Source organism: Ochrobactrum sp. C6C9, from assembly GCF_022627935.1.
In the GTDB taxonomy this organism is placed as follows: domain Bacteria; phylum Pseudomonadota; class Alphaproteobacteria; order Rhizobiales; family Rhizobiaceae; genus Brucella; species Brucella teleogrylli.
The window spans coordinates 1-55,652 of the sequence record NZ_JABXGB010000002.1 but is presented as its reverse complement, the minus strand read 5'-3'; the positions used below and the strand labels follow the sequence as shown (position 1 = coordinate 55,652).

Here is a 55,652-nt window from a genome sequence, read left to right as displayed (position 1 = left end):
AGGACCGCCATGGCGAAGCGCCGAAGACACGCCCCACATCGGAGTATCGCGCACCAACCGCTTCGATGGTGCGCGATACCGCGAAATAGACCAGCGGAAAAGTGTTGAGCGCCATAACGAAACTCATGCCCGCGAGCGAAAATAGGAACGGTGCCAGATGGAATCCGGCAAGCTGTTCGAGATAGCCGCGCGGCTGCAAGGTCATGATCCAGCCAAGCGTCGCAATATAAGGCGGGATCATGAAGGGAACGAGCATCAGCACGTCCCAGACAACAGCAAAGGGCACTTTGTAAAGCGCGCGAAACACCGCGAGCGGCAACGCGATCAGCGCTGACAGCACGACCACGCAAAGGCCAAGCAGCACCGTATTGGCGCTCATGCGTAGAAGCTTCGGATCACCGAACAAGGCCGGAAGATGCAGGAAGGGCTCGGCCAGCGAGCCCTGTCCCAGTTTTGGAAAGACAGCCTGAAGCACGATGAAGACAAAAGGCACGGCCACAACCAGCGCCAGTCCGGCGGTGGCGACAAGTCCGAGCGGGTTGGCGCCAGCGCTGCTATTTGTCTTCATGACGATGCTTCTTAATTGCTGGCTGCGAAGATCGCGCCGAATTCCTTCAGCGTTTCATTGCGCTTGCCATAGACTTCCTTGGCGTCGATGGTCAGGATTTTCAGGTCGTTGATCAGCGGACGATTGGCCGGAATATCGGTGCGCGATGGCATCAGATAGGTTGCGGCAACCAGTTTCTGGCCTTCGTCGGACAGCATGTAATCAATGAACTGCTTGGCCTCGTCCTGGTTCTTCGACCATTTCAGGATCATGGCCGGACGCGGCGCGACAACCGTGCCGGAAGTCGGGAAGATCACGTCGATGGATTCGCCCTTGGCCTTGCCTGCAAGCGAGATGTAATCGACCGCGCCGAAAACGGCGGCCTTAGCACCCTGAAGCACCGGGTTCAACGCTTCGGCATTGGCACCGGCGACGGTCGCGCCATTGGCGCGCAGGTTCTTGAACAAATCCCAGCCCTGCTGCGACTGAAGGGCGGCGACCAGTTCGAAGCTTGCGCCCGACTGGGCCGGATCGGGCAGGTTCACCAGATCCTTGTATTCAGGCTTGGCGAGATCGGCCCATTCGGTTGGCTTCGGCGTTTTGCTGGCCGGGTTCCACGCGATGCCAAGCGCCGAAACGCCCTGTGCGACGGCGGTTTCGGTTTTCAGGAACGCTGGCACTTTTTCGGCATTGGGGCTGGTATAGGCAACCAGCCAGTCACGCTTGGTGAAATCGGTTGCCGTGTCCCAGGATGCCGAGATCAGCACGTCCACCACCGGATTGGCGGCCTCGGCTTCGATGCGGGCCATAACCTTGCCGGTCGTGGCCTGAAACACATTGACCTTGGCGCCGGTCTTGGCGGTAAAGCCGGTGGCAAGCTTTTCGATGAGGCTGCCCGGGCCTGCCGAATAGACGGTGATGTCGGCATAAGCCGCCGTGCTGGCGAGCAATGCGGTCATAAGCGCAACGCCTGCGCCGAGAATGGATTTCGTCATGTGTGCCTCCTGAGATATTGCCTGTGATGGTCTTATTTTGAGAACCAGCGCAGCTGGCCCGGATCGATGGCGATGCCGACAGGAACACCCGGCGACAGGCGGACGGCATCGAGATAGGTCAGGTCATGCCCGGCATTCTGGTCGCCGATACGAACCGTCGTCAGATGGCCGTCACCGCGAAACTGGCTGCGCAAAACCGTGGCCGGGATCGCCGTGTCATTGAGTGGTACGCTGCGCACGGAACGCGACGGCAAAAGCACATGCGTTACCCCATCCGGGGTTTCAGTATGGGCGATGCGGATATCGGTTTGGGTGATGCGATAGGCATCGTTATACCGTTCGACCGGCACGACGCAGCCCAGACGCAGAAAATCGGCGACTTCCGGCGATTTCGGCTGGGCCACCAGCAGTTCGGGTGCGGCAAGCTGCTCGATCACGCCGCCTCGCATCACGGCAACCTGATCGGCCAGCGAGAAAGCCTCGCTCTGGTCGTGGGTAACATAGATGGCGGTCAGGCCGAGATTGGAAACGAGCTGGCCGATTTCCGTGACCATGTTTTCGCGCAGTTCACGGTCGAGATTGGAAAGCGGTTCGTCGAACAGCACCAGTCCCGGTTCGGCGACGATGGCGCGGGCAATCGCCACGCGCTGCTGTTGCCCGCCGGACATGTCGCTGATGGAGCGATTGCCGAAGCCAGTCAGCCCGACGCGATCCAGCGCGGCGGTGACGCGCTTTTCACGGTCGGCGCGGTTGATTCCGCGCATTTCGAGTGGAAAAGACACATTGCCGAAAACCGTCATATGCGGCCAGAGCGCATAATCCTGAAACACCATGCCGAGATGGCGCTTTTCCGGGGGCACGAAACTGCGGCTGGCCGCATCTGCAACCGTGACGCCATTGATCGTGACGGAACCTTTGGTCGGTGCGAGCAGGCCCGCGACAAGGCGCAGGAGTGTCGTCTTTCCGCAACCCGATGGCCCGAGCAGGGCAAGGGTCTTTCCCTTGGGAAGCGTCAGGCTGATGTGGTTCAGAATGGTCGCCGGGCCATAGGCAAGGCTGAGACCTGCCGTCTCAACGGCAATATCTGCGGAAACTGGACGGCTATGTAACATTTGCCTGCAATCAAAACGGTTTCGCCGCTTCTATTCGGATTGCATGACGCGTGTATGACAGGCTGTGATTGCACCGTCAGAATGCAAAAACCCCGCTTGCGCGGGGTTTTGTGGTTCAGTCCGCCAGGACCAGAAGATCGTGCGAGGCGAAATGCACCGTCACCTTATCCCCGCGCTGCGGCGGTGGTTGTGTCGGGTCGTTGAACGTATCGAAGGACAGGCGGTTCTTGCCGAGCGCCACGCGTGTGCGGATGACGGAACCGAGGAAATGCACATCCTCGATGGTCGCATCCAGCGACGTGTCGTGGCTCTTGCGCGCTTCGAGGCTGACAGCTTCCGGGCGCAGCGCCAGCGTGACCGGCTTGCCCTTCGGATGATGGCCGAGCGTGTCGCGCACGGTGATCATGCGCCCGTCAAGGTCGATGCCGTTCTTGTCCGGTTCGCTGACCGAAGCTTCCAGCATGTTGAGCGTGCCCACGAAGGAGGCGACGAAGCGCGAGGCCGGGCGGTTGTAAATGTCGAAAGGCGATCCGATCTGGTCGGCGCGGCCTTCATGCATGACCACGATGCGGTCGGAAATCGACAGCGCTTCTTCCTGATCATGCGTCACGAAAACCGTGGTGATGCCGAGCTTTTGCTGGATGGTGCGGATTTCCTCGCGCAGACTGATGCGGATCTTGGCATCAAGCGCCGAGAGCGGTTCATCAAGCAGCAGCACCTGCGGCTTGGTGGCGAGCGCGCGGGCCAATGCAACACGCTGCTGCTGGCCGCCGGACATCTGGTAGGGATAGCGGTCCGCCAGATGGTCGAGGCGGATGAGGCCGAGCATTTCCTTCACCGTGGCATCGATTTCCGCCTTCGGCTTGCCCGCAACGCGCAGGCCGAACGAGACATTCTGCGCAACCGTCATGTTGGGAAACAGCGCATAGGCCTGAAACACCATGCCGATATTGCGCTGGTTGGGCTTAAGGTCCACCACGTCGGTGCCGTTGATCTCGATGGAGCCGCTATCCGGGTCTTCGAAACCGGCGATCATGCGCAGAACGGTGGTCTTGCCGCAGCCCGACGGTCCGAGGAAGGAGACGAATTCGCCCTTTTCCACGGCGAGGTTGAAATCGTGGACGACGGTATTGGCGCCGAAGCTCTTTTTCAGGTTCTTGATATTGAGAAAAGCCATGAACGTTACCCGGCGGTTGTCTTGAATTTATTGAGGCGCGAAACGAGCTGCAACATGATGATAGCGAGCCACGTAATGCCAAACGAGATGATCGCCAGCGCGGACGGTTCGTAAGCGCGGTTGGCGCCGACCAGCTGGAGATAAGGCCCGAAAGCCGGACGGTTCAAAAGCGAAGCCAGCGTGAATTCGCCGATGACGATGGCAAAGGTGATGAAAGCGCCGCTCATCACACCCGAAATCACATTCGGGAAGATGACCTTGAACATGATGGTGGGCCAGCTTGCGCCAAGGCTCTGGGCGGCTTCGGTCAGCGTGTTGACGTCGATGGTGCGCATCGCCGTATCGACGGCGCGATACATGTAAGGCAGCGACAAGGTCATATAGCCGAACATCAAAAGCAGGTCGGTCGCGCGGGTGGACGCCGTAAATGGCAGCCATGACGACGAATTATAGATGCGCAGATAGCCGAACACGATGACGATGGCCGGGATGACCAGCGGCATCAGCGTGATGAATTCCATCACCGGGCGCAACTGCGGCAGGCGCAGACGCACCCAATAGGCGGTCGGCACCACCAGCAGCACACCGAAGATGATGGTCAGGATGCCGAGCAGGATCGAATAGCCGAAGGTTGCCTGGAAATTCGGATCGGTGAACACGACACGATAGGCGTCGAAGGAATATTCGCCGCGCCGCATGCGCAGCGAGAATTCGAACGTGCCAATGAGCGGGACGAGGAAGTAGACCGCGCCAATGAAAAAGGCGATCCACGCTCCAATTTTCTGGGCTGTCGAGCCTTTCATCGCTGCCACCTTTCGGCACGCATACGCAGCCAGATATAGATCAGATTGGAAATGCCGGTGATGACGATCATGCCGAGCGCCAGTGCATAACCAAGGTTTTGGTTATGCAGAACGTCGCCGCGGATCTGCGCATAAAGCAGGATCGGCACGATGTTGAGCGACGAGCCGGTCAGCGCATAGGCGGTTGCAATAGCGCCAAACGCATTGGCGAAAAGCAGCAGTGTGGTGCCGAGCAGGCTTGGCCACAGGATCGGAAAGGCCACCATGCGCCAATATTGCGCATTGGTTGCACCGAGGATCGAGGAGGCCTCGCGCCATTCCTTCTTCAGACCGTCCAGCGCCGGCGTGAGGATCAATACCATCAGCGGAATCTGGAAGAAGAGATAGGTCAGCGTCAGGCCAAAGAAGCTCAAAAGGTTGAAGCCGGTCGCGTAGAGATTGAAGCCGAACCATTCGCGCAGCAGGATCGTCACGAAGCCGGTGCGCCCCAGCGTCGCCAGAAAGGCGAAGGCGAGCGGCACGCCGGCAAAATTGGACGCGACGCCGGAGAAGGTCAGCACGGTCGGGCGCAGCCAGGACGGCAGATTGCCTAGAACCACCGCCCAGGCCAGAAAGAAACCGATGATCGCGCCGCCAATGGCCGATGCAAGGCTGACCTTGATCGAAATCCAGTAGGCGCTCATGATCTGCGGCTGGAACAGATCATTGATGTTCTGGAGCGTGAGATTGCCCGCCGGGTCCTGAAACGCGCCGATGATGAGATACATCGTCGGCCAGATCAGGAAGAGAATGGCGAAGAGGAAAAACGGCGCCACGCCAAGCCATGTCAGCGGTAGTCGGCGTTTGCGCACGCTACCGACCGGACTGGCTGGGGCTGCTGTATCGGCTACTGAACTCATGCGCTCTTTCTTCGGCTGTTCGTTTCGCACTGCATTTCGGCTTGTGGCGCGAAGCGTGCGGAAACAGGCAAGATACACGACAGATCGGTCGAGTAGAGGCCACAAAAAGGGAAAATCGGCGTTGGACCGATTGGGGAAATCCCCGTTCAGCCCAACGCCCTTTTCATAGAACCATCGTCAGAAACGAACGAAGTCGCTTACTTGACGTTGGCGCCGACGACGCTATCCCATTCCTTGGTGATCGTTGCCTGCGCGGCGTCGATCTGTTCCAGGGTCGGGAAGATTGCCTTTTCATAGGCGGCTGCGTCCGGCAGCTTGTCCAGCAGATCCTGCGGGATCTTGCCAGCCTTGCTCATCGCGTTGAAGCGAATCGGGTGGCAATAGCCCTTCAGATAGCCAATCTGGCCTTCATCCGAATAGATGTGCTCCATCCACAGCTTCGCAGCGTTCGGATGCGGTGCGTAGGCGCTGATGGCCTGCACATAGACGCCAGCAATCACGCCCGTCTTCGGGATGATGGTTTCAACTTCCGGGTTGCCCTTCAGCGTGTCGCGGTCCGCGAGCGCGTTGTAGTCCCAGCGGATGATGATCGGGGTCGAGCCCTGCGCCAGCGACGCGGCCTTGCCGATGACCGGCACGAAGTTGCCCTTCGCGTTCAGGTCCTTGAAGAATTCCAGACCCTTCTTGCCCGCGGCTTCGCCTGGCTCTGCACCGGCTGCGATACCGGCAGCATGAACGCCGAGAATAGCCTGTGCCGAAACGCGCGGATCGCCAGCGAGCGAAACGGAGTTGGCATAGTCGCTCTTCAGGAGGTCAGCCCAGTCCTGCGGCACATCCTTGATGATGTCCTTGTTCACCTCGAAGGCCAGAACGCCGTAATAGTCGCCGTACCAGTATCCTTCAGGGTCCTTGGCGCTATCCGGAATTTCGTCCCAGGTCGAAACCTTGTATGGCTGGATCAGGCCGTCTTTCTTGGCCGAGGTGCCGAAAGCAAAGCCGACGTCGATGACGTCCGGAGCCTGCGGGCCCTTATTGTCCTTGTTGGCCTTAATGGCTTCAATTTCATCGCCCGAACCGGCATCCGGGTTCAGTTCGTTGACCTTGATTCCGTACTTGTCCTTGAAGCTCTGGATGACTTCGCCATAGCCGCACCAGTCATGCGGGAGGGCGATGGTGGTCAGTTCGCCTTCTGCCTTGGCTGCAGCGATCAGTTCGGCTGACGGCTCGGCAGCGGCGATGGAAACTCCGGCAACGGCGATAGCGGTCGAAAGCGACAGCAGACGCGCTGTATAGCTAAGCATTGTTTGACTCCCCTAATATTAGGTCGGCGAAAGCCCCCGGCCAATTCCGGAGCCCGCGCCTACCCGTTACCCGCCCGACATGACGGTTGGATGACAGTTTGCTGCTTGTCACAAATTGCCAACAACAGAAAGTGAAACACGTTTTCAGTGACTTAGCAATTCATCCCTGTGGGGGAGGAACATTTTTATGACAAGAAATGTGACAGAGCTTTCGCGGTTGTCACATTTTAAACGGAAGCTGTTCCCGCTACGACAAGGATTTGCCTGCTCGCGGCGCGGTTGTATTTTTCTCCGCGAAAAACGAAAAAACCCGAAAGGTGTTTGAACCTTTCGGGTTTCGTATGAAAGCCTGGGAGGATGCTTTCGAGGGTTAATGCCCGCCGCCACCACCGGCGACCTGCTTTGGCTTGCGCAACAGGATGGCGCAGACGGCCAGCGTGCAGAACATCATCGTCAGAATGAAAAACACGTCGATGAAGGACAGGAGCGTTGCCTGCTGCCGGACCATGCCGGAAAGTTTGGAAAGGGCGATGGTCGGGCCGTCGAGACCGGCGGCGTTGTACTTCGCCGTCAGATTGGCCACCATCTGCTCGGCTTCCGCATTGCCCCAGCGCACATGTTCGGCAAGCCGGTCGTAATGCATATCGCCGCGGCGCGTCAGGATGGTGTTGATGACCGCAAGGCCGACAGCACCGCCGAGGTTACGCGTCAGGTTGAAAAGGCCCGAGGCGTTTTTCAACAAGGCAGGCGGCAGCGTGCCCAGCGCCAGATTGTTGATCGGCACCATGCAGAGCATCAGCGAACAGCCGCGCAGGATCTGCGGGAGCAGCAACTCGTGGAAATCCCAGTCGGCGGTCAGGCCGGTGACCATCCACGTTCCGGCAGCAAAGCCGAGGAAGCCGATCATCATCATCAAACGCGGGTCCATGCGATTGGACAGGAAACCCGCAACCGGCGCCGTCATGAACATGGCCAGACCGCTGACGAACAGCGCTTCGCCGATCTGCAACGCATCATAGCCGCGCACGCTGGCGAGATAGAGCGGATAGAGATAGGTGAGGCCGTAAAGCCCGACGCCCATCACGAAGGAAAACAGCGATCCAAACGCGAAATTGACATTCTTGAAGGCGCGCAAATCCACGATTGGTTCTTCGGATGTGAAGGCGCGATAGAAGAAGAGAATGCCGCCGACGGTCATGACGATGGACAGGATGAAGATGGCTTCATCCTGCAGCCAGTCGTTGCGCGGGCCTTCTTCCAGCACATATTCCATCGAGCCGAGGAAGGCTGCCATGCCTACAAGACCCCACCAGTCGAACTTGCTCAAAAGCGAGCTGTCGCCTTCATCGAAGTCGATCAGGTTCCAGGCGGCGATGGTGACGAGAATGCCGGGTCCGACATTGACCAGAAACAGCCAGTGCCAGGAAAAAGCGTGGCTGAGATAACCGCCGACTGTCGGGCCGATGGTGGGCGCAAGCGTCGCCACAAGACCGATCATCGGCGAGACGATGGAGCGCTTGGACGGCGGGAAGATGGTGAAGGCTGCCGCGAACACGCTGGGGATCATGCCGCCGCCGATGAAGCCCTGGATGGCACGATAGACGATCATCTGATCGATATTCGTCGCGGTGGCGCAGAGCATGCTGGCCAGCGTGAAACCCGCTGCCGACAGCGTAAACAGCACGCGCGTCGACAAAAGCCGCCCGAGGAAACCGGACAGCGGGATCATGATGACTTCCGCGATCAGGTAGGATGTCTGCACCCACGAGATTTCGTCGGAACTGGCGCTCAGGCCTGCCTGAATTTCGGAAAGCGATGCCGAGACGATCTGGATGTCGAGGATCGCCATGAACATGCCGAAGACCATGGCCAGAAAGGCGACGGCCTTTTTGGGGTCGATACGGTCGTCTGCCGGGGTCATAGGCCCCATCGTGGTGTCTGCGGCCATAACGGCGCACTCCGGAATGAAAGAGAAGACGGCGCAGAGTTAAAAGCCGCGCCGCTGCTTATTCTTGCGACAGTCGTATAGCCGAACGGTTAGTTCGCCTTGTCTTCAGGGGCGGTGCGCGTATCGATGTCCACGATGACGCTCAGGCCGGCGCGAATCTTGCCGGAGTCCAGCGCATCCTGCGGGATGGCGATACGAACAGGCACGCGCTGCACCACCTTGGTAAAGTTGCCTGTGGCGTTTTCCGGCGGCAGAAGCGAGAACACCGCGCCCGAGGCCGGGGCCACCGAAACGACCTTGCCGTCGAACTTGGTGCCATCAATGGCATCGACATAGATGTGCGCCGTCTCGCCGGTCTTGATCTCGGCGAGCTGCGTTTCCTTGTAGTTGGCATCGATATAAAGCTCACCAACCGGGACCAGCGCCGCGATCTTCTGGCCGGGAGACACGAGGTCGCCTTTCTTGCCGGACAGATTGCCAACCACGCCATCGAACGGCGCGCGTAATGTAGTGAAAGCCAAATCACGGGCAGCTTTATCACGAGCAAGTTCTAGCGATTTCGTGCCGCTGTCCGTTTCTTTATATTGGGCTTTGAGAACGTCGATATTCGCCTTGGCGGAAGCGATCTGCGCATCGGCATTGGCGACATTGGCGCGTGCCTGGTCGAGCGACGACTGCGCCGTGTCGAGATCGGCCTGGGCGACAAAACGCGTTTCGTGCAGTTTCTGCACGCGCGTCAGGGTGGACTGCGCATTGGTCAGAACGGCGCTTGCCGCCTGCTTCTGGGCTTCCGCCTGCTGTTGGGTTGCCTGGGCTGCCGTCGTCTGCGCGACGATGCGGGCCAGCGTTTCCTTTTGCGTGGAAAGCTTGGCTTCTGCTTCATCAAGCGCGATCTGGTAATCGCCAGGATCAAGCTGGAAGATCACATCGCCAGCCTTGACGCGCTGGTTTGCGGCAACCGGAATATTGTCGATATAGCCCGTCACCTTCGGTGCGATGGACGCAATGTCGCCCTGCACATAGGCGTCGTCGGTCGAAACCATGAAGCGGCCAACGGTCCAATAATCATAGCCATACCAGAGGCCTGCGGCCACAGCCACGATCAAAACGCCCGGCAGCACCACGCGCTTGCCGAAACTCTTTTTCCCGCCACCTTTTGCGGTATCCTTATGCGGCGCTTCCTGCGGGCGCGCATTGGGAACAGCATGAGGCTGCGTTCTCTCATTCTGTGGCGCCTCGTTGGTCTCGGGTGCATCACCCGGCGCAAAGGTCTTGGCCGTGGGAAGTTGGGCCGTGGGAAACTGGCGAATATCGGCCTGATCTACAGACTTCTTGGCAGTCATAGGTGAAACTTTCTGCACATCCAGTGGATTGAACCGCTCGGTTCGATGTTGACATAATCCAATAAGATGCGCATATCAAGCGATATCGAACCGCTCGGTTCGAAAAATATGTAAGAGTTTTGTGATATGAAGCCCGAACGGCATACCAAAGAAAGCCCCGACACGCTTACCACGCCTGATCTTGATCGGCATGATGCGGGCGGAGCTGCGGCCAATTTCGCCGGAACGGGCAAAAAGTCGGAAAAGCTGCCAAAATCGGAAAAGTTGAAAGCCGGTTCATTTGCATGCGCGCCTGAAACCGAATGCGGACGCACGAGGCTTGGCGCTGGCCAAGATCCGGCAAAGCGCAGCCAGATACTGGAAGGCGCGCAAAGCGTGTTCCTGCGCATGGGTTTCGACGCCGCCAGCATGAACGACATCACCCGTGAGGCGGGCGTGTCGAAGGGCACGATCTACGTCTATTTCAACAGCAAAGAAGACCTGTTCGTCGCCTTGTGCGAGCATTACCGCCATACCATGTTCAGCGCCCTGATCGGCAAGCTGGACAATGGTTTCTCCAATCGTGAGGAACTGACGGAGTTCGGTATTGCGCTGGTGACGTTAATAACCTCATCGACCGCCATTCGCGCCCAGCGCATCGTTTTAGGCGTGAGCGAGCGCAAGCCGGAACTGTCGGCGCGGTTTTATGATCGGGGTCCGAAGCGCAGTCTGGTCGCCATGGCCGAATATCTGGAAAAGATGATCGAGAACGGCGTTTTGGAGCCGTTCGAGGTTGACCGGGTTGCCTATCAGCTCTCCGATCTTTTCCTTGCCGGGCTTTATCGTCCGCGTCTGTTCGGCGTGATTGCTGACGAGCCAACAGAAGAAGCTATCCGCAAGAATGTCGAAACAGCGGTCGATTTCTTCTTCAGAGCATACGGCAAGAGAAGCTGACATCACGTATTTGTACCAATAGGGAACATGCTTTTCGAAACTGTGCCTTATTTTCACTCTGTTCTTGTGTGTAACAACTTGCGGCACAATAATTGCGAGTTGCCATGAGGCGTATTTTTTTTGTCACTTATAAACAATTAAGCAGTTTGTCGGGCGCGATTCGAAACATAGTCGCCAGCAGGACATAAGGCGACAGAACGAAAGCTTAAGCGGCTTGATTCTTAAGGATATTTCGCATGACACTTGACCTGATTCATTTTCCTAATTTCAAGAAAACGTTTTTTGGAGCGGCATTTCAGAGCGACACGCTCACACTTCTGACCCGCATCCGCGATGAAGTCGGCTGCCGGCACATCATGCACGCCTATCGTGGCCGCATGAACGAGTGTGCCAAGCTGAATTCCTCCGATCTGACGTTGGTGATGACCGTTCCGACCGCCTGGTCGGCGCGCTATTCGACGAAGAACTACTTCGCCATCGACCCGATCTTCCAGGAGGATGCGCCCTATTTCTCAAACGATGGCAGCGGCATCGTGCGCGATTTGCAGGAAGATGCCGCCATCTGCCCGGCGGTTGCGGAACTGTTGCAGGACGCTGAAAAGCACGGGCTCGGCAATATTTTCATTGCCGTTTCCGCGCGCAATCCGAAAGGCGCGTCCGGCTGCACGCTGTTCTCGTTCGAGATCGACAAGGACGAGGATCGCGAACAGTTCGTGGCGAAGATGCGTCCGCGTCTGTTGAGCGTCTCGGGCGTCATTCACAACGCGCTGTGCGGCCATAAGGACGCCAGCTCAGTGGCAAGCCTGCTCACTCCGCGCGAGGTGGATTGCCTGCGTTGGGCGGCCAATGGCAAGACCGATGGCGAGATTGCCGATATTCTCAGCATCGCCCGCTGGACAGTGGTGACCTATCTGCAGAACGCCAAAATCAAGCTGAATTGCTCCAACCGCACTTCGGCGGTGGCGACGGCTCTGTCGCTCGGCATCATCGAAATGCCGGGCACCGAGCATCTCATGTAATTCAGGCAAACGCGGCTCGTTGGCGAGCCAGACATGGCGCTTCCGGGTAAAAAGGAAGCGCAGGCTACTTTATTTATTGTGTTTATTGATTGCATTTTAGAACGCAGGGCGTTCCAGCCCTGCTGGAAAATACACTAGCCGCTTGAACTGCTTGCATGACACCGGATGCGTTCGCTCGCGTCCGGTGTTTTGTATTCAGGCTCTTTTTTTCAATGGCATTCTCGCGGCGCTGAAAGCGGCTCGCAAACGCGCCGTGTTCTTCGCCGGGTCCTGATCGGCGTCTTCGAAGGTGATGTGGTTCAACTCCACACCCGCCGTCTTGTCGCTGAGGATCAAGCGGAAATAGGCGTAAACACCCTGATTGCGGAATTCCATATCCAGCACGACCGATGGAGGCGATTGCCAGTCGCAGCGATAGTCGCCGCCATGGCCCAACTCCAGTGTGCCGGGGAAGAAATAAAGCTCGGTCGCGGAGCTCACGACATCGGCAATATTGGCAAACAGCTCGCAGCGGATGAAGGCGATATAGTCAGCCGGATCGACGAGACGCAGCTCCGCCACCACTTCATGCAGGTTCTCGGCGATGATCGCTTCGCGTTCGTTCGAAAATTGCAGGCTCTTCATCGTGTCACCATCGATCCATAAGAACGGGCCAATAATATTTGGGAATAGGGCAAAGTCATAGTTGTACCATTAGTGTACCGCATGCCGCGTATTGATGATGCGGATGAGTTCGGCAACGGCTTTATAGAATTCCGGTGCGATCATCTGGTCGACATTCACCTGCTTATAAAGTGCACGTGCCAGGGGCACGTCCTCGAAGACTGGTATCGAGTGCTGGGCGGCGACTTCTCTTATCTTGAGCGCGATCAGATCCTGTCCCTTCGCAACGACGACCGGAGCGGCGTCTTCATTCGGCTTGTAACGCAGTGCTACGGAGAAATGAGTCGGATTTGCGACAATCAGGGTGGCGGTCGGCACGGCGCTGATCATGCGGCGGCGCGCGCGGTCACGTCCGAGCGAGCGCAGGCGCGATTTGACCAGCGGATCGCCTTCCGATTGCTTCAGCTCGTCTTTGACTTCCTGCCGCGTCATGCGCAGTTCCTGACGCCAGTGGATGCGCGACCAGGCAAGGTCGAAAGCCGCGATGGCGGTGATCGCCAGCACATTGGCGACCAGAAGGCGCACCATGTTCTCGCGCAGAAATTCCGGCAGCGCGCTCGGCTCGGTCGCAATTGCATCCGTGAACAGGCTTTTGCCCTGAAAGAACACGATGAAGACGATGAGGCTGGCGGCGAGAAACTTCGCCACCGATTTCAGGAATTCCACCTGACCTGAGCGCCCGAAAATGCGCTGCCACCCCTTGAGCGGCGAAATGCGCGAAGCCTGTGGACGAATGCGCTCGCCCACAATGCGCGGCGCGTTCTGGAAGGCGGACGAGGCTATGCCTGCCAGCGGAATGATGATGAAGACCGGCACAAGGGCTGCGCCAACCGCCAGCGCCAGCACGCTGAACAGGCGGCTAGCATCCTCGGCGCTGTTGAGAACCCAGTCCTCGGGACGGTCGATCAGTTCGCGCAGGAAGACTGCGAGCTTTGTCGTGGCGGGTGCGGCGACAAACACGGCGATGACCAGAAACGAGGCGACGCCAGCGAGTATCGGCGTTTCGCGGGAGAAAGGCATATTGCCCTTTTCCAAGGCGTCGCGGATCTTCTGCTCGGTCGCTTCTTCTGTTTTGCTTTCCTTATCGGTATCGTCCGCCATGCGTCACACGCGCACTCACGCAGAGGCTTCGTTGGCGTCGAGGGTGATGATGCCCCGCTCGGAAAGGTCGATGGCGATGCGCGAAATCTTGCGGCGTGCGTCTGCGATATTCTGGGCGGTGATATTGCCCTGCTCGGCGCCAAGCTCCGTTTCCACCATGCGGCGGCCACGGGTGGAGAGCGAGGACAAAACGAGTTCCTGAAGCCTGGCGTCTGCACCACGCAGCGCGGTTGCGATCTGTTCGGTCTGCACTTCATCGAAGAGCAGCAGACGCGCGCGCTGCGACAGGCGCTCGATATCTTCGAAGGTGAAGAGCTTGGCCTTGATGCGGTTGAGGTCGTCGCGATTGAGATCTTCAAGGCTCGCCATCAGTTCTTCCATCTCGTTCTTGTCGAGCTGGTTGAAGATATTGGCAATCTGGCCGTGATGGGCTTTGACCGGGCCGGAATCGCTGCGGCCAAGCAGATCGCGGCGCAGCACATCTTCCAGCAGTTCGGCTGCGGCGGGCGCGACATTGCCGATATGCAGCGAGCGCTGCACGACGGCATTGCGCAGCTGCGGCGGCAGGGCGACGAACAGGCGCGCGGCAAGGTCCGACGGCAGTTTGGAGACGATATAGGCGATGATCTGCGGATGCTGGTCGGCCAGATAGGCTTGCAGGCTGTCAACCGGCAGGCGACCGAGCTGCACCCAGACCGATTCCTGCACCAGCTGCGGCTGCACGCGTTCTTCGAACACGGCATCCACTTCTTCCTGCGGCAGCGTATCGCGCAGCAGACCTTCGAAGCGCTGGGCGGCTTCCGAAACGGGCGCGCCCTCGGCAAATGAATCCTCGAATTCCTTCACCAGCTGTTCGAAATCGAGCGGCGAGATCGGGTCCAGCGTGCGGGAATGACCGGCAAGCTTGCGCAGGTCCTCGGCGCTGAAATGCTTGAGAAGGCGTGACGCAGCCGGACGGCCAATAGCCACGAGAATGGCTGCCGCCTTTTGTGCGCCGCTCAGCGTATCGATGATGCCGCTCGCGCTTTCTTCAGTGATGGCCTGCTGCTCTTTTTCGGTCATGGAGATATCCGGGCCGATCCGTTATTTGCCGATGATTTCGGTGAGGCTGACGCCGAAACGCGAAGAATCATCTTCGAGTACGATGACTTCGCCGCGAGCGATCACGCGACCGTTGACGACGATATCGACCGGATCGCCGATCTGCTTGTCGAGGGTGATAACCGCGCCGCGACCGAGCTTCATCAGATTGGCCACCGGCATAGTCGTGCCGCCGAGAACCACCTGCACATCGACGGGAATGCCCATGATGAGTTCGAGATTAGGCTTGGAAGCGCCTTTCTGCGCGCTGCGCGGCTTTTCCTCGCGCAGTTCCTCGATGGCTTCGTCCAGTTCCTGCTGCATGTTCTTGTCCTTGTTGTCAGCGCTCATGCCTGCCCCGCAATATCAACGGTTGCCTTGCGGACCGCGCGATGCACGAACACCGGCAGCGCATTCTTTTCTTTCTGCTCGACAATCGGTTCGCGGGTGCGAACGGCACTGTCGGCAACGGTGCGCGCTTCGCGCATGTCGCGGGTCAGCGCCTTGCGCAAGCGGTTCAGTTCCTCGATGGCTTCTTCCATCTCGCGGCGCACGCGCTGGGTTTCGCCAAGGCGGGCTTCGAGTTTTACATTTTCATCGACAAGATCGGTGCGCTCGCTCTGGATCGCCTTCACGGCGCGTTCCAGACCGTTGGAGGCAGCCGCGACGCGCAGCGCAAGCACCTTGCCAAGCTTGATCGTTTCGTTGGCCTTGCGCCCGACCACGATCAGCGCGCCCAGCGAAACAAGGGCCATCAGCGTGGAAAGAATATTAGCCAGCAACAAGCTCATCGATAAAATCCTCTTCCTGATTGACCGGGTCGCCGACCTTGACGGTGAAATGAATGCCCGACTTGCCGAGCGAGCATTTGAAAAGCTGCTGGTTGCCCGAGCGCAGACGCACCTGCTCCATGGCGTCGGCAGGCAGCTTCAACACCTGTCCGATCTCGAGTTTCGACAGCGCATCCAGCGTCATCGAACCTTGCTGGATGAAGCCTTCAAGCTCGATACGGGCGCGGCTGACTTCCTGACGCAGCTTCTTGGCCCAGCTCGGATCGGCCTGGTTCATGGGGCGGCGCAGAAAAGCGGCGACGGCATCCTGCATTGGCTTATGGGTGCTGCGGGGCAGCAGAAGGTGGACTTGTCCGGTCTTGCCCGCCGCCGTCACATCGATCCGGCAAGCGAAAAGCCGCGACCGTTCGAAATCGGTGCGGTCGAATTCGGCGATATCGATGCATTCACCGGCAACGAACATCGACTGCGCATTTGCCACCCAGCCCGATAGGGAACCGGCGTTGAAAACCTGATCCAGCGCACCGGCGAGATGGCCGGAAAGAAGGGCGGAAATCTTGTGTTCGACCATGCCGAACGGGCGCTCGACATCGACTTGGCCCAGATTACCCTGCGCGCCATACATGGCCTCGATGATCAAGAAGACCAGCGGCGCATCGACGGTCAGATAAAGCGTCGAGCCCCAGCGTTCGACTTTAAGCGGCGCGATGATGGCGGCGCTGTCGAGAATGGCGGCGAAACCCGCGTCATCGGTGCTTTCCACCGCACCGGCTTCCACTTCGAAAGCCGCCGCGCAACCATGTTTCAGCCGCTCGCAGAAATGCGTGGAGGCATCCTTGAACACATGGGCAAGCGACTTCAGATCGTCGCCGGACAATCCGGCTGCGCGCAGCAGATTGTCGGCCAGCACGTTATTCTTGCGGTGTTGTTCCGCCATGGTCGTTTCAACCGACGTTTCAGGGGTGGTTTCGGGCGTCGTCATCTTATGCGGCCTGCTGCGTGGGCGCGCTGGCCATGGTTTCCTGCTCCACCACATCGATGGTCGGGCGGTCATAAGCGGAGATGGTCTTGCGCCCATATTCCACGGCGATCTGCGGCAGCGAGCCGTTCATATAGGCAAGCAGCGTCTGCTTCACGACGACATAGAGACGGTTCTTCTTTTCGCGGGTCGATTTGATCTTGGTCGCGATGGGACCGACAACGCCATAGGAAAAGAAGATACCGGCGAAGGTGCCGACAAGGGCTGCACCGATCAGATGACCGAGCACTTCCGGCGACTGGTCCAGCGCGCCCATGGCCTTGATCACGCCGAGAACAGCGGCGACGATCCCGAGCGCAGGCAGGGCTTCCGAAATGGTGACCATGGCCTGATAGGGCTTCAGCTTGTCGCGGGCGATGGTGTGGATTTCCTCGTCCATCAGCGCTTCGATCTCGTGCGAGCGCACATTGCCGACGATGATGAGGCGGCAGTAATCGCAGATGAAATGGGTGAGGTCTTCGTTTTTCAGAACGCTCGGATAGGCCTGAAAGATCGGCGATTCCTTGGGATTGTCGATATGGACTTCGACTTCATTGCGCGACTTGGCGCGCAATTCGCGCATCAGGCTGTAGAGCAGGCCCAGAAGATCGAGATAATCGCGCTGCTTGGGCACGGCGTTGCTGAACGCCTCCATGCAGGCGCGACCGGTATCCTTCACCAGCGAAAACGGATTGGCGACGAAGAACGTGCCAAGCGCTGCGCCCAGAATGATGACGAATTCCCAAGGCTGGATGAGCACGCTCACATGTCCGCCCATGGCGATGAAACCGCCCAGCATACAGCCCAGTGTGATGGCGAGACCGATGATAATGCCCAAAGCCCGAGACTCCCGCAGAATAGTTCTTTGAGCCGAACATAGGCAGCGCGGCTTGCGCGAAGCTTGCCGAGGTCGCCCGAGGACTATTGGGCGCCATCAGCTTCGGACAAGCTTGATCGCGCATAAAGGGCGCAACTATCAGCAGGGGGTCATGCCTATGGTCGATACGATGACGAGCTATCGCCTGATCGCGTCGGATATGACGCGGTCTTTGCAGCGCGTTTCGAAAGAACCTTTGGTGTCGCGCGAAACGGCCTATTTCCAGGAAAACATCGGCAATGTGAAATCGATTGACGATTTCATGTCCGACAGCCGCCTTTACAATTATGCGATGAAGGCGTTCGGTCTGGAAGACATGGCCTATGCAAAGGCTTTCGTGCGCAAGATTCTGACGGAAGGCGTCACGAGCGACGACGCCATGGCCAACAAGCTGACCGACAAGCGCTACAAGGAATTCGCGACCGTCTTCGACTTTGCGGGCAAGGGCGCCGAGGCTACCCAAAGCACCGAGGCGCAGCAGGGTGTGGTGGACAAATATTTGCGCCAGACGCTGGAAACCGAAGCCGGTGGCCAGAACGAAGGCGTGCGTCTGGCGCTCTATTTCGAGCGCAAGGCTTCGAAGATCACCAATGCCTATGAAATCCTCGGCGACAAGGCCTTGCTGACCACGGTGCAGACGATATTCAGCTGGCCTGCGGCCATGTCCAATGCCGATGTGGACAAGCAGGCCAAGATGCTTGAGGCCAAGATCGACTTTTCCAAAATGTCCGATCCCGATTATGTCTCGAAACTCATTTCGCGTTTCACGGCCATGTATGAAATGAACAACCCGACCTCAAGCAGCCCGGCATCCATCGCCTCGCTGCTGCTCGGCAGCGCGTCTTCGGTTGGCATCTCGACCGATATTCTTACCACCTTGCAAAGCTTCAAGCCGGGCGGTCGCTGATCCATGCAGAATAATTCGATCTATGTCGGGCTTTCCTCGCTCATTACGCTTGAACGGCGAATGGATTCGATTGCCCAGAATGTCGCCAATGTCTCGACGGTCGGTTTCCGGGGCGAGGGCACCAAGTTCGATTCGATTGTCTCTAAAAAGGCAAGCGACGATGTGAGCTTTGCCAGCGCCGGCAAGAGCTATATCCGCACCGAACCCGGCCCGCTGGTCAAGACGGACAACCCGCTTGATATTGCGGTCAAGGGCGATGCGTGGCTGTCGCTCAACACACCGCAGGGTCAAATTTTCACCCGCGACGGGCGTATGAAGATGCTGGCGACCGGCGAGCTGGTTTCAATGATGGGCTATTCGGTGCTCGATGTCGGCGGCGCGCCGATCATGCTCAATCCGGATGGTGGCGCGCCGAAGATTTCCGCCGATGGCGCGGTCTATCAGAATGGCGCGCAGATCGGCGCTCTCGGGCTTTACTCCATTCCCGCCGATGCCGAGCTGAAATATGCAGGCAATTCCGGTGTGATCCCAAACAAGGCTGCGGCGCCGATCTTCGACGATAACAGCATCGGCGTTGTGCAGGGCATGATCGAAGGCTCGAATGTCGACGCCATGACCGAGATGACGCGTCTCATCAGCGTCAGCCGGGCCTTTGAGCAGGTCAATAATCTTTTGACCCAGCAGGAAGCGACCGTGTCTGAAGCGATCAAGACGCTGGGCTCCAAAAACGGATGACGCCAGACCTACCGCTCGCGCGGCTTGCCGCCTTTGCCCGTCAACAGGCCGTAGAGCCGAAGCCCGTGTCCGGTATCGGCGGCACGGTCAGCGACGTGTCGCGCTCGGCGATTGCCGTGCGCGGGCTGTCACGCGATGCGCGGCTTGGCGATGCGGTGGCGATAAGGGCTGTGGGCGGCACCAGTCTGGCGGAAATCATTCGCGTTGCCGACAGGCAGGTTCTCGTCAAACCTTTCGACGACCGGATCATTCCCTCATTGGGTGCAGCGGTCTTCGAAGAAGGACCGCTCAGCATCCGTCCGGCGCTCGAATGGCGCGGGCGGGTGATCAATGCGCTGGGGCAGCCGATTGACGGCAGGGGTGCGCTTTTGCCCGGTCCACGCCCGATGGCATCCGAAAATCTGGCACCAGCCGCGCTGCGCCGGGGGCGCGTGGATCGCGGGCTTCGCACCGGCGTTGACGTGATCGACATTTTCACGCCGCTCTGCTTCGGCCAGCGCATCGGCATTTTTGCCGGTTCCGGCGTCGGCAAATCCACGCTGCTCGCCATGATGACGCGCGCCGCCGATTTCGACACGGTGGTGCTGGCGCTGACCGGCGAGCGCGGACGTGAAGTGCGCGAGATGCTGGAAGAAACCATGGTTGGCCATCTCGACAAGACCATCACTGTCGTTGCAACCGGCGATGAAAGCCCGATGATGCGCCGTCTTGCGCCCAATACCGCGACGGCCATTGCGGAATATTTCCGCGATCTCGGCCAGAATGTGCTGCTGATTGTCGATTCCGTCACGCGCTTTGCCCATGCGGCGCGCGAGGTGGCGATTGCGGCGGAAGAGCCGCCGGTTTCGCGCGGTTATCCGCCGAGCGTGTTCAGCCAGTTGCCACGCCTTCTGGAGCGGGCGGGGCCGGGCAGCGCCGATTCAGGCGGCAGTATTACCGGCATCTACTCGGTGCTCGTCGATGGCGATGACCACAATGACCCGGTTTCCGACACCATTCGCGGCACGCTGGACGGGCACATCGTGCTCGACCGGACGATTGCGGCGCTGGGGCGCTTTCCGGCGGTCGATGTTCCGGGTTCGGTTTCACGCCTCGCCAAGCACAACTGGACGGCGGAACAGCGCAAGCTTGTCAGCCAGCTTCGCAGCATGGTGGCCCGCTTCGAGGAAACGCGCGATCTGCGCGCCATCGGCGCGTATCAAAAGGGGCATGACGGGATTCTGGATCAGGCGGTGGATCTCGTTCCGCGCATCTATGATGCCTTGCAGCAGTCCCCAGAGACACCGCGTTCAGACGATCCCTATCAGAAACTCGCCGCCGCCTTGCGCGGGGAAAAACAGGCATCCAATCCATGATGACGGGCAACAAGAACCGACGCAAAAACGCCGAAGAAAAGCTATTGGCCGATCTGGAAGCGGAAGTGAGCGCCGCCGCCGCACAGGAAGGTGGCAAGAAACCCCACAGCAAGGTTGACCGCTATCTGAAGATTGCGGCGGTCACGCTGGCGGCTGGCTGCGCGATGCTGCCCTTCATCACCTATCTCCAGCGCATGGAGCTTGCGCCTGCCGAAAAGGCGGAACGCAAGATCATCGATCCGCTGGACCGTTCGGAGCAGAAAACGGTGCGCCGCTTTCCGTCCTTCCGCCCGTCGGATCGCGTTTCCCCCAGTGCGGATATCGATAACACCATGACCGGTTCGGTCATGTCCAACGGCAAGGGCCTGCCGGGAACTGGCGCTGGCACTGGCGGCGCAGGCGGCGGCGATGGACAGGCTTTCCCGAAGCCGGTCTTCGCGCTGCGCGAGGTCGTCGGCGGGATGGCAATGATCGAGGATACGTCCGGCTACTGGTTCGTGGAAAAAGGATCTCTGTTGCCCGATGGCAGTCGCCTTGTTTCCATCGGTCGGGGGTCGGGAACCTGGCAATTGACCACGTCGTCAGGCGACGTGATTGAAATGCGGAGATAGGGGAGTAGGGCAGTAAGGGAATAGGGGAGTATGTTGGCCTTGCGCGATCAGCGCTCTCTTGGAAACTACGATATACCATTCCCCAAAAACATATTCCCTTACTGCCCTATTCCCCTACTCCCTTAACCTTCGCAAGCTTGACGCAAGTTCCGCCCCGTAAGTTAACCAACGGTAAAGGCGGGAAACTCCATGAGCTCCATTCATCTTTTCGATCTGGCCGCAAGGCAAGTGCAGTGGCTGTCGGTCCGACAGGCCACCGTCGCTGGCAATGTCGCCAATGCGAACACGCCGGATTTCAAGGCGCGCGACGTTCAACCCTTCACCGATGTGCTGGACAAGACGCAGCTCACCATGGCTGCGACGAGTCCGCAGCATCTGGAATTCGAGGCAAACGGCATCGCAGGCGCACGCCTGCGTCCCGACGACATCACCGAGCAAACCCATTCCGGCAATACCGTCGATGTCGAACAGGAAATGATGAAGGCAGGCGAGATTTCCCGCGAATATTCGCTCAACACCAGCATCGTCAAAGCGTTCCACCGCATGATGCTGTCGGTCGCGAAGGGATAATCCATGTCTTCCGACGCCTTGCAGAATTCCCTGAAGATCGCAGCCTCCGGCCTTTCGGCCCAATCGACACGTCTGCGTATCGTTTCGGAAAACATCGCCAATGCCCAGTCGACGGGCCAGACGGCGACCGACGATCCCTATCGCCGCAAGACCGTTTCCTTCCGCACCGAGCTGGAGCATGGCACGGGTGCCGCAGAAGTGCGCGTGGCCGAAGTGGGCAAGGATACCTCGCCCTTCGTCGAGCAATATGATCCGAGCCACCCCGCCGCCGACGCGCGCGGCTATGTCCGTTACCCGAACGTCAACATGGTCGTCGAAATGGCGGACATGCGTGAAGCCAACCGTTCTTATGAAGCCAATTTGCAGGTCGTCAGGCAGGCGCGTGAGCTGATCTCGATGACCATCGATCTCCTGAGGAGCACATAATGTACGACTCGATCATGAGCATTTCGGCGCGCAATGCGCTGTCGCGCCTTTCCGAAACCGTCGCCGGGAATGGCGTCGGTTCTGCCGCTTCCACGGCGGCTCCACAGGCTGTTCCCGCAACGCCGGGCGCATCCTTTGGTGAAGTCCTGTCGCAGATGACGGATTCGGTCGGCCAGAAATTGCAGGCGGCGGAAGCCACCTCCATTCAGGGCATCAAGGGCGATGCGCCGGTGAATGAGGTGGTCAGCTCCGTCATGGAAGCTGAACAGTCGCTCCAGACCGCAATCGCGATCCGCGACAAGATCGTGCAAGCGTATCTCGAGATCAGCCGCATGTCGATTTAAAGCATTTCCAGCAAAAGTGCGAAGTGGTTTTGCGTAGGATAATGCGCAAAAACAAATGGTTAGAGCGGCTTCGACAATACCGTTTTAACTGAGCCGCTCTCATCCCGCATACGCCCAGCAGATCAAGGAAGCGCCATGAAAGCCCTGACGATTGCCGCAACCGGCATGAACGCCCAGCAGCTCAATCTGGAAGTGATCGCCAACAATATTGCCAATATCAATACAACGGGCTTCAAGCGCGCGCGTGCCGAGTTTTCGGACCTACTCTACCAGTCCGAGCGCACGGCAGGCGTTCCCAATCAGGCCAATGAGAGCATTGTGCCCGAAGGCGCGCTGGTCGGCCTTGGCGTCCAGACGGCGGCGGTGCGCAACCTGCATATTCAGGGCAGCTTCAACCAGACCGGAAATCCATTCGATCTGGCGCTGACCGGGCAGGGCTGGTTCCAGATCCAGAGCCCGACCGGCGAAACGCTCTATACCCGCGCTGGCGCATTCAACAAGAATGCCGATGGCCAGCTGGTGACGCTCGACGGAAATATTGTCCAGCCGGGCATCGTGGTTCCTGAAAATGCGCTTGAAGTAACCGTCAGCGATACCGGGCAGGTCTTTGCAAAGATTCAGGAACAGAACGGCATCCAGATCACCCCGCTCGGCCAGCTTCAGCTTGCGAATTTCACCAATGAAGCCGGTCTCGAACCGCTGGGCGACAATCTCTATCGCGAAACGGAAGCCTCCGGCGGGCCGCTGGTCGGCGATCCGGGCGATCCAGGTTTCGGTTCGGTCAAGCAGGGCTATCTCGAAGCATCAAATGTCGATCCGGTGAAAGAAATCACCGATCTGATTACGGCGCAGCGCGCCTATGAAATGAATTCCAAGGTCATTCAGGCCGCCGACGAAATGGCGGCGACCGTATCGAAGAACATGCGCTGACGGTGATCGCCATGAAACGCGCCCAAGGAAACGACATCAAAGCCCGTTCACGGTTCAGACGCGCCGCACTGGCTGCTGCCGCAGTGGCCGGTTTTGCCACTGCTGCGGTCTCGGGGGCTTCGGCCACCGACCGCATCGCTTTCGTTGTGCCTTCGGCGACCGTTTATCCCGGACAGGTCGTCAGCAATGTCGCGCTGGTCGAGAAGAAGTTCTACATCAGTGCGCCCGCCGCGCAGCAATATGTGCTGTCGGTGGATCAGGCTGACGGCAAGGTCGCGCGCAAGACGCTGATCGCGGGTAAGCCGATCCTCGTCGCCGCCCTCTCGGAGCCGTCGCTGGTCAAGCGTGGCGAGCCGGTGACGATGGTGTTCTCCACCGGTGTCATGACGATCACAGCCGTCGGCATACCGCTCGAGTCCGGGGCGGCAGGCGATTTCATCAAGGTACGCAACAGCGACAGCGGCGTCATCGTGCCCGGCACGATACTGGCCGATGGCCGTGTTCAAGTGGGGATGCGGTGAGAAAAACCTGGGCAACGCTGATCACCGTTCTGGCTCTCGCGCTTCAACCTGTTGCGGTTCTGGCGGATGAGTCGGCCAAGAATGTGAAGGATTTCGGCACCGCCGTCGAAGCGGACGCCGACTGGCTGGGTGCAGGCGGCGATCCGTCCAAGATGGCCTATGCTGAGCTTGGTCGTGGCAGCGCTGTGGCACGCCTCAAGGATATCGCGACCATTCAGGGCGTGCGTGAAAACCAGCTCGTTGGTTACGGTCTGGTGATCGGCCTTAAGGGCACGGGTGACAGCCTGCGCAACTCGCCTTTCACCGAACAGTCCATGCGCGCCATGCTCGATAATCTCGGCATCAATGCGCCGCGCAATTCCACGCGTTCGAAGAACACGGCAGCGGTCATCGTGACCGCCAATCTGCCCGCCTTTGCCGGTTCCGGCTCACGCATCGATGTGACGGTTTCGTCCATCGGCGACGCCACCTCCTTGCAGGGTGGCACGCTGGTCATGACGCAGCTGATGGGCGCCGACAACCAGATTTATGCAGTTGCGCAGGGCAATATGATTGTGTCCGGCTTTACCGCCGAAGGCGATGCAGCCACCGTGACGCAGGGTGTGCCGACATCGGGCCGCATTCCAAACGGTGCGCTGGTCGAGCGCGAGGTTGCCGGAAACTTCGGCAAGGACAGCGAGATGATCGTGGAGCTGCGCGATCCCGATTTCACGACTGCCGTGCGTACCGCCGATACGATCAATATCTTCGCCAAGCGCCGCTATGGGCGCGGTGTGGCGATTGCCCGCGATGCCAAGACCATCCGCCTGTCCCGTCCGAAAAATGTGCCCGCCGCCCGCTTTCTCGCGGAGCTGGAGGGCCTTCCGATCATCACGGATGAGGTGGCGCGCGTGGTGGTGGATGAGCGTACCGGCACGGTGGTCATCGGTTCGAAAGTACGCATTTCCAAAGTGGCAATCAGCCATGGCAGCCTGACGGTGCGCGTGACGGAAACGCCGATGGTCGTGCAGCCTGAACCGTTCAGTGACGGCGTGACGGCGATGGAGCCGAACACCGATATCGCCGTCAACCAGCCCAATGCCAAGATCGGGATTCTGACCGGCGCCAACCTGGAAAATCTGGTCAAGGGCCTCAACCAGATGGGTGTGAAGCCGACCGGCATCATCGCCATCCTGCAGGCGATCAAATCTTCCGGCGCGCTTCACGCAGAACTGGTAGTGCAATGATGAGGCCGGGGATGACAGCAGACATGATCGTGAAACTGGCAATCCGCACCGGTTCGGCTTTGGCGCTGCTTTTTGCCAGCGCCTTGCCGGGATTGGCGCAGGAGGTGGCATCGCCTGCACCGCAAGCGCCAACTGTGGCCCCAACGGCGGCGGTTCCTGTTTCCGCGCCACCTGCGAACCTCGGCAATCTGGATGAAATCCGCAAGTTCTGCGGCAATATCGACAATCAGGCCGCAGACGCCCGCTATTCGTTGCAGGCCAAGCAGCTCACCGACCTCAAGGCCGAGGTGGACGAGCGGATGCAGGCGCTGGAAGAAAAGCGCAAGGAATACGAGATGTGGCTGAAGCGCCGCGACGAGTTCGTCAGCAAGGCGCAGGATTCGCTGGTCGACATCATTTCCAAGATGAAGCCGGATGCAGCGGCAGCCCAGATGGCCATGATCGGCGATGAGGCGGCGGCAGCCCTGATCCTCAAGCTCAACCCGCGTGTTTCGAGCATCATTCTGAATGAAATGCCGCCGGAAAAGGCAGCAAAGCTCGCACGCATCATCGTCGGATCGCAGCGCACGGGCGCAACGCCACCGGCGGTGAAGGACCAGCGCGCTCAGGCGCAAACCGGGAATACGGTGCAATGACAGGACGCATGAACAAGACCATTTTCGCCGCCACCGCTCTGGCGCTTCTGGCCGGTTGCGCCATGAAGCCGGAAGAAATCGGTCGTGCGCCGGACCTGTCGCCGGTTGCCGCCAATCTCGGCATGAACAACAATCCGCAATATAATGGTTATCCGTCGCGTCCGGCCAAGCCGGATTATTCGCTCTGGAACCAGCGCTCGACCAATTTCTTCAAGGACCCGCGCGCGGCCGAGCCGGGTGATGTGCTCACCGTCATCATTTCCATCAATGACCGCGCCAATCTCGACAACAAGACCGATCGCGAGCGGGTGTCGAAAGGCATTTATGGCGCGGGCGGCTCGTTCGCGACCAGCAGCAGCACGGGCGCCGGTGCTGGCGGCGACATGGACGGTTCCATCAACACCCATTCGGACAGCTCGTCCAAGGGCAAGGGCACAATCAAGCGCAGCGAGGATATCAGTCTTCAGGTTGCGGCCATCGTTACCAATACGCTCCCGAACGGCAACATGATCATTCGCGGCTCGCAGGAAGTGCGCGTGAACAATGAGTTGCGTGTGCTGAATGTCGTCGGTGTCGTGCGTCCGCGGGATATCTCCGGTTCCAACACCATTTCCTACGACAAGATCGCCGAAGCCCGCATTTCCTATGGTGGTCGTGGACGGTTGAGCGAGGTGCAGCAGCCGCCATACGGCCAGCAAATTCTCGATCAGGTTTCTCCTTTTTAAAGCTGAGCATCGATGAGCGACACGGCACTGGACAAGAAAGACGGCAAGGCCAAAGGCTCCATGATGGGGCTTTTGGCGGCGGTCGTTGCTCTTACCGCAATCGCCGCCGGTGGCGGCTGGTATCTGGGCGGGATGATTTCCGCCGACCAGCAGGCGCTTGCCAAGACCACGGCCAGGGAAGACAAGCCGAAGCCGGGCGATTTCGAATCGCGCTCCATCGGCGCGGTTGTGCCGCTAAAGCCGATCATCACCAATCTCGGCATTCCGCAGAACACTTGGGTACGGCTGGAAGCTTCGCTGGTCGCCAAGCCCGGTCATGAAATACCGGCGGCCATGGCGGCCAATGTCGGCGATGATTTTCTGAGCTTCCTGCGCAGTGTCAATCTCATGCAATTGCAAGGCGCGGCAGGGCTTGCCTATCTGCGCGCCGATCTCGAAGAACGCGCCCGCCTGCGCTCGGAAGGCGCGGTGGACCGGGTCTTTCTTTCGGCACTGGTCGTAGAATGAAAAAACTCCTTGGTCCAGGCGTTCTCCTGACGCTCGCACTCACCGTTTCGGCACAGGCCCAACAGGCCTTGACGCTGGATAATCTGCTACCCGCAGGCAGCGGTGCGGCCAGCGGCCAGATTGTCCAGCTCTTCGGTCTTTTGACCGTACTGTCCATCGCGCCCGGCCTTTTGATCATGGTGACGAGCTTTACGCGCTTCGCCATAGCCTTTTCCCTGCTTCGCTCGGGTCTTGGTCTCCAGACCGCGCCTGCCAGCATGGTGATGATCTCGCTCGCTCTGTTCATGACCTTCTATGTCATGGCGCCCGCCTTCGACCGCGCCTGGAACAATGGCTTGCAGCCGCTGATGCGTAACGAGATAACGCAACAGGCAGCCTTGACCGAGATTTCGCAGCCCTTTCGCGAATTCATGATGGGTCAGGTGCGTGACAAGGATCTGCGCCTGTTCGAAGACCTTGCCGATCCGTCTTTCCGCACCGGCGAGGACGGTGTTGTGGATTTCCGCGTGCTGGTCCCGGCCTTCATGATTTCGGAGCTTCGTCGCGGCTTTGAAATCGGCTTCCTGATCGTGCTGCCGTTTCTGGTGATCGATCTGGTCGTGGCCACGCTCACCATGTCCATGGGCATGATGATGCTGCCGCCGACAGTGATTTCGCTGCCGTTCAAGATTCTGTTCTTCGTGCTGATCGACGGCTGGAATATTCTGGTCGGAAGCCTGATTCGCTCGTTCTCCTGACCCGATTTGGAACAGTTGCCAAAGCGTCCGGCAAAATTCGGCGTCAAAATCTGAGAGATCGGTAAAATTCGGCAAAATAAATTAGCATTACTTTAATATTTGGGTTTTAAACGTCGGCACATGGTGGGTCTCTGCGAGAGCGGAGACAGGCATGATGCCGCTCCACTATGCCGGTAAGTCCGGCCTGTCCCTCTGTTTGATTTTTCCCAAGGGGCAAAATAATGGCTAGCATTCTGACCAACTCGGCAGCTCTGACTGCACTTCAGACCCTTTCCACGACCAACAAGTCGCTGGAAGCAACGCAGAACCGTATCTCGACGGGCCTCAAGGTTGCCGGTGCATCCGACAACGCCGCTTACTGGTCCATCGCAACGACCATGCGTTCGGACAACAAGGCTAACTCCGTCGTTCAGGATTCCCTCGGCCTCGGCGCTGGAAAGGTTGACACTGCCTACACGGCTATGAACAAGGCGATTGAAGTCGTCGATCAGATCAAGCAGAAGGTTCTTCTCGCGAAGACCTCCGGCACGGAAGATCGCGCCAAGATCCAGAGCGAAATTGCAACCTATGTTGCTCAGCTCAAGGACAATGTCGCTGGCGCCAACTACGCCGGTTCGAACCTGCTGACCTCGGATTCGACTGCTACCGGCAGCACCAAGCTCGACGTCATCACTTCCTATAACCGTGATGCATCCGGCAAGGTGACGACTGGCTCAATTTCGGTAAACTATTCCGCTACGCGCCTGATCGATACCAATACTGCCGCTGCTGGCGTTCTGGACAAAGACGGTGCCGCATCTGCCACGTCGATCCTCGACATTGACGTCAGCGACGTGACTGGCGTTACGGGTTATACCGCTGCCGACGAAGGTGCGGCATTCGACAACCTGTTGACTGACATCGAAACTGCTCTTGGCGCAATGGCAACTTCGGCTGCAGAACTCGGTGCCGCAAAGTCGCGCATCGACATGCAGAAGGATTTCGTTTCGAGTCTTTCGGACTCGATCGAAAAGGGCGTTGGCCAGCTCGTTGATGCTGACATGAACAAGGAATCGGCACGTCTGTCGGCTCTCCAGGTTCAGCAGCAGCTTGGCGTTCAGGCTCTGTCGATTGCCAACTCGTCGAACCAGAACATCCTGTCGCTGTTCCGCGGCTAATCGATAACTGAGTAGATAAAACGGAGAGGCGGGTCACCGGCTCTCGCGAGTTCTCAGGCAAATCAGGGGTTCGCATCCGGACCGACCTGATCGGACCGGATGTCTTTGGGCGGAAAAGGGGCGCGGGATCAATTCCGCGCCCCGCTTCGTTTCGGCGTTCAGAAAGCACGTGCTTTATCAGCCGCCACTTTCGCGCAAGCTTCGCGGTCTAGTTTGCATCCATCATGATGGCGGTGGTGTCGATGCAGCAGAATATCCAGCAATTGATCGAACAGCTCAAGGGAACGCTTGGCAAGCTTGGCGTGCGCAAGCTTGTTGCGCTCGGGCTTGTGGGGGCCGCCCTGATGGGAGCGATCCTCTACACGAGCTTCTATCTCAGCCGTCCATCCTATGAGACGCTTTATGTCGGCCTGTCGCGCGATGACGTGAACCGCATGGGCCTGGCACTCGGCGAAGCGGGCATTCCCTTCGACGTGAAGTCGGATGGTTCCTCCATTCTGGTGCCGATCGGCAAGGCGGAAACCGCCCGCATGTATCTCGCCGAAAAGGGCCTGCCCACCTCCAACAATGCCGGTTACGAGCTGTTCGACAATATGGGCTCGCTGGGCCTCACCTCCTTCATGCAGGAAATCACCCGCGTTCGCGCGCTTGAAGGCGAAATCGCCCGCACCATTCAGGCGATTCGCGGCGTGAAGGCCGCCCGCGTGCACATCGTTCTGGCTGAAAAAGGCTCGTTCCGCCGTGGCGACCAGAAGCCGTCCGCTTCGGTGGTCATCCGCGCGGAAGGCGGCTTTGCCGCCGAATCGGCGCAGTCGATTCGCCAGCTCGTTGCCGCCGCCGTACCGTCGCTCGATGCATCGTCGGTCACCGTCCTCGACACCAATGGCCGGCTTCTCGCCTCCGCTGGCGAGGCCGCCAATGGCGCGGCTCTCATGACCGCCTCGCTGGAACAGCAGGTTGCCGGTAATGTGGACGACAGCATCCGCAAGGCGCTGGCGCCCTATCTCGGTCTTGGCCATTTCCAGACCAGCGTCCAGGCGACGCTCGACACTGATCGCCGCCAGATCAACGAGACGACCTTCGATCCCGAATCGCGTGTCGAACGTTCGGTCCGCGTGGTGCGCGAAAGCGGCGATTCCCGCAACAACCGCGATAACAACGCGACGGGTGTGGAACAGAACATCCCGCAGGAAGAAATCCAGAACCGCAATGGCGAGACCTCGTCGGAAAAGACCGACCGCCGTGAGGAACTGACCAATTACGAAATGAACAGCAAGACGATTGCGACGGTGAGCGACGGTTATTCCGTCAAGCGCCTGTCGATTGCCGTCGTCATTGATCAGGCCCGCCTGCTGCAAACGGCTGGCACCACGCCGCCGCCTGCCAATTTCGTCGATCAGCAGATCACCAAGATTCGCGATCTCGTCGCCACGGCTGCCGGTCTCAATGCGGATCGCGGCGATGTCATCAATGTAACCGCCGTCAACTTCCTCGATCCGGCTGGTGCGGATATGGAGCCGGTTTCGGCGCCATGGACCGATACGCTGCTGCGCCAAAGCGGAAGCTATGTCAATGCGCTGGCCATCCTCGCCGCGGTTGGTCTTCTGATCTGGTTTGGCCTGCGTCCGCTGCTGCGTGACCAGACCGCGAAACCGGCAGGCACGGAAGTCGCCATCCGCGAAGCGGGTGAGGTTGCCACGCCGAATTTCGTCGGTACACAAGCAGGCAGCGAGGGCCAGCAGGCTGTGATCGGCGGGCCGGAAGCCTATGCCGACCAGATGAAGACCAGCCTCAGTGATTTACGCCAGCGCATGCGCATGCCCGCCAAGCTTCGTCTGGAACAGATGATCGAGATGGATGAGGAGCGCGTTGCCGCCGTTCTCAAGCAGTGGATCAACGGAAACGCCGTGAAGCAGCCTGTCCATGCTGAACGGGCCGATGCACCGGAGCTTGAGGCTGCCTGATAATGAGCGCGCTCTCCCTCAGCCGTTACCTTCCTGATTTTTCGACCCATCGCGTGGCGGATGAGGCTGTGGAGATCATCGCCGCCCCTGCGCCGTCACAACCGTTGAAGCCGGAGCCGGTCCGTCGCACCCAAGCAATTGACCCGAAAGCGGCGGCCCTTGCGGATAAGCTTGCCGCTGCCGAAAAGGCGGAAATGGCGGCCCTCATCGCAGCCGAGGAAGAAAAGCGCTCCGCCTTTGAAAACGGTCATGCCGAAGGCCATACGCTTGGCCGCGAGGAAGGCCATAAAGAAGCCGAGGCGCTTTACGAAGCTGAGAAAGCCCGGCTTTTGCGCGAGCATGAGACGGAAATCGAAAATCTTCGCGCCGCGTTTTCGCGGGAGCAGGCGCTGTTGCTGGCGCGCAGCCTGACCGAAGCGCTGACCGCGCTGGAACAGAGCTTCTCCGGCCAGATTGCCGAGATTCTAGCGCCGCTTCTCGTCGGAAAGCTTGAACAGGACGCGGTTGCAGAATTTGCCCACCGCATTGCGGCGCTGGCGCTGGAAGGCGAAGCGCCGGAAATCTCCGGTCCGGCAGGACTGCTGGCCCCGATACGCGACCATGCAGCGCTGCTGCCCTCCGGCTGCCGGTTTGTCGAAAATGCGTCGGACGAATTGTCCTTTTCCTTTGGCGAACGGGTGCTAGAAACGCGCATCGCGCCGCTTCTTGATGAATTGAAGGCTGCGGTCCAATGAGCATCGATCCCGAAACCAAGCGCGAAATCATCATTGTTCGCCGTGGCGGGCATGACGACCATGACGGCCACCATGGCGGCGTGTGGAAGATTGCCTATGCCGACTTTATGACCGCCATGATGGCGTTCTTCCTCGTCATGTGGCTGATCAATGCCGCCAATGAGGAAACCAAGGCGGCTGTCGCCAGCTATTTTAATCCCGTCAAGCTGATGGACCGGCATTCCAGCCCCAAGGGCGTGCAGGATGTCGATGAGAAGGATGGCAAGGTTCGCTATGAAAGCGACCAGCAGGTCGAAAACAGCACCAAGGTCATCAACGACGCCACGACCGTGCCGCCGAGCGAGCAGGAGGAGCGCCAGCTTTTCCGTGAGCCCTATGCGGTTTTGTCGGAACTGGCGCATGAAACCGGTGTGTTGCAGAATCAGTCTGCCAAGGGTGACGGCGGCACGTCGCAATCCGGCCCTGCCACAGGTGCCGATGGCGGCGATGCCTATCGTGATCCTTTCAGCCCGGATTACTGGTCGAGCAAGGCCGTGGACGAGCTGACGCCGCCGAATGCCGCGCCCTCCACGCCGCCCAAGCCGGAAACGCCGGAAGCAAAACCCGCTGAAGCGCCTGCAAAAGATCAGGAACAGCTCATTGCGGAACTGAAAAAGGCTGCGGAAGGCGAAAAGTCCACTGCGGCCAGGCCGGGCAGCAAGGCTGAGCCGATGCCGGATGTAACGGTGGTTCCGGTGGATGGCGGGGTGATGATCCAGCTGACCGACAAGATCGACTACGGCATGTTCACAATCGGCTCCGCCAAGCCTGATGCGCGCGTGGTGCAGATGCTGGAACGCATAGCGCAGGTGATTTCCCGCCAGCCCGGCGAAGTCATCATCAGCGGTCACACCGATTCGCGCCCGTTCAAAAGCGCAAGCTATGACAACTGGCGTCTGTCGTCGGCGCGTGCGCAGATGGCCTATTACATGCTGGTGCGCGGCGGGCTGGATGAAAAGCGCGTGTTGCGCGTTGAAGGCTATGCCGACCGCCAGCCGAAAATCGCCAATGACCCGAATGCGGCTGAAAACCGCCGCATCGATATTTTCCTCAAGTCTGCCCCATGAAGCGGCTTGTTCAGCGCTCCCTGATGATTGCCTTGACCATGAGCCTGCCGCTGGCCGGAGCGCCGGTGCATGTCTTTGCACAGGCGCAACAGGGCGGCAGCGCGGGCGCAGCCTTGCCGGTGCTTGAGCCTTACAAGCTCGTGCGTTCGCTGCGCATGTTGCAGGATCAGGTGGTGGCGGGAAAGCCGGAAGCCGTGGTCATGCTGAACAAGCTTCTGGCTTTCATCAGCGCCGACATGGCGCGCGCGCCGAAGGAAGCATGGGATAATCCCGAAAACATTTATGCGGCGATCATCTATCTTTTTAATGGCGGTAATCCCGACGCGGTGCGCAAGGTTCTGGCCGATTTCAAGTCGGATGTCGTGCCGCAGGAACTGGTCAAGGGTGCTTTGGCCTATGCCTCCGGGCAGATGATCGAAGTGGTCAAGCTGTTCTCCGTTCCGCTGTCGCCGGATGTGCCTTCGGAGCTGAAAGCCTCCATCGTGCTCGTGACCGCAAGCCAGATGACAGCCTTCGATCCGGCGACCGCGCTGCTGCGGCTTGATCAGGTGCGGCTCGAAGCGCCGGGCACGCTGTTCGAGGAAGCGGCGATCCGCCGTTCGATGCCGATTGCAGCCAAGCTTGGCGATGCGGAAAAGATCCGGATGCTGGCGCGCAACTATCTGCAGCGCTTTCCCCGCTCGCCCTATATGCGTGATTTCATGGGACAATTCGTCAGCGCGGCGCTCAAGCTCAATGACCGCATCGGCAATGCCGAACTGGTAAAGCTGATCGCAGCCGCCGATCCGGTGATGCAATATTCGCTCTATCTCCAGATTGCGCGCGGCGCTCTGGTGGACGGCCAGACGGAGCGGGCGCGTTTCATGTCTGCGGAGGCGCGCAAGCTCGCCGACCGACTCAAAGCCGATCCGACCCGCGCCAATCTCTATGCGGCGGCAAGCGATGTCGCCTCCGATTCGGCGGGCAGCGCCTTGCGTGAACTGTCGCAGATTTCGCCTGATCGCCTGCAGGAACCTGACCGCAAACTGTTGAAGGCAGCCGAGACGGTGGGCTCGGTCGTGACCCGCGCGCCGAGCGCACTGCCGCCAGCAAAAGCAGCGCCTGAACCCGCTGTGGAGGACCGCAAGGTGCCTGCTATGGCAGTGGCGGACGCACCCGTTACCGCGCCCGCCGCAATACCGGCTTCGTCGCCGGTTGCGGGCTGGAACCCGACACCGGCGCAGCCAACAGACGATTTGCAGAAGACCATGGACGATGCCCGGCGCAAGCTTGCCGAGATCGACGCCTTGCTAGGGGAGACCATTCAATGAGCGTGGATATTTTGCTCGGTCAGGCCGGACGGATGGCGTCGCCGACCCGCAGTCTGGCGCCCCAGCAAAGCAATGGGCAAGGCAAGGCAAATGTGGATGGGCAGGAAAATTCCGAGCCGTCGCAGCTGTTTGGCGCGCTTCTGGAAAAGCCGCATGGCAAACCGGTCGCGAAGGGCGATGACGCCGATACTGCGCTCAGCGATGAGCAGGATGAGCAGAAAGCGGATGCGTCCACGCAAGGGACAAACTGGGCCGTGACACAGAATGTCCTTTCTTTGGCCGCCAACATGCCCAATTTGAACGGCGAAAGCCACAATTCCGCCACAGAAAATCTCGCGAAAAAGGCTGGAATAGCTGCTTTGGCGCAATCAGATGACATGAATCCGAACGCTGTTGAAGGCGAGGGTGCTGAGGTCGGAGCGGATACCGTCAGCGACATGAGGCGGAAGGCCGAGGCAGCTCAGAATCTCCAGCCTGGTGTCAGTGGAAAGCCGTCTTCCAAATCCGGCGAGGCGGTGTCGGGCGACACGAATGGCGCGCAGTCGGATAAGCCCACTGAAAATGCCGATGCAAACCTTACCGATCTGCTGAAAGCCGAAAAGCCAGCGGGTAATCAGCCGGCTAATTCCAGCAATGCTGATCGCGGTGTCTTCCAGCCGCTGCAAGCCGCTGGCAAGTCCGCTGCTCCGGTGGATGGCAAGGTGGCGACTGCCACGCCGCAGGCGGTTCGCGTGGCGGATGTGCAGGTGGTTTCCGAGCGCAGCTTTGGTTCGGTGAAGACGCTTCAAATACGGCTTGATCCCGTCGATCTGGGGCAGGTGACGGCGCGCATCCGCGTTGTGCCGGACGGTGTAGAAGTGCATCTGGTCGCGGATAAGGCGCAGGCCGCTGAAGCGCTTTCCGCTGACCGCGCGATCATCGAGAAGGCGCTGAAAAGTGCCGGTATCGCGGACGATGCCCGCATCTCCGTAACGGTTACAGACCGCACTGCGGCAAGCGCGGTGCAGCACACGGCGGCGGGGCAAGGCGCTGGCCAGCAGCAGGCCGGCGCGCAACAGCAATCATCCGGCCAGCAACAGGCCTTCAATATGCAAGGCGGCTTCGATGGCCGCAATGGCGCGCAATCTCAGGCACAGGCTCAGTTTGCAAGCGGCGAGGGCAGGCAGAATGGTGATTCCAGCCAAACGGGACAAGACCGGTCCGGCAAGCAGACAGGTTCCGAAACTGCGGCGCGCGACACTGTTGCAGGCACTGCTGGCCGCAGTCGCGGTCTGGTTGTGTAACGCCAGTGCCGCTCTGGCGGAGAATGTCTGCGAGCGCGAAATGCATCGCGCTTCGGCGCGCTATGACGTGCCGCTCGGCATCCTCTACGCTGTCGGCCTGACGGAAACCGGGCGCAAGAATTCACTGCAACCCTATGCGATGAATATTGAGGGCCGGGCGGAATTTCTGCCGTCGCAAGGGGCCGCCCTCAAGCGTTTTACCGAGGTGCGCGCCGGGGGAGCCAAGCTCATCGATCTCGGTTGCATGCAGATCAACTACTACTATCACGGGCAGGAATTTCCATCGGTCGCAGCCATGCTGATGCCGAGCCTCAATGTCGATTACGCGGCGCGCTTTCTCAAGCAGCTTCACACTCGTGAAGGCAACTGGACGATGGCTGTCGCGCGCTATCATGCAGGCCCGAACAACAATCCCGCACAGAAGCGATATGTCTGCCGGGTGATGGCAAATATGGTCGCGACGGGGTTCGGAAACTGGACGCCAGACGCAAAAATATTTTGCGGAGCGTAACGGGCGGCCTCCCTGGACCATCAGCGATTCATTAAATTTTTAATGGTTGTAAAGCGGCGTCGCATACACGCCATTTGCAACCCTGCAATCAGTGATTGTCATAAGGATTGGGGACTAATTTAGGTTAGCGATAATTAACCCCTTGTAATGAATCGTAAAACATCGTGAGCCGTTAATCTATCGTTAAGGTTCGGCTCACTATCATTGTCGGGTGCAATGCAATCTGCACGATTCCCATAAAATTAGTTAATGCTAAAATTCCTCCCAATTTATTGCGGGCAATTTCTTGCCATTGTCGCCGAGTCACTCCGCCAGTTACCTCTGTCTTGCTTGGGCTAACATATTGATTCGGAAGGCGGGCCGATGATTGTCGTCGTGGATGACAGAGATATTGTCACTGAAGGCTATGCCTCTTGGTTTGGCCGTGAAGGCATCACGACGACGGGCTTCACACCGGCAGATTTCGATGAATGGGTAGAGACCGTTCCGCGGCAGGATATTATGGCCGTCGAAGCGTTCCTCATTGGCGAATGCGCAACCCAGCATCGTCTTCCTGCCCGAATTCGTGAACGCTGCAAGGCCCCCGTTATCGCCCTTAACGACCGTCCCTCGCTGGAGCATACGCTGGAGCTTTTTCAATCCGGGGTTGACGATGTCGTTCGCAAGCCGATCCACGTGCGCGAAATCCTCGCCCGCATCAACGCGATCCGCCGCCGCGCCGCAGGCGCGCAGAGCGTTGCGGAAACCGGCACTGAGCTTGGCCCGATCCGCGTTTTCTCCGATGGACGCGATCCGCAGATCAATGGCGTCGATTTTCCGCTGCCGCGCCGCGAGCGCCGCATACTGGAATATCTGATCGCCAATCGCGGTCGCCGCATCAACAAGGCGCAGATTTTCGGTGCGATCTACGGCATCTTCGACAGTGAAGTCGAAGAAAACGTCGTGGAAAGCCACATCAGCAAGCTGCGCAAGAAGTTGCGCGAGCAGCTTGGTTTCGATCCCATCGATTCCAAGCGCTTCCTCGGCTACTGCATCAGCATCGAGTAGTGCCCCGTTCATTGTGTGAATGGTTTGCTTGTGTTCCGCGTTCAAGGCTTCGGGCAGTTTTAAAACGGGTTTCCGTCTCTCAAAAGCTGCGCTGCATGCCCGGTAAAAAATCAAAAAACTCGCGAAGCTACAGCTTCACGCAAGCATGGCACGTTAGAATCGTAACAAGTTCTAAAATTCTCGGCTAAAATTCTCAGGAGCTGGCAATGAGTCTCTACGGTATGATGCGGACGGGTGTTTCGGGCATGAATGCCCAGGCCAACCGTCTCTCGGCTGTCGCGGACAATATCGCGAATGCGAGCACGATCGGCTACAAGCGCGCCGAAACGCAGTTTTCCTCGCTTGTTCTGCCGAGCAGTGGCGGCCAGTACAATTCCGGTAGCGTGCTGACTTCGGTCCGTTACGGTATTTCGGATCAGGGCGGCATCCGCTCCACGTCGTCCACGACCGACCTTGCCATTGACGGCAACGGCTATTTTCTCGTGCAGGGCGCGGATGGCGCAACCTATCTGACGCGCGCGGGTTCGTTCGTGCCGGACAAGGATGGCAATCTGGTCAATACGGCGGGCTATTACCTGCTCGGATCGGCTGACGGCAATGTCGCGCCAGACCTGAACGGCCTCTCGATCGTCAATGTCAATGCGCCGGACCTTACGGCAATCGGCAGCACGAACGGCACCTTCACGGTCAACCTGCCGACGACCGACACGCCCCCTGCGACGGCAGGCGATTATAACCACAAGACGTCGCTCATCTCCTACAACAATGCCGGTGAGGCGGTGAAGCTGGACGTCTATTTCACCAAGAACGCGGATGATACCTGGTCGGTCTCGGTCAAGAACGCTGCCGATAATGTTGAAATCGGCACGGGAACGCTGACCTTCGATCCCGCGACGGGCGCGGTGGTTTCCGGCGGCAATATTTCTGTCGATCTGACCGGCTATAATGGCGGTACGCTCGATCTCAATCTCGGCGCGTCGACGGCGCGTACAGGCAACTACACGATCTCGCAGGCCACCATCAACGGTCAGGCGCCATCGTCGCTGCAAAGCGTCGATGTGGGCGCGGACGGTTCGGTCGTTGCGATTTATGAAAACGGCTCGCAGCAGGTGCTCTATCGTCTGCCGCTGGCAACCGTGGCCAGCCCCGACCGCATGACGGTGGTGAGCGGCAACGTGTTTTCGCCAAGCGCCGCATCAGGCGGGGTGAGGGTCGGCTATCCGCAGGGCGATGGCATGGGCAAGATCATGTCGGGCTCGCTTGAGGAATCAAACGCCGATATCGCGCAGGAGCTGACCGACATGATCGAAGCCCAGCGCAGCTATACGGCCAATTCGAAAGTCTTCCAGACCGGCTCCGAACTCATGGACGTTCTGGTCAATCTGAAGAGATAGTTTGAGCGTTTGCGGGAAGGGCGACTTTCCCGCAAACGCCGTGTTTTACATTACGGGTCGCGGTTTGCGATTTGGATGAGGGGAAAAGGATGTCACTTAGTTCTGCTCTATCGACGGCCAAGAGTTCGCTTGCGGCCACGTCCAAGCAGACATCGGTTGTTTCGCGCAATATTGCTGGCGTGAACGATCCCGACTATTCGCGCCGCACTGCTTCCCTCGTTTCCGGGCCTTATGGCTCGCTTTATGTGAATGTCACCCGTTCGGCGGATGAAGCGCTGTTCAATCGCTACATCCAGTCCAACAGCACGGCGGCCTCTTCGTCGGCTCTCGCAAGCGGTCTTGACCGCCTTTCGTCGATTTATTCCGCCGACAATTATTCCGGTTCGCCATCGGCGCTGATGGGCGATTTGCGCGATGCGCTCCAGACCTATGCGGCATCGCCGTCCAATTCGTCGCTCGGCGATAGCGTCGTGTCGACGGCGCAGGCGCTTGCCAATGCGCTGAATGACGGCACCAAGCAGGTGCAGACGCTGCGCGAGGATGCCGATAGCGAAATCGCGCTGTCGGTTGCCAGTATCAACGATCTTCTGTCGAAGTTCGAACAGGTCAATAAGGATGTGGTCAGCGGCACGCGCGCCGGGCGTGACGTGTCCGATGCGCTGGATCAGCGCGATTCGCTCCTCAAGCAGATTTCCGGCGAACTCGGCATCACCACCATGACGCGCGGCGACAATGACATGGTCATTTTCGCCGATAATGGCGTGACGCTGTTTGAGACCACGGCACGCACGGTGACCTTTGCGCCATCGGGCAGCCTGACGGCTGGCACAGCCGGTAATGCCGTGCTGGTGGATGGCGTGCCGCTCAGCCACGATACTTTCGACCAGCCTTATGGCACGGGTCGTCTCAGCGGGCTTCTCCAATTGCGCGATCAGATTGCGCCGCAATACCAGATGCAGCTTGACGAGATCGCACGCGGCCTTGTCACCATGTTTTCCGAATCGGACCAGTCCGGCAGTGGCGGCGCGGATCAAACCGGCCTGTTCGGCTGGTCTGGTTCGCCAGCAGTGCCGGGCGCTGGCCTGACCTCTGGCATTGCAGGCTCGATCAAGGTTTCCTCCGCATTCGTCACCGCGCAGGGCGGCAGCCCGACCTACCTGCGTGACGGTGGCGCCAATGGCGCCGACTATGTTTATAATGCGGAAAACGCCGCCGGTTTCACCGACCGTCTGCTGGCGCTGAACGAAGCATTTTCGACGCCATTTTCCTTCGACGCCGCAGCCGGGCTCAAGGCCAATGCGAGCCTGACGGATTATGGTTCGTCCTCGGTCAGCTGGCTTGAAGGCAAGCGTCAGACGGCCAACAACGAATATAACTACAACCAGACGGTAGCGACCCAGGCCGATCAGGCCATGTCCAACGCCAACGGTGTCAATATCGATACCGAAATGGCGCTGCTTCTCGATCTGGAACATTCCTATCAGGCATCGAGCCGCGTATTGACGACGGTCAGCGCGATGCTCGACGATTTGCTCGCGGCGGTGTGAGGCTCATGAAAGCGCAATCAGTTTCCAACTATGGTGCAGCTGCCGCCCTTCGGGCGCTTGTCAGCAAGAGCAAGGCCGATCTGGTCAAGGCCCAGCAGGAAGCAACGACGGGAACCGTCTTCGACGTGGGGCTGGCGCTTGGCACCAAATCGGGGCAGAGCGTTTCCCTGCGCAAGGAATATGACCGCCTGACCGTGCTGCTGGACATGAACAATCTCGTGCAGCAGCGCATGACCACGACGCAGACGGCGACGAGCGCGATCATCGACAATACGCAGGATTTTCTGGCCAATCTCACCGGCGCCACCAGCACCAGCGAGAGCGGCTCGACCATTGCCGCCTCGGCGCGGTCGATCCTGAACAGCGTCACAGGTCTGCTCAATACGAGCTATAACGGCGAATATATCTTCTCCGGCGTCAATACCGATGTGAAGCCCTTCGCAGACTATACCGAGGGCGGCGCGGCGCAGACGGCTATCCGCGACGCTTTCACGGCGCATTTCGGCTTTGGCGTGGATGATCCGCAGGTCGCCAATATTACCGCCGACCAGATGACGGCGTTTCTGGAAGGCGATTATGCTGACCAGTTCAACGATGCCAATTGGGACGCCAACTGGTCGGATGCATCGGATACTGTCATCAAGAGCCGTATTTCGCCGACTGAAACAGCCGATACATCGATCAGCGCCAATGCCGACGGTTTTCGCAAGACGGTGATGTCGCTTGCGATGATGGCCGAGTTTTCTACTATTGGTCTCAACAATTCGGCCTTTCAGGCGCTGACCACCCATGCGATGCAGACGACGACGCAGGCCATCGCCGAGACCACGTCCGAACAGACCGCGCTTGGTCTCGCCCAGTCGCGCACCTCGCAGGCCGTCACGCGCATCAACGCACAGCAGAAGATCCTGAACCAGTCGGTTCTCAATCTTGAAGAAGTCGATCCTTACGAGGCGGCGACCCGCGTCAACAATCTGAAGACGCAGATCGAGACCTCGTATCAGCTGACGGTTCAGCTTCAGAGCATGAGCCTGCTTAACTATTTAAAATAAAGCGGGCGGCATCATAACGGCGGTGGCATGAGGCGATCCGCGCAGATGATGCCCATAAGAGCACATCCCGAAAAGTGTGAAACGGTTTTCGGATAAGATGTGCGTAAGACCAACCATTTAGAGCGCCGATCTGATTTGGTCAGTTCAAAGGCGCTCTAGCGGAGACGACATGTATCAGTTGCGCTACGAAGATGTCATGAATGACGATATGGCGAGCGCCAAGGACCGCGAACGGATGCTTTTCGACCGTTCGATTGACATGCTCGCAGCAGCCAAGGCCAATGGCGCCGGTTCGCGCGAAGCCATTGATGCCGGTTATTTCACAATGCGGCTCTGGACCACGATCATCGACGATCTGGGATCGGAAGAAAACGCACTGCCGAAAGAGCTGAAGGCCGCCATCATTTCCGTGGGCATTTTCGTGCTCAAGGAAATCGAGCGCATTCGCCAGGGCGAGAGCAATGATTACGATACGCTGATCGAGATCACGCGGTCGATCCGGGACGGTCTTTAAGATGGCGGCCAACGGTAAATCGGCAATCCGCCTGTCGCTTCGGGCTGGCGAGAAGATCTATATCAACGGCGCCGTGCTGAAAGCCGACCGCAAGGTATCGCTGGAACTGCTCAACGATGCGACGTTCCTTCTGGAAAACCATGTGCTCCAGCCGGACCAGACGACGACCCCGCTGCGCCAGCTTTATTTTGCCGCGCAGATGATGCTCATCGAGCCTTCCTTGCGCGATCAGGCGCGCCAAACCTTTGCGCAAATGCTGAAAGGCATGTTCAAGGCGTTTTCCGATCCGGCAATCCTGAACGCGCTGAAGATCGTTGACGAGCTGGTGCATAACGGGCGCATTTTCGAAGCGCTGAAAACCATCCGCGCGCAATATCCGCGCGAGGCGGAATTGATGCCGGAACAAAGCGCCGTGCCGCCGGTCAGGAATGCCGCTGAGGCCAGGGAGACAAGCCTATGACTACGACACCACCGGTCGGCAACACCACGACCAATACCAACAATTCGTCGAGCGCCAGCTCGGCGGCGAAGGCGGATGTCGATTACAACTCGTTTTTGAAACTGCTGGTCGCCCAGATGAAGAATCAGGACCCGACGCAACCGATGGACGCGACACAATATGTCTCGCAGCTTGCGACCTTTTCGGGTGTCGAGCAGTCCGTGCAGATGAATTCCAAGCTGGAAACGCTGATCGCCAACTCGTCGCTGTCGCAGGCCGAGGGCTGGATTGGCCGCACGGTGACCAGTGCCGACGGCACGATTTCCGGCGTGGTGAAATCGGTCACGATCCAGCAGTCTGGCATGCTCGCCGAGCTGGAAGACGGGAAGACCGTCACCATCGGTCAGGGCGTCAAGGTCAGCTAAGGACGATCCCGGTGAACGAAGCCGATGCGCTGGATATCGTCAATTCCGCAGTCTGGACCGTGCTGATGGCCAGCGGCCCGGCGGTTCTGGCCGCGATGCTGATCGGTATCGGCATCGCGCTGTTTCAGGCGCTGACGCAGGTGCAGGAAATGACCCTGACCTTCGTTCCGAAGATCGTCGTGATTTTCGTCGTGCTGGCTGTCACCGCGCCTTTCGTCGGCGCGCAGATCAATTCCTTTACGCTGCTCGTCTATTCGCGCATCGAAAAGGGATTCTAGAGCGGTTCCGGTTAAAACGGAATCGGGGAACCGCTCTATCTATTTGTTTTTACGCATTATCCTACGCAAAACCGCTGCGCACTTTTGCTGGAAATGCTCTACCTCTCCTCCTTTCAGGTTTCGCGCAAGCTTCGCAAGCTAAGATCCGCTTCGTAACAGGAGACGGACGTGCAGCAGGCAACGGCTAAACCCTTCATAAAAAGCGGATTTCTGACCGGCAGCGATATGGGGCTGGCGGCAGGCATGATCATCATCCTGACGGTGCTGTTCCTGCCCGTGCCAGCTGTGGTGCTGGATATCGGTCTTGCCTTTTCCATCGCCTTTTCGGTGCTTATCCTTATGGTGGCGCTATGGATTCAGCGGCCGCTTGATTTCTCGGCCTTTCCGACCGTCCTCCTGATTGCGACCATGATGCGCCTCTCGCTCAATATTGCGACGACGCGCGTGATTCTCACCCACGGCAATGAAGGCTATCTGGCCGCCGGTCATGTGATCCACGGTTTCTCGCAATTCGTGATGGGCGGCGATTTCGTCATCGGTCTGGTCGTTTTCTGCATCCTGATCATCGTCAACTTCCTCGTCATCACCAAGGGTGCGACGCGTATCGCGGAAGTGGGCGCGCGCTTCACGCTCGACGCCATTCCCGGCAAGCAGATGGCCATTGATGCCGACCTTTCGTCGGGCCTGATCGATGAAAAGGAAGCGCAGCGCCGCCGCCGCGAACTGGAAGAAGAAAGCTCCTTCTTCGGTTCCATGGACGGTGCTTCGAAATTCGTGCGCGGCGATGCCATTGCCGGTCTGATCATCACTGCCGTCAATATTTTCGGCGGTATCATCATCGGCGTCACCCGCCATGACATGAACATTTCCCACGCCGCTGACGTCTTCACCAAGCTGTCAGTTGGTGACGGTCTCGTCACGCAGATTCCAGCCCTCATTGTTTCGCTCGCCGCCGGTCTTCTGGTGTCGAAGGGCGGAACCCGGGGCTCAGCCGATCAGGCGATTTTCGGCCAGCTTGGCGCTTATCCAAAGGCGCTTCTGGTCGCGTCGATGCTGCTGTTCGTGCTTGGCATCATGCCGGGTCTTCCGGCATTTCCGTTCTTCATGCTGGGCGGCGCAATGGCCTTCATCGGTATCGCTGTGCCCCGCCGCCAGGCGCGCCAGCGCGAGGCGGAAGCCACTGAGGCGGACAAGAAGCAGCGCGAGGCCGCGGATCAGGAGCGCAATTCCGTCAAGGCATCGCTCGAAACCAACCAGATTGAACTGTGCCTCGGCAAGCAGCTTTCCGCGCGCCTGATGGCGTCGCAGCAGGAGCTGGCGCATCGCGTCAACAAGATGCGCCGTAAATTCGCGCAGGAATACGGCTTCGTGATTCCTGAAATCAAGGTGACGGACGACCTTGCCCTGCCGCCGAAAAGCTATCGCATAAAGATACACGGCACGGCGGTGGCCAGCCATGAATTGCGCGTCGGTGAAATTCTGGTGGTGCTGGGCGAGCGTCCGATCCCGTCTATCCCCGGCGAGGAAATGCGCGAGCCCGCCTTCGGCATGCGCGCTTATTCGGTGCCGGAAACCTTCGCTTCCGATTTGCGCCGTGATGGCTATATGACGGTTGATAATCTCTCCGTCCTGCTCACTCATCTCAGCGAAATCGTGCGCAACAATCTGGCGCAGCTCCTGTCCTACAAGGATATGCGCATTCTGCTGGATCGTCTGGGGCCGGAATATCGCAAGCTGGTGGAAGATATCAGCCCGGCGCATATTTCCTATTCCGGTTTGCAGGCGGTGTTGAAGCTTCTGCTGGCCGAGCGGGTTTCTATCCGCAACCTGCACCTCATTCTCGAAGCCATCGCGGAAATTGCGCCGATGGTGCGCCGCCCGGAAATGATTGTCGAACATGTGCGCATGCGCATGGCGCAGCAAATCTGCGGCGACCTTTCCGACAATGGCGTGCTGAATGTGCTGCGTCTCGGCAATCGCTGGGATCTGGTGTTCCACCAGAGCCTCAAGCGAGACGCTAAGGGCGAAATCGTCGAGTTCGATATCGACCCGCGCCTGCTGGAACAGTTCGGTACGGAAGCATCGACCGTCATTCGCAAGCATTTCGACAATGGCGAGCGATTCGTTCTCGTATCGTCGCCGGAAGCGCGGCCCTATATCCGGATGATCATCGAACGCCTGTTCGCAACCCTGCCGGTGCTGTCGCATGTCGAAATCGCGCGCGGCGTCGAGGTGAAGTCGCTCGGCGCGGTTTCGTAGGTTCGGTTCTTTGATTTCCTCGCCCCCTCGCCCTCTCGATCCTTCGTCCTTCGAGACGCCCCTCCTTCGCTATGCTCGGAGGGTCTCCTCAGGATGAGGGGCGGGGGCGCCAGACTTCCCCTCATCCTGAGGAGGTGCCCTGAGCGCAGCGAAGGGAACCGTCTCGAAGGATCGAAGGACGAGGGATCAGGAGGACGGTTATATGATTGAAACGCGGAAAGGGGCCTGAGTGCCGATCGCGCAACTGCCGCTCAACGACATCATTCTGGCAGCCGTTCTGGCTTTTTGCCGGGTCGGCGCATGCCTGATGCTGATGCCGGGGCTTTCGAGCGCGCGTATTCCGTTGCAGGTCCGGCTCTTCATCGCGCTGGCGTGCTCCTTCGCGGTGCTGCCGCTGGTTTTACCGCGCATTGTCACGGCTGTCGACAGCGGCGCGCCGTGGACCCTGTTTCGCCTGATAGCGAGCGAGATGTTCATCGGCGCGGTGATTGGCATTCTGGCGCATATCTATTTCTGGGCGCTGCAATTCATGGCCAACACCATGGCGATGGCCATTGGCTTTAGTGGCTCGCCCGCCGATGCGATCACCGAATCAGAGCCGCAGGCAACGCTTGCCACCATCGTGACCTTCAGCGCGCTGTTGCTGTTTTTCGTCACCGACATGCATCTGGAAATTCTGCGCGCGCTGCTCAATTCCTATACCGCCATTCCGGTGGACGGGCGATTCCGCCCGGACGCGGCGATGATCGATTTTACCGATGCGCTGTCGTCGGCCTTCATGGCGACACTGCGCGTAGCAGCACCATTCATCGTCTTTGCGATTCTGGTCAATTTCGCGATCGGTCTTGTTAACAAGCTGACGCCGTCGATCCCGATCTATTTCGTGTCGATGCCCTTCGTGCTGGGGGGCGGGCTGCTGGTGGTCTATTTCATCCTGCCGGAACTGCTGCGCTTTTTCACCAACGAAACCGCCACGCAAATGCGCGCTTTGTTTTGAGGTGGCCATGGCCCAGACCAACACACGCAATCTCAAGAAGCTGATCGATTTGCAGAAACTGGGCAGCGCCCGGCTCGAATCAGCATTGGCCGTTTCCAATGCGCGCAAGCTTGCGCTGGAGGAGGAGCGTCTGGCCCTCATCGCCATGCAGGACCGTCGATATGACGGCGCTGTCTTCGATATCGATCCGTCGCTGCTCATCAAGCGTCTTGGTGCGAATGCAGTCGAATCGGCGGCGCTCGAATCACGGCTCGAATCAGAGCGCGGCGCGCTTTTGAAGGAACAACGGCGGGTTGAACTGCTGGAAGATCGGCTGGAAGAAGCCAGAAGCGAGTTGGACCGGCACGAACTGGCCAGTCTGATCGAGGAATTCGTTAGCCGGAAAACCACGAAAGCGCCTTCTGGGCCACGCTGAACTCGTCCACAAGTTTCAGTCAAGTTTGACCCATTATGGTGCACTCATAGGATGAAGAAGGAAACCTTGCATGGCGATCAACCCGCCGTCGGATCTGGTGATGGATGTGGCCCGCGCGGCCGATCCGCAGGCCTATCGCATGGCGGCGGAGCGATTGAAGTCGGTCTCCGGCACCATGCAAACGGCGATGGCGTCGTCCGGTACGGGACTGACGCGGGATAATTTCGCAAGCTTTTCCGATAGTTTTTCGGCGGGCGTGACTATGCGGCCCGACGCGCAGAATACGATCAATCCGGCCTATCGGAAATTCGAGGCCTTCATGCTGCAATCCTTTGTCCAGTCGATGTTCACCAGTGACACGACAGCGACTTTCGGCAAGGGCATCGCGGGTGACTACTGGAAGTCGATGATGGCGGAAGCCATGGCGAACAAGATGGCGGATGGCGGCGGTGTCGGCATTGCTAGACTGCTTGAGGAGCAGGCGGCGCGCAAAGGGCGGGCAGATGCGCCGACCACTGCAGCACTAGGAGATGTGATCAACAATCTGGGAGAGACTATGAGCAACGATGCGGTTTCGAACGATCTGATACACGGGTTCGAACGCACGCTCATCCAAAAGCAGCTTGAGAAAAACGACGACGCGGATAGCGCGCGCGGCTGAACGATAAACCGCAGCGCGCGACGTGACGTCCACCGAAATTGAGGAACCCTTGAAATGACCGAGACAAGCTCTGAAACCAGCCTGCCCCCGCAAGAATCGCTGGTTCTCGCGAAGGCGAGCGAACAGGTGCATGATCTGGCGAAGCCGGAACTGGCAATGGAACCGGTAGAAAACCCGACTTTGAAGCCGGTGGTTCGCGCCATCCAGCGTCTTGAGGATGTCATCGAGACTGAAACGCGCCTTCTGATGGAAGGCGGCAATCCCGATCTCGCAGAAATCAATTCACGCAAAAGCCGCGGTCTCTATGATTTCAACAAGGCGATCAAGAAGGCTGCCGCTCTGGCAGAACCTGCGACGCTGAAAGGCTTGCAGCCGCTGCTCGACAGCCTGAAGCAGAAGCTTGAGAAGAACTGCGAAGCGTTGCAGCTGCATCTGCGCGCGGTCGGCGAACTCGCCGATGTGATCCGCAGCGCATTGGAAACGCAAGAAGCCGATGGCACCTATTCCATGCAGAGCGCGAGGCTCGGTCACGCGCGATGATCCGCATTTTCGTCATTGGCCTGTGGATTTGCGCTGTCGCCTTCGGGTCGTTGTTCCTGGCGACCCGTCAGAACGCGTCATCGTCCGGTGAGGCGCAGGCCGCTGTCGGCGGCTTCGGCGGCGTGGATTACGTTAAGACGGACGTGATGAGTGTGCCGATCATTTCGAATGGCGCGGTTGCTGGCTATGTCGTGACGCAGCTCGTCTATACGGTCGATTCGAATATCCGCAAGAAGCTCAGCGTGCCGCTGGAGCTTTTCATCAGCGACGAGATTTTCCGCAAGTTCTATGGCAGCTATTCGGATACGAAAGAGGTGGAGAAAGTGCAGTTCGAGGACGTGCGCGCCTCGATCATCTCAGACCTGAACGGGCGGTTCCCCGAGCCGGTGATCAAGGACCTGCTGGTCGAGCAGTTCAACTATATTTCGGCTGAAGAAATCCGCGCCATGAACATGCGCGGTGAGCCGACATCGACAGCACCAGCCCACCAGACGCCCGGAAAGCAAGCCAATGCCAATATCAATGATGGGCAGGCGGCTCACAGCGAATAATATTTTCCGCCAAGCTGGGCGAGACGTTCGGCATCCAGCGGCGTGACCGTTGGATCGGTGATCAGTTCGACGCCCATTTCGCGACCATTGCGCCAGGCGATGCGGGCCAGCAGCGCGCGCTTGTAATAATCGTCGAACAGCCAGAACCGGTCGGGCAGGGCAGGTGTTTCGATGGTTCTAAGCTTGGCGCCATGGGGAGACAAGTCGCTGAACTGGCACTCAACGATAAACTGCCCGTCCAGGTCTATAAGTTTTCCCGAACGTAACCTTGTCCTTTGTCTTTCTTCCTTGCGCCGCTCCTGCGGCGACTTCATGCGCGCCATATGAAAATCTTACCCACTAATCCCCTGAATAGGTATTTTTAGCAGATTTCGATTTCCGAAGCGTTACTTTTAAAGTCTGACCGCCAGAAAACCTTACTTCCAAAGGGTTAGTGATCGCCGCAGGACTGGCACAGACCACGCAGTTCAAGCGTCGTCTTGCGCGACTTGAAGCCGCTTTGCAGGCTCCAGGCGCTGACGAGATTTTCGATCGCCGCGTCGGAAAATTCCGTCACCTGACCGCATTTCTCGCAGATCGCAAAAGCGACGAGGCCCTGCTGGTGGCATTGCGGGTGCGCGCAGGCAACGAAAGCGTTGAGGCTTTCGAGGCGATGGATGAGCCCATAATCGAGCAGCTTTTCCAGCGCACGATAGACCTGAAGCGGCGCGCGAAAGCCGTCATCCCGCAACTGGTCGAGAATTGTATAGGCGCTGAGCGGCCCTTCCGCCTTGGACAGAGCATCGAAAACGAGGGTCTGGTTGCGGGTCAGATCCTGTTGCGGGTGGTGATGGTGGTTATGCGTGCTCATTGTTCAGCAGTCCGTTTCGATGGGGCCTCTGCTCTCTTATGTAAGGGCAGAAGACTGAAAATGAAAATAGCAAGCGCAGCGACAACGATGGAAGGGCCTGACGGCGTGTCGAAATGAATGGAGCCGTAGAGCCCGCCGACCACGCCAGCCGCGCCGATCAGTGATGAAAGCACCGCCATTTGCTCGGGCGTTGAAGCGAAACGGCGGGAGGTTGCAGCCGGAATGATCAGCAGCGATGTGATCAGCAAAATGCCGACGATCTTCATCGCAATGGCGATGACGATGGCCAGAAGCAGCATGAAGATGACGCGCGAGACGGCGGGGTTCATGCCTTCGGCGCGCGCAATGTCCTCGCTGACGGTCGCGGCCAGCATGGGTCGCCACAACCAGGCCAGCACGGCAAGCACGAATGCCCCGCCCGCATAGATATAGACGATATCCAGCCGTGAAACGGCCAGAAGATCGCCAAACAGGAAGGAAAGCAGATCGACACGCACCCACGTCATGAAAGCGACGATCACGAGACCGAGCGATAATGTGGCATGGGACAGGATGCCGAGCAGCGAATCCGCCGACAATGTGTGGCGGCGCTGCAAGAGCAGCAGGATCGCGGAAATCGCGACCGACACAGCGAAGACGCCAATCATCAGATTAATGTCGAAGATGAGCGCCAGCGCCACGCCGAGCAAGGCGGAATGGGCCATGGTGTCGCCGAAATAGGCCATGCGCCGCCAGACGATGAAGCAGCCGAGAGGGCCGGTCGTCAGCGCCAGCCCGATGCCGGCAATCAAGGCGCGGGTGAAGAAATCGTCAAGCACGGTGTTCGCCTTTCCCGTGATGATGGTGGTGATGCTCGTGCCCCTGTTCGTGCGCATGTTCATGCTCATGATGATGGCCGTCATCGGCATGGCAATGATCCGTCACCGAACCATCGCTGTGTAGCACGCGCCCGTCAGGCAGATGCGTGTGATCATGATGATGCTCATAGACCGCGAGCGGCCCGACAGCGCGACTGCCGAACAGGCGCATATATTCCGGGCTTGCCGTCACGTCGCGCGGGGTTCCGCTGCAACAGACATGACCGTTGAGACAGATGACCCGGTCGGTTGCCGCCATGACGAGATGCAGATCGTGCGAGATCAGCAGCACACCGCAGCCGGTTTCGTCGCGCAGCCGCGCAATCAGTTCATAAAGAGCGGCCTCGCCGGAAAAATCCACGCCCTGCACGGGTTCGTCCAGCACCATGATATCCGGTTTTCGCGCCAGCGCCCGCGCCATCAAGGCGCGCTGGAATTCGCCGCCGGAAAGATGGGCTGTCTCCGCTTTCAAAAGATGCGGGATGCCGACTGCTTCAAGGGCCGCCATGATGTCCTGCTTGCTCAAGGGGCCGGTCAGCGTCAGCAGACGCTCCACCGAAAGCGGCAGGGTGCGGTCGATGTTGATCTTCTGCGGGACATAGCCGATGCGCAGGCCGGGCTTATGGATCACCTGGCCTTCGTCGGGCTTGAGGATACGCAGCGCCATCTTGGCCGCGGTGCTTTTGCCAGCGCCATTCGGCCCGATCAGCGTGACGATCTCGCCGCGCTCGACTTTCAGATCGACATTGCGCACAAGCCAGCGCCCGTCGCGATAAACACCGGCGTTTTTCAGTTCAATCAGCGTTTCCCGCGCCCTGTCGGCGGGGATTCTATTCTTTCTGGCCATTGCAATCGGGGCTTTCGCTGCCTGCATCTTCATTTCGCTTAGTGCGCATTCCAACGGATCATCTGCCGATTCGGAGTTTTTCCCAGTGTCTTTTTCGGGCGGTGCGCAACGCCATATCCCGTTTGTGAAATCCACCTGCCCAAGCTGTCACACAGGACAGCAATTTCAGGATGAATGCGATATCGCCAAAAAGATGCCGGGTGAATTTCTCCAAAAAGGGGTTGCTAGACCTTATGGCAGACGTTATAGCATAACGCAACTGATGTAATAAAATAACATATCACCAGATATGCCGCTCACCCCGCTCATTCAAGAGAGATAATATGAAACATTTGCGTTCCCTGCTGCTCGCTTCCGCATTTCTAGCCGGTCTCGGCAGCACTGCTTTTGCCGCAGACCGAGACGGTGTCGTCGTTTCGATCAAGCCGCTCCACTCGCTTGTTTCCGCAGTCATGCAGGGCGTCGGCGAGCCGAAACTGATCGTGCAGGGCGCAGGCTCGGAGCATGTCTATAGCCTCAAGCCCTCGGATGCCGAGGCTATCGAACATGCCAAGGTCATCTTCTGGGCAGGCCCGTCGATGGAAACCTTTCTGGATAAGCCGATTGATACGCTGGGCGAGGGTGCCAAGGTTGTGGCGCTCGGGGAATCGGAAGGGTTGACCCGGCTGAAATTCCGCGAAGGCGGGCCGTTCGAGGCGCATGACCATGGCCATGAAGGCGAAGGTCATGAGGGTCACGACCATGCGCATGGGCATGACCACGATGACGGCGACAAGAAGGAAGCGGAAGCCGGTCACGATCACGCTGCTGAAGCGGGCGAAGGCGCGCACGAGCATCATCATGGCCACGGCGAATATGATCTGCATTTCTGGCTCGATCCGCAGAATGGCAAGGTGCTGGTCACCAATATTGCCAAGGTTCTGAGCGAGAGCGATCCGGCCCATGCCGCGCAATATGAGCAGAACGCCAAGGCCTATGCCGAAAAGCTGGATGCGCTGACCAAGGATATCGCGACGGAATTGCAGCCGGTGAAGGACAAGCCGTTTGTCGTGTTCCACGATGCCTATCAATATTTTGAAAATCGCTTCGATGTGAAGGCAGCCGGTTCCATCACGGTCAGCCCGGAAAAGGCTCCCGGTGCGGCCCGCATCCAGCAAATCCACGACAAGATCAAATCGCTCAAGGTGGCCTGCGTGTTCTCCGAACCGCAGTTCGAACCGAAGCTCGTCAATACGGTCATCGATGGAACCGATGCCAAGACCGGCGTTCTGGACCCGCTTGGTGCTGAATTGAAGGACGGCCCCGATCTTTATCCGCAGCTGATCCGCAATCTGGCGGATTCGCTGAAAGCCTGCCTGTCTTCCTGACAGCTGCGGTTGCCCGTCAGCCTGCCGGCAACCGTAACGGCGTCGGGCCATCCCTCGAATGGCCCGACGCAGGATGATCCGTCGAAGGCGGCGCTGCCGCCTGTTTTTTGAACCCATAATGTAATGATATAACATATAGGAAAAAGAGATGCGTCACTTCGCAAAACTGTGGTCGGTCGGCCTGGCGGTGGCCTTGGTGGCGCCGGTTGCCGCCAGCGCTCATGGTATCTGGATCGCCGAGCGCCACGGCACGCAGGCCGTGGTCTACGGTCACGGCGCAACCGACGAGGCTTACGATCCGCAGAAGCTCAAGGCGGTGTCGGCAAAGGATGTCGATGGCAAGAAAGTCGCCGTCGAGATCAGGCGGCAGGATGACCATGCCCTTCTCGATGTGCCGAAAAATGCGGTGGTGATCAGCGGAACCTTTGATAACGGTTTCTGGGCCGAAGGTCCGGATGGCAAATGGGTCAACAAGTCGAAAGCCGAAGTGCCGGGCGCAAAGCAAACCAGCAAGAGCCAGAAATTTGCAGTCGCGATCCTCGATCATTTGCGCAAGAAGCCACAGGCTCAGGGGTTGCCATTCGAAATCGTGCCCCTGATGGACCCGACAATCCTGACGGCGGGCAGCGAATTGCCGGTGCAGGTTCTTTTCGACGGCAACCCGGTGGAAGGCGTTTCCGTCACAGCGGATTATGTCAATGACAGCCACGCCGCGCCGGTGAAAACCAATGCCGAGGGCATCGCAACGATCAAAATCCGCAATGCGGGTCTCAATGTCATCGGGGCCGCTCACTCCAGCCCGACGACGGATTCCAGCGATGCCGACAAGCTCAGCTATTTCACCACGCTGACCTTCAATCTCGATCAGCATCAGCACGACTGACCCCAACCCAACCTCTGAATTCAAGGAACGGTGTCATGAGAAAAAGGCTTCCCGTTACGGTTCTTTCCGGTTTCCTCGGTGCCGGAAAGACGACACTTCTCAATCATGTGCTCAACAATCGCGAAAATCGTCGCGTGGCGGTCATCGTCAACGATATGAGCGAGGTCAATATCGATGCGTCACTGGTGCGCGAAGGTGGGGCCAATCTCTCGCGCACCGAAGAGCAACTGGTGGAAATGACCAATGGCTGCATCTGCTGCACGTTGCGCGACGATCTTCTGAAGGAAGTCTCGCAACTGGCCGAGCAGGGGCGTTTCGATTATCTCCTGATCGAATCGACGGGTATCGCGGAGCCGCTGCCGGTGGCCGCGACCTTCGAGTTTCGCGACGAGAACGACAAGAGCCTCACCGATGTGGCGCGGCTCGATACGATGGTGACAGTGGTGGACGCGGCCAATTTGCTCAAGGACTATGCGTCGAATGATTTTCTGCGCGATCGGGGCGAGTCGCTGGGCGATGAGGACGAACGCACTCTCGTTGATCTGCTGGTCGAGCAGATCGAGTTTGCCGATGTCGTGGTGCTGAACAAGGTTTCGACGGCCTCGCCGGAAGAACGCGACCTGGCCCGCAAGGTCATTCACTCGCTTAATCCCGATGCGCGTATCGAAGAGGTTGATTTCGGGCAGGTTCCGCTCGATGCCATTCTGGATACACGCCTGTTCGACTTCAATAAGGCGCATGAACATCCGCTGTGGTATAAGGAGCTTTACGGCTTCAACAATCATGTGCCGGAAACCGAGGAATATGGCGTTCGTTCCTTCGTTTATCGCGCGCGGCGGCCTTTCGATCCGGCAAAGTTTCAGTCCTTTATAGATAAGAGCTGGCCGGGCGTTGTTCGCGCCAAGGGTTTCTTCTGGTTGGCGACCCAGCCGGATTTCGTCGGCGAGATCAGCCAGGCAGGCGCATCGGTGCACACGGCCAAGCGCGGGCGCTGGTGGTCCGCGGTGCCGAAGAACTATTGGCCGACGGAACCGGGCTGGACGAGCGCGATGGCGCCGTATTTCCACAAGGTCTGGGGGGATCGCCGTCAGGAGATCGTCTTTATCGGCGTTGATCCGATGCGCGAGGAAGCGCTGACCGCCGAACTCGATACATGTCTGGTGGAAGACGAAACCTTTGCGCCGGAACGCTGGTCGGCTCTGGCCGATCCGTTTCCGAACTGGTCGGTTGCGGCTTGATTGAGATGCTAAACCGACAGCGAGGCGAGCGTCTTGCTGTCGGCAAGCGTGCGGTGGTCCAGCACATTGGCAATGGCCTCACGCACTTCCAGCATCATCAGGCGCACTTCGCATTCTTCTTCGTCGCAATCGTCGCAAGGGTGATAGTCGGTCTTGCTTGCGCAGGCGATGGGCGCCAGCGCGCCATCCAGCGCACGAATGATATTGCCGATGGCGATTTCATTGACCGGACGCGCCAGACAAAATCCGCCGCCCTTGCCCTTACGGCTGACGACGAAACCGGCATTGCGCAGTTCGGTAAAGATATTGTCGAGGAACTTCCGCGGAATATGATGCTTTTCGGCGATCTCACTGGCTGAGGCCAGTTGTCCATCGGCTATTCCCGCCAGATGAACCATGGCTTTCAGGCCGTATTTGCCTTTCTTGGTAAGCATGCCACCCCTGCGAGACTTTCAGATAAAAAACGTAGCGACTAAACCGCGTTGCGACAAGTCTTTTTGCCCCTGGCGGCTCATCTTATTAGTCGTCTCTCATGGCCAACGCCAATGCGCCTTGTAAGGCGTCGCCGAGCGGCTGCTTATAAAGTGCGCGGTGCGGCAGAAACGCTAGCGCCGCATAGGCGTTCGCCAGTCCGCCCGTCATGCTGAAGCGGCCAAGCTTCTCTACGTCCAAACGATCCAGTCCACGACGGATGAAATCGCAGGCCCGCTTGGTGATTGAAAGGCCGAGGGGATCCTCCTCCATGGCCCATTCGAAGACCAAAGGCGCGAAGGTGGCATAGTCAGCGGCCGTCGCCTTCCGAGAAAAAGCGGTTATCGTACGCGCGTCATTGTTAAACTGCGCCAATACGGCATCGATCAATCCGCTGCGCGCAGCCATGCCATCGGCGGCGAGCAGTGCTTCTTCCAGCAGTTCGCGCCCCAGTCGCGCGCCGCCCGCGTGATCGCTCAGCATGAAGCCGCGCCCGCCGACAATCTCAATGGTCTCGCCGGTTCGCCTGATAAAGGCAGAGCCAGTCCCGACAATGACCATGGCCCCGTCGCCATCGCCGAGCGCGCCTTGCAGCGCGGTCACCGCATCCGACACGATCCTGACCTGCCCGAATGGCAGCGCATTATAATGCGCCTCGCGGTTGGCGAGCGAATTGGCCCCGGCCAGCCCAAGCACCGCGCGCGCCTCACTTAATATCGCAACGCCCAGTCCCGCATTCACAGCGGCCTGTTCCGCTGCCTCTATTATATGCGTAAGTGCTCCCGGCGTATCGGCGCCGATATTGGCCGGCCCGCCGGTGGCGCGGCCGAGAATAGTCCCGGCTTCGTCCGTCAGGACCGCCCGGCATCCGGTTCCGCCGCCATCGACGGCAATGCGATACGGTATGTGCGTGATTGTCATATGTTTGTCGCAACTGTTCGAATCGACAGGTTTCATCGGTTGAATTTACGTTAAAAGACACCATATTGGCTGTGGAAAAGAAAATCGCTTTTTTATGGAAAGCTGTGTTGACAGTTTTGGTGTGCGGGGCCTATATAGCGCCACAACGAGGGCGGCGACGCTGCTAGCGGCAGGTTGCTTCGTCCTTGAGTTCTGGTG

At 58.9% G+C, this 55,652-nt stretch carries 62 protein-coding genes (1 of these 62 running past the window's edge); 40 read left to right on the top strand and 22 right to left on the bottom strand.

The annotated features are described in order from the left end of the window. The 9 genes from HWD97_RS01725 to HWD97_RS01685 form a co-directional block, all read right to left on the bottom strand. Window positions 1-568, bottom strand: partial view of an iron ABC transporter permease gene (locus HWD97_RS01725; RefSeq protein WP_109367915.1) — the beginning only. The gene continues 1,103 nt to the left of window position 1, outside the view; 568 of the gene's 1,671 nt are visible here — the first part of the coding sequence; its start codon is at window positions 566-568; its stop codon lies beyond the left edge, outside the window. An 11-nt stretch (window positions 569-579) separates the two neighbouring features. Then, a complete protein-coding gene (locus tag HWD97_RS01720) occupies window positions 580-1,542 on the bottom strand; it encodes an ABC transporter substrate-binding protein (RefSeq protein WP_109367914.1) in 963 nt (320 codons plus the stop codon). A 32-nt stretch (window positions 1,543-1,574) separates the two neighbouring features. Continuing rightward, the gene (locus HWD97_RS01715) at window positions 1,575-2,654 is read right to left on the bottom strand and encodes an ABC transporter ATP-binding protein (RefSeq protein WP_109367913.1); all 1,080 of its coding nucleotides are present in this window, start codon (window positions 2,652-2,654) and stop codon (window positions 1,575-1,577) included. Window positions 2,655-2,769: 115 nt separating this feature from the next. Further along, window positions 2,770-3,831, bottom strand: coding sequence for an ABC transporter ATP-binding protein (locus tag HWD97_RS01710; protein WP_109367912.1), 1,062 nt, complete (start codon window positions 3,829-3,831; stop codon window positions 2,770-2,772). A 5-nt stretch (window positions 3,832-3,836) separates the two neighbouring features. Continuing rightward, entirely contained in the window at window positions 3,837-4,634 is a 798-nt protein-coding gene (locus HWD97_RS01705; protein ID WP_109367911.1) for an ABC transporter permease, read from the bottom strand. Then, window positions 4,631-5,533: an ABC transporter permease subunit gene (locus HWD97_RS01700; protein ID WP_109367910.1), complete on the bottom strand. Its 903-nt coding sequence runs from the start codon at window positions 5,531-5,533 to the stop codon at window positions 4,631-4,633. Before HWD97_RS01700 ends, HWD97_RS01705 begins: the two co-directional genes overlap by 4 nt. A 197-nt stretch (window positions 5,534-5,730) precedes the next feature. After that, complete coding sequence (locus tag HWD97_RS01695) at window positions 5,731-6,834, bottom strand: ABC transporter substrate-binding protein (RefSeq protein ID WP_109367909.1); 1,104 nt, start codon at window positions 6,832-6,834, stop codon at window positions 5,731-5,733. Between the two features lie 370 nt (window positions 6,835-7,204). After that, window positions 7,205-8,782: a DHA2 family efflux MFS transporter permease subunit gene (locus HWD97_RS01690; RefSeq protein ID WP_109367908.1), complete on the bottom strand. Its 1,578-nt coding sequence runs from the start codon at window positions 8,780-8,782 to the stop codon at window positions 7,205-7,207. Window positions 8,783-8,871: 89 nt separating this feature from the next. After that, window positions 8,872-10,125, bottom strand: coding sequence for an HlyD family secretion protein (locus HWD97_RS01685; RefSeq protein WP_124915241.1), 1,254 nt, complete (start codon window positions 10,123-10,125; stop codon window positions 8,872-8,874). Between the two features lie 126 nt (window positions 10,126-10,251). On the opposite strand from HWD97_RS01685, the gene HWD97_RS01680 reads away from it, so the two are divergent. Together HWD97_RS01680 and HWD97_RS01675 are read left to right on the top strand one after the other, a co-directional pair. Further along, window positions 10,252-11,058, top strand: coding sequence for a TetR/AcrR family transcriptional regulator (locus HWD97_RS01680; RefSeq protein WP_109367906.1), 807 nt, complete (start codon window positions 10,252-10,254; stop codon window positions 11,056-11,058). A 236-nt stretch (window positions 11,059-11,294) separates the two neighbouring features. Continuing rightward, window positions 11,295-12,077, top strand: a complete 783-nt coding sequence (locus HWD97_RS01675; RefSeq protein WP_109367905.1) for a LuxR family transcriptional regulator — start codon at window positions 11,295-11,297, stop codon at window positions 12,075-12,077. A gap of 195 nt (window positions 12,078-12,272) precedes the next feature. On the opposite strand, the gene HWD97_RS01670 is transcribed toward HWD97_RS01675, so the two are convergent. The 7 genes from HWD97_RS01670 to motA all read right to left on the bottom strand — a co-directional run bounded on the left by HWD97_RS01670 (window position 12,273) and on the right by motA (window position 17,568). Further along, window positions 12,273-12,701: a hypothetical protein gene (locus HWD97_RS01670; RefSeq protein ID WP_109367904.1), complete on the bottom strand. Its 429-nt coding sequence runs from the start codon at window positions 12,699-12,701 to the stop codon at window positions 12,273-12,275. A gap of 69 nt (window positions 12,702-12,770) precedes the next feature. Further along, a complete protein-coding gene (flhB, locus tag HWD97_RS01665; protein WP_371834622.1) occupies window positions 12,771-13,841 on the bottom strand; it encodes a flagellar biosynthesis protein FlhB in 1,071 nt (356 codons plus the stop codon). Between the two features lie 15 nt (window positions 13,842-13,856). Beyond that, complete coding sequence (locus tag HWD97_RS01660) at window positions 13,857-14,903, bottom strand: flagellar motor switch protein FliG (protein ID WP_371834621.1); 1,047 nt, start codon at window positions 14,901-14,903, stop codon at window positions 13,857-13,859. 21 nt (window positions 14,904-14,924) lie between these two features. Beyond that, complete coding sequence (gene fliN, locus HWD97_RS01655) at window positions 14,925-15,272, bottom strand: flagellar motor switch protein FliN (RefSeq protein ID WP_109367901.1); 348 nt, start codon at window positions 15,270-15,272, stop codon at window positions 14,925-14,927. After that, complete coding sequence (locus tag HWD97_RS01650) at window positions 15,269-15,712, bottom strand: BAB2_0123 family type IV secretion system effector (protein WP_109367900.1); 444 nt, start codon at window positions 15,710-15,712, stop codon at window positions 15,269-15,271. The genes fliN and HWD97_RS01650 overlap by 4 nt, the downstream gene beginning before the upstream one ends. Further along, window positions 15,693-16,649, bottom strand: a complete 957-nt coding sequence (locus HWD97_RS01645) for a FliM/FliN family flagellar motor switch protein (RefSeq protein ID WP_109368049.1) — start codon at window positions 16,647-16,649, stop codon at window positions 15,693-15,695. The genes HWD97_RS01650 and HWD97_RS01645 overlap by 20 nt, the downstream gene beginning before the upstream one ends. 46 nt (window positions 16,650-16,695) lie before the next feature. Next, a complete protein-coding gene (gene motA / locus HWD97_RS01640) occupies window positions 16,696-17,568 on the bottom strand; it encodes a flagellar motor stator protein MotA (protein WP_109367899.1) in 873 nt (290 codons plus the stop codon). 157 nt (window positions 17,569-17,725) lie between these two features. On the opposite strand from motA, the gene HWD97_RS01635 reads away from it, so the two are divergent. The 35 genes from HWD97_RS01635 (at window position 17,726) to HWD97_RS01465 (ending at window position 48,020) form a co-directional block, all read left to right on the top strand. Beyond that, on the top strand, window positions 17,726-18,514 hold the full coding sequence (locus tag HWD97_RS01635; RefSeq protein WP_109367898.1) for a DUF1217 domain-containing protein: 789 nt from the start codon (window positions 17,726-17,728) through the stop codon (window positions 18,512-18,514). 3 nt (window positions 18,515-18,517) lie between these two features. Continuing rightward, entirely contained in the window at window positions 18,518-19,249 is a 732-nt protein-coding gene (gene flgF, locus HWD97_RS01630) for a flagellar basal-body rod protein FlgF (protein WP_121538384.1), read from the top strand. Next, the gene (gene fliI / locus HWD97_RS01625; RefSeq protein WP_109367896.1) at window positions 19,246-20,604 is read left to right on the top strand and encodes a flagellar protein export ATPase FliI; all 1,359 of its coding nucleotides are present in this window, start codon (window positions 19,246-19,248) and stop codon (window positions 20,602-20,604) included. The genes flgF and fliI overlap by 4 nt, the downstream gene beginning before the upstream one ends. Continuing rightward, on the top strand, window positions 20,601-21,215 hold the full coding sequence (locus HWD97_RS01620) for a hypothetical protein (RefSeq protein WP_109367895.1): 615 nt from the start codon (window positions 20,601-20,603) through the stop codon (window positions 21,213-21,215). The genes fliI and HWD97_RS01620 overlap by 4 nt, the downstream gene beginning before the upstream one ends. 189 nt (window positions 21,216-21,404) lie before the next feature. After that, window positions 21,405-21,785 (top strand): flagellar basal body rod protein FlgB, encoded by a 381-nt coding sequence (gene flgB / locus HWD97_RS01615; RefSeq protein ID WP_109367894.1) that lies wholly within the window; start codon window positions 21,405-21,407, stop codon window positions 21,783-21,785. Window positions 21,786-21,788: 3 nt separating this feature from the next. After that, window positions 21,789-22,211 (top strand): flagellar basal body rod protein FlgC, encoded by a 423-nt coding sequence (gene flgC, locus HWD97_RS01610; protein ID WP_109367893.1) that lies wholly within the window; start codon window positions 21,789-21,791, stop codon window positions 22,209-22,211. Then, window positions 22,211-22,555 carry a flagellar hook-basal body complex protein FliE gene (locus HWD97_RS01605; protein WP_109367892.1) on the top strand — a complete coding sequence of 115 codons (345 nt, stop codon included), beginning with the start codon at window positions 22,211-22,213 and terminating at the stop codon, window positions 22,553-22,555. Before flgC ends, HWD97_RS01605 begins: the two co-directional genes overlap by 1 nt. Before the next feature lie 135 nt (window positions 22,556-22,690). Continuing rightward, window positions 22,691-23,485 (top strand): flagellar basal-body rod protein FlgG, encoded by a 795-nt coding sequence (gene flgG, locus HWD97_RS01600; RefSeq protein ID WP_109367891.1) that lies wholly within the window; start codon window positions 22,691-22,693, stop codon window positions 23,483-23,485. Beyond that, on the top strand, window positions 23,482-24,006 hold the full coding sequence (gene flgA, locus HWD97_RS01595; RefSeq protein WP_371830823.1) for a flagellar basal body P-ring formation chaperone FlgA: 525 nt from the start codon (window positions 23,482-23,484) through the stop codon (window positions 24,004-24,006). The genes flgG and flgA overlap by 4 nt, the downstream gene beginning before the upstream one ends. Next, window positions 24,003-25,232: a flagellar basal body P-ring protein FlgI gene (locus HWD97_RS01590; RefSeq protein ID WP_109367890.1), complete on the top strand. Its 1,230-nt coding sequence runs from the start codon at window positions 24,003-24,005 to the stop codon at window positions 25,230-25,232. Before flgA ends, HWD97_RS01590 begins: the two co-directional genes overlap by 4 nt. A gap of 11 nt (window positions 25,233-25,243) precedes the next feature. Next, window positions 25,244-25,867, top strand: a complete 624-nt coding sequence (locus tag HWD97_RS01585) for a MotE family protein (protein WP_235858966.1) — start codon at window positions 25,244-25,246, stop codon at window positions 25,865-25,867. Further along, the gene (flgH, locus tag HWD97_RS01580) at window positions 25,864-26,592 is read left to right on the top strand and encodes a flagellar basal body L-ring protein FlgH (RefSeq protein ID WP_371830820.1); all 729 of its coding nucleotides are present in this window, start codon (window positions 25,864-25,866) and stop codon (window positions 26,590-26,592) included. Before HWD97_RS01585 ends, flgH begins: the two co-directional genes overlap by 4 nt. 12 nt (window positions 26,593-26,604) lie before the next feature. After that, window positions 26,605-27,099: a flagellar basal body-associated FliL family protein gene (locus HWD97_RS01575; RefSeq protein ID WP_121538382.1), complete on the top strand. Its 495-nt coding sequence runs from the start codon at window positions 26,605-26,607 to the stop codon at window positions 27,097-27,099. Beyond that, the gene (gene fliP, locus HWD97_RS01570; protein ID WP_121538380.1) at window positions 27,096-27,836 is read left to right on the top strand and encodes a flagellar type III secretion system pore protein FliP; all 741 of its coding nucleotides are present in this window, start codon (window positions 27,096-27,098) and stop codon (window positions 27,834-27,836) included. The genes HWD97_RS01575 and fliP overlap by 4 nt, the downstream gene beginning before the upstream one ends. Before the next feature lie 221 nt (window positions 27,837-28,057). Further along, window positions 28,058-28,993 carry a flagellin gene (locus HWD97_RS01565; RefSeq protein WP_121538378.1) on the top strand — a complete coding sequence of 312 codons (936 nt, stop codon included), beginning with the start codon at window positions 28,058-28,060 and terminating at the stop codon, window positions 28,991-28,993. Between the two features lie 227 nt (window positions 28,994-29,220). Further along, complete coding sequence (gene fliF, locus HWD97_RS01560; protein WP_121538501.1) at window positions 29,221-30,957, top strand: flagellar basal-body MS-ring/collar protein FliF; 1,737 nt, start codon at window positions 29,221-29,223, stop codon at window positions 30,955-30,957. 2 nt (window positions 30,958-30,959) lie between these two features. After that, window positions 30,960-31,691, top strand: a complete 732-nt coding sequence (locus tag HWD97_RS01555) for a hypothetical protein (RefSeq protein ID WP_109367886.1) — start codon at window positions 30,960-30,962, stop codon at window positions 31,689-31,691. Beyond that, window positions 31,688-32,797 carry a flagellar motor protein MotB gene (locus HWD97_RS01550; RefSeq protein ID WP_109367885.1) on the top strand — a complete coding sequence of 370 codons (1,110 nt, stop codon included), beginning with the start codon at window positions 31,688-31,690 and terminating at the stop codon, window positions 32,795-32,797. Before HWD97_RS01555 ends, HWD97_RS01550 begins: the two co-directional genes overlap by 4 nt. Next, complete coding sequence (locus HWD97_RS01545) at window positions 32,794-34,107, top strand: chemotaxis protein (protein ID WP_121538376.1); 1,314 nt, start codon at window positions 32,794-32,796, stop codon at window positions 34,105-34,107. The genes HWD97_RS01550 and HWD97_RS01545 overlap by 4 nt, the downstream gene beginning before the upstream one ends. Continuing rightward, a complete protein-coding gene (locus HWD97_RS01540; protein ID WP_121538374.1) occupies window positions 34,104-35,390 on the top strand; it encodes a flagellar hook-length control protein FliK in 1,287 nt (428 codons plus the stop codon). Before HWD97_RS01545 ends, HWD97_RS01540 begins: the two co-directional genes overlap by 4 nt. A gap of 40 nt (window positions 35,391-35,430) precedes the next feature. Next, the gene (locus HWD97_RS01535; protein ID WP_319080433.1) at window positions 35,431-35,901 is read left to right on the top strand and encodes a transglycosylase SLT domain-containing protein; all 471 of its coding nucleotides are present in this window, start codon (window positions 35,431-35,433) and stop codon (window positions 35,899-35,901) included. A gap of 363 nt (window positions 35,902-36,264) precedes the next feature. Next, on the top strand, window positions 36,265-36,948 hold the full coding sequence (ftcR, locus tag HWD97_RS01530) for a flagellar transcriptional regulator FtcR (protein WP_109367882.1): 684 nt from the start codon (window positions 36,265-36,267) through the stop codon (window positions 36,946-36,948). Window positions 36,949-37,154: 206 nt separating this feature from the next. Further along, window positions 37,155-38,342 (top strand): flagellar hook protein FlgE, encoded by a 1,188-nt coding sequence (locus HWD97_RS01525; protein WP_109367881.1) that lies wholly within the window; start codon window positions 37,155-37,157, stop codon window positions 38,340-38,342. Window positions 38,343-38,431: 89 nt separating this feature from the next. After that, window positions 38,432-39,889, top strand: coding sequence for a flagellar hook-associated protein FlgK (gene flgK, locus HWD97_RS01520; protein WP_109367880.1), 1,458 nt, complete (start codon window positions 38,432-38,434; stop codon window positions 39,887-39,889). A gap of 5 nt (window positions 39,890-39,894) precedes the next feature. Then, window positions 39,895-40,941 carry a flagellar hook-associated family protein gene (locus tag HWD97_RS01515; protein WP_109367879.1) on the top strand — a complete coding sequence of 349 codons (1,047 nt, stop codon included), beginning with the start codon at window positions 39,895-39,897 and terminating at the stop codon, window positions 40,939-40,941. A 169-nt stretch (window positions 40,942-41,110) separates the two neighbouring features. Further along, on the top strand, window positions 41,111-41,455 hold the full coding sequence (gene flaF, locus HWD97_RS01510) for a flagellar biosynthesis regulator FlaF (RefSeq protein ID WP_109367878.1): 345 nt from the start codon (window positions 41,111-41,113) through the stop codon (window positions 41,453-41,455). Window position 41,456: 1 nt separating this feature from the next. Next, window positions 41,457-41,915 (top strand): flagellar biosynthesis repressor FlbT, encoded by a 459-nt coding sequence (flbT, locus tag HWD97_RS01505; protein WP_109367877.1) that lies wholly within the window; start codon window positions 41,457-41,459, stop codon window positions 41,913-41,915. Then, a complete protein-coding gene (gene flgD / locus HWD97_RS01500) occupies window positions 41,912-42,319 on the top strand; it encodes a flagellar hook assembly protein FlgD (RefSeq protein WP_109367876.1) in 408 nt (135 codons plus the stop codon). The genes flbT and flgD overlap by 4 nt, the downstream gene beginning before the upstream one ends. An 11-nt stretch (window positions 42,320-42,330) precedes the next feature. After that, window positions 42,331-42,597 (top strand): flagellar biosynthesis protein FliQ, encoded by a 267-nt coding sequence (gene fliQ, locus HWD97_RS01495; protein ID WP_109367875.1) that lies wholly within the window; start codon window positions 42,331-42,333, stop codon window positions 42,595-42,597. Window positions 42,598-42,765: 168 nt separating this feature from the next. Beyond that, entirely contained in the window at window positions 42,766-44,856 is a 2,091-nt protein-coding gene (flhA, locus tag HWD97_RS01490; protein ID WP_109367874.1) for a flagellar biosynthesis protein FlhA, read from the top strand. Window positions 44,857-45,085: 229 nt separating this feature from the next. Then, window positions 45,086-45,853 (top strand): flagellar biosynthetic protein FliR, encoded by a 768-nt coding sequence (fliR, locus tag HWD97_RS01485; protein WP_109367873.1) that lies wholly within the window; start codon window positions 45,086-45,088, stop codon window positions 45,851-45,853. A gap of 7 nt (window positions 45,854-45,860) precedes the next feature. Further along, a complete protein-coding gene (locus HWD97_RS01480) occupies window positions 45,861-46,268 on the top strand; it encodes a hypothetical protein (protein WP_109367872.1) in 408 nt (135 codons plus the stop codon). A 70-nt stretch (window positions 46,269-46,338) separates the two neighbouring features. After that, entirely contained in the window at window positions 46,339-46,929 is a 591-nt protein-coding gene (locus HWD97_RS01475) for a rod-binding protein (RefSeq protein WP_109367871.1), read from the top strand. 156 nt (window positions 46,930-47,085) lie between these two features. Beyond that, entirely contained in the window at window positions 47,086-47,469 is a 384-nt protein-coding gene (locus HWD97_RS01470; protein ID WP_371830822.1) for a flagellar protein FlgN, read from the top strand. Beyond that, complete coding sequence (locus HWD97_RS01465) at window positions 47,466-48,020, top strand: hypothetical protein (protein ID WP_109367869.1); 555 nt, start codon at window positions 47,466-47,468, stop codon at window positions 48,018-48,020. The genes HWD97_RS01470 and HWD97_RS01465 overlap by 4 nt, the downstream gene beginning before the upstream one ends. On the opposite strand, the gene HWD97_RS01460 is transcribed toward HWD97_RS01465, so the two are convergent. The 4 genes from HWD97_RS01460 to HWD97_RS01445 all read right to left on the bottom strand — a co-directional run bounded on the left by HWD97_RS01460 (window position 48,008) and on the right by HWD97_RS01445 (window position 50,574). After that, on the bottom strand, window positions 48,008-48,343 hold the full coding sequence (locus HWD97_RS01460) for a PilZ domain-containing protein (protein ID WP_109367868.1): 336 nt from the start codon (window positions 48,341-48,343) through the stop codon (window positions 48,008-48,010). The genes HWD97_RS01465 and HWD97_RS01460 overlap by 13 nt on opposite strands. Window positions 48,344-48,450: 107 nt before the next feature. After that, window positions 48,451-48,870 (bottom strand): Fur family transcriptional regulator, encoded by a 420-nt coding sequence (locus tag HWD97_RS01455; RefSeq protein ID WP_109367867.1) that lies wholly within the window; start codon window positions 48,868-48,870, stop codon window positions 48,451-48,453. Continuing rightward, window positions 48,867-49,745, bottom strand: coding sequence for a zinc ABC transporter permease subunit ZnuB (gene znuB, locus HWD97_RS01450; RefSeq protein WP_109367866.1), 879 nt, complete (start codon window positions 49,743-49,745; stop codon window positions 48,867-48,869). Before znuB ends, HWD97_RS01455 begins: the two co-directional genes overlap by 4 nt. Next, on the bottom strand, window positions 49,681-50,574 hold the full coding sequence (locus HWD97_RS01445) for a metal ABC transporter ATP-binding protein (protein ID WP_109368044.1): 894 nt from the start codon (window positions 50,572-50,574) through the stop codon (window positions 49,681-49,683). Before HWD97_RS01445 ends, znuB begins: the two co-directional genes overlap by 65 nt. 323 nt (window positions 50,575-50,897) lie before the next feature. Between HWD97_RS01445 and znuA the strand changes: the two genes are divergently transcribed. The 3 genes from znuA to zigA all read left to right on the top strand — a co-directional run bounded on the left by znuA (window position 50,898) and on the right by zigA (window position 54,062). Next, window positions 50,898-51,941: a zinc ABC transporter substrate-binding protein ZnuA gene (znuA, locus tag HWD97_RS01440; RefSeq protein WP_109367865.1), complete on the top strand. Its 1,044-nt coding sequence runs from the start codon at window positions 50,898-50,900 to the stop codon at window positions 51,939-51,941. Between the two features lie 148 nt (window positions 51,942-52,089). Further along, entirely contained in the window at window positions 52,090-52,824 is a 735-nt protein-coding gene (locus HWD97_RS01435; RefSeq protein WP_109367864.1) for a DUF4198 domain-containing protein, read from the top strand. Between the two features lie 35 nt (window positions 52,825-52,859). Next, on the top strand, window positions 52,860-54,062 hold the full coding sequence (zigA, locus tag HWD97_RS01430; RefSeq protein ID WP_109367863.1) for a zinc metallochaperone GTPase ZigA: 1,203 nt from the start codon (window positions 52,860-52,862) through the stop codon (window positions 54,060-54,062). Window positions 54,063-54,070: 8 nt separating this feature from the next. Here the strand turns inward: zigA and HWD97_RS01425 are convergent, their stop codons facing one another. Further along, a complete protein-coding gene (locus HWD97_RS01425) occupies window positions 54,071-54,496 on the bottom strand; it encodes an Rrf2 family transcriptional regulator (RefSeq protein ID WP_371834620.1) in 426 nt (141 codons plus the stop codon). 85 nt (window positions 54,497-54,581) lie between these two features. Next, window positions 54,582-55,454, bottom strand: coding sequence for a BadF/BadG/BcrA/BcrD ATPase family protein (locus HWD97_RS01420; protein WP_109367861.1), 873 nt, complete (start codon window positions 55,452-55,454; stop codon window positions 54,582-54,584). Between the last annotated feature and the right edge of the window lie 198 nt (window positions 55,455-55,652).

Coding starts and splice junctions, on each gene's coding strand:
- HWD97_RS01720 (WP_109367914.1), bottom strand. CDS start 1,542: ATGACGAAATCCATTCTCGGCGCAGGCGTTGCGCTTATGACCGCATTG.
- HWD97_RS01715 (WP_109367913.1), bottom strand. CDS start 2,654: ATGTTACATAGCCGTCCAGTTTCCGCAGATATTGCCGTTGAGACGGCA.
- HWD97_RS01710 (WP_109367912.1), bottom strand. CDS start 3,831: ATGGCTTTTCTCAATATCAAGAACCTGAAAAAGAGCTTCGGCGCCAAT.
- HWD97_RS01705 (WP_109367911.1), bottom strand. CDS start 4,634: ATGAAAGGCTCGACAGCCCAGAAAATTGGAGCGTGGATCGCCTTTTTC.
- HWD97_RS01700 (WP_109367910.1), bottom strand. CDS start 5,533: ATGAGTTCAGTAGCCGATACAGCAGCCCCAGCCAGTCCGGTCGGTAGC.
- HWD97_RS01695 (WP_109367909.1), bottom strand. CDS start 6,834: ATGCTTAGCTATACAGCGCGTCTGCTGTCGCTTTCGACCGCTATCGCC.
- HWD97_RS01690 (WP_109367908.1), bottom strand. CDS start 8,782: ATGGCCGCAGACACCACGATGGGGCCTATGACCCCGGCAGACGACCGT.
- HWD97_RS01685 (WP_124915241.1), bottom strand. CDS start 10,125: ATGACTGCCAAGAAGTCTGTAGATCAGGCCGATATTCGCCAGTTTCCC.
- HWD97_RS01680 (WP_109367906.1), top strand. CDS start 10,252: ATGAAGCCCGAACGGCATACCAAAGAAAGCCCCGACACGCTTACCACG.
- HWD97_RS01675 (WP_109367905.1), top strand. CDS start 11,295: ATGACACTTGACCTGATTCATTTTCCTAATTTCAAGAAAACGTTTTTT.
- HWD97_RS01670 (WP_109367904.1), bottom strand. CDS start 12,701: ATGAAGAGCCTGCAATTTTCGAACGAACGCGAAGCGATCATCGCCGAG.
- flhB (WP_371834622.1), bottom strand. CDS start 13,841: ATGGCGGACGATACCGATAAGGAAAGCAAAACAGAAGAAGCGACCGAG.
- HWD97_RS01660 (WP_371834621.1), bottom strand. CDS start 14,903: ATGACCGAAAAAGAGCAGCAGGCCATCACTGAAGAAAGCGCGAGCGGC.
- fliN (WP_109367901.1), bottom strand. CDS start 15,272: ATGAGCGCTGACAACAAGGACAAGAACATGCAGCAGGAACTGGACGAA.
- HWD97_RS01650 (WP_109367900.1), bottom strand. CDS start 15,712: ATGAGCTTGTTGCTGGCTAATATTCTTTCCACGCTGATGGCCCTTGTT.
- HWD97_RS01645 (WP_109368049.1), bottom strand. CDS start 16,649: ATGGCGGAACAACACCGCAAGAATAACGTGCTGGCCGACAATCTGCTG.
- HWD97_RS01635 (WP_109367898.1), top strand. CDS start 17,726: ATGGTCGATACGATGACGAGCTATCGCCTGATCGCGTCGGATATGACG.
- flgF (WP_121538384.1), top strand. CDS start 18,518: ATGCAGAATAATTCGATCTATGTCGGGCTTTCCTCGCTCATTACGCTT.
- fliI (WP_109367896.1), top strand. CDS start 19,246: ATGACGCCAGACCTACCGCTCGCGCGGCTTGCCGCCTTTGCCCGTCAA.
- HWD97_RS01620 (WP_109367895.1), top strand. CDS start 20,601: ATGATGACGGGCAACAAGAACCGACGCAAAAACGCCGAAGAAAAGCTA.
- flgB (WP_109367894.1), top strand. CDS start 21,405: ATGAGCTCCATTCATCTTTTCGATCTGGCCGCAAGGCAAGTGCAGTGG.
- flgC (WP_109367893.1), top strand. CDS start 21,789: ATGTCTTCCGACGCCTTGCAGAATTCCCTGAAGATCGCAGCCTCCGGC.
- HWD97_RS01605 (WP_109367892.1), top strand. CDS start 22,211: ATGTACGACTCGATCATGAGCATTTCGGCGCGCAATGCGCTGTCGCGC.
- flgG (WP_109367891.1), top strand. CDS start 22,691: ATGAAAGCCCTGACGATTGCCGCAACCGGCATGAACGCCCAGCAGCTC.
- HWD97_RS01585 (WP_235858966.1), top strand. CDS start 25,244: ATGACAGCAGACATGATCGTGAAACTGGCAATCCGCACCGGTTCGGCT.
- flgH (WP_371830820.1), top strand. CDS start 25,864: ATGACAGGACGCATGAACAAGACCATTTTCGCCGCCACCGCTCTGGCG.
- HWD97_RS01575 (WP_121538382.1), top strand. CDS start 26,605: ATGAGCGACACGGCACTGGACAAGAAAGACGGCAAGGCCAAAGGCTCC.
- fliP (WP_121538380.1), top strand. CDS start 27,096: ATGAAAAAACTCCTTGGTCCAGGCGTTCTCCTGACGCTCGCACTCACC.
- HWD97_RS01565 (WP_121538378.1), top strand. CDS start 28,058: ATGGCTAGCATTCTGACCAACTCGGCAGCTCTGACTGCACTTCAGACC.
- fliF (WP_121538501.1), top strand. CDS start 29,221: ATGGCGGTGGTGTCGATGCAGCAGAATATCCAGCAATTGATCGAACAG.
- HWD97_RS01555 (WP_109367886.1), top strand. CDS start 30,960: ATGAGCGCGCTCTCCCTCAGCCGTTACCTTCCTGATTTTTCGACCCAT.
- HWD97_RS01550 (WP_109367885.1), top strand. CDS start 31,688: ATGAGCATCGATCCCGAAACCAAGCGCGAAATCATCATTGTTCGCCGT.
- HWD97_RS01545 (WP_121538376.1), top strand. CDS start 32,794: ATGAAGCGGCTTGTTCAGCGCTCCCTGATGATTGCCTTGACCATGAGC.
- HWD97_RS01540 (WP_121538374.1), top strand. CDS start 34,104: ATGAGCGTGGATATTTTGCTCGGTCAGGCCGGACGGATGGCGTCGCCG.
- HWD97_RS01535 (WP_319080433.1), top strand. CDS start 35,431: ATGCATCGCGCTTCGGCGCGCTATGACGTGCCGCTCGGCATCCTCTAC.
- ftcR (WP_109367882.1), top strand. CDS start 36,265: ATGATTGTCGTCGTGGATGACAGAGATATTGTCACTGAAGGCTATGCC.
- HWD97_RS01525 (WP_109367881.1), top strand. CDS start 37,155: ATGAGTCTCTACGGTATGATGCGGACGGGTGTTTCGGGCATGAATGCC.
- flgK (WP_109367880.1), top strand. CDS start 38,432: ATGTCACTTAGTTCTGCTCTATCGACGGCCAAGAGTTCGCTTGCGGCC.
- HWD97_RS01515 (WP_109367879.1), top strand. CDS start 39,895: ATGAAAGCGCAATCAGTTTCCAACTATGGTGCAGCTGCCGCCCTTCGG.
- flaF (WP_109367878.1), top strand. CDS start 41,111: ATGTATCAGTTGCGCTACGAAGATGTCATGAATGACGATATGGCGAGC.
- flbT (WP_109367877.1), top strand. CDS start 41,457: ATGGCGGCCAACGGTAAATCGGCAATCCGCCTGTCGCTTCGGGCTGGC.
- flgD (WP_109367876.1), top strand. CDS start 41,912: ATGACTACGACACCACCGGTCGGCAACACCACGACCAATACCAACAAT.
- HWD97_RS01480 (WP_109367872.1), top strand. CDS start 45,861: ATGGCCCAGACCAACACACGCAATCTCAAGAAGCTGATCGATTTGCAG.
- HWD97_RS01475 (WP_109367871.1), top strand. CDS start 46,339: ATGGCGATCAACCCGCCGTCGGATCTGGTGATGGATGTGGCCCGCGCG.
- HWD97_RS01470 (WP_371830822.1), top strand. CDS start 47,086: ATGGAACCGGTAGAAAACCCGACTTTGAAGCCGGTGGTTCGCGCCATC.
- HWD97_RS01465 (WP_109367869.1), top strand. CDS start 47,466: ATGATCCGCATTTTCGTCATTGGCCTGTGGATTTGCGCTGTCGCCTTC.
- HWD97_RS01460 (WP_109367868.1), bottom strand. CDS start 48,343: ATGGCGCGCATGAAGTCGCCGCAGGAGCGGCGCAAGGAAGAAAGACAA.
- HWD97_RS01455 (WP_109367867.1), bottom strand. CDS start 48,870: ATGAGCACGCATAACCACCATCACCACCCGCAACAGGATCTGACCCGC.
- znuB (WP_109367866.1), bottom strand. CDS start 49,745: ATGCGCACGAACAGGGGCACGAGCATCACCACCATCATCACGGGAAAG.
- HWD97_RS01445 (WP_109368044.1), bottom strand. CDS start 50,574: ATGGCCAGAAAGAATAGAATCCCCGCCGACAGGGCGCGGGAAACGCTG.
- znuA (WP_109367865.1), top strand. CDS start 50,898: ATGAAACATTTGCGTTCCCTGCTGCTCGCTTCCGCATTTCTAGCCGGT.
- HWD97_RS01435 (WP_109367864.1), top strand. CDS start 52,090: ATGCGTCACTTCGCAAAACTGTGGTCGGTCGGCCTGGCGGTGGCCTTG.
- zigA (WP_109367863.1), top strand. CDS start 52,860: ATGAGAAAAAGGCTTCCCGTTACGGTTCTTTCCGGTTTCCTCGGTGCC.
- HWD97_RS01425 (WP_371834620.1), bottom strand. CDS start 54,496: ATGCTTACCAAGAAAGGCAAATACGGCCTGAAAGCCATGGTTCATCTG.
- HWD97_RS01420 (WP_109367861.1), bottom strand. CDS start 55,454: ATGACAATCACGCACATACCGTATCGCATTGCCGTCGATGGCGGCGGA.